The organism is Mesorhizobium sp. WSM4815 (genome assembly GCF_055811575.1).
In genome coordinates this window covers 53,821-96,062 of the sequence record NZ_JBVVQS010000076.1, presented here as the reverse complement: position 1 = coordinate 96,062, position 42,242 = coordinate 53,821, and the positions used below count along the sequence as shown (strand labels likewise).

Here is a 42,242-nt window from a genome sequence, read left to right as displayed (position 1 = left end):
ATTCCCCTACTGCCCTATTCCCCTCCCCTACCTCACCACCCTCATCACCGTGCGGTCCGACAGCAGCGGCAACAGCCGGGCCATCGTGCGTGCAGTCACCGCGACGCAGCCTTGCGTCGGTGTGAAGTCGGGGCGCGCCAAATGAAAGAAGATGGCGCTGCCGCGTCCGCGGCGACGCGGCGCAATGTTCCAGTCGAGCACCAGGCAGGCGTCATAAAGGCGGTCGGCGCGCAGCATCCGCTCGTGGCTGGCGCCATAGGGAATCTTGACCGGACGGTTGTAGTTGCGGTCCTCAGGCACTTCGCACCAGCCAAGATCGCGACCGATCGGCGCCATCGCCAGCCGGGTTTTGCGGCCGACGGGAAAATGATCGTTACGGAAATATCCCGACAGTATCCGCATCGACCCAAGCGGCGTGGCGCCATCGCCTTCGCGCTTGCCGGCCGATATGCCGCCGCGCCCCAGCGCACAGGAAAACACCAGTTTGCCAGCCTGCAGAAGTCCCTGGCTGGGGTGGCCGGGCCTGGCGCGCACGGTGAGAACACGAAGCCCTTTTCGCAAAAATGCGCTCGCCTCATTGCACGCGCGTTTTTTCTTGTATGATCGTGCCACGGAACAAATCATTGTGATCGGCTGTTGTGCCGGTCAGCTTCCGCATAAACAGGCAGCGGTCAACTGAATTTTCTTTTCAAAACAACGGATTGATCAATGACTTCACGCACCATTCTGATCGTCGATGACGATGACGACCTGCGCGGCACGCTCGTCGAGCAATTGTCTCTCTACGAAGAATTCGACGTCCTGCAGGAATCAACCGCCGCCAAAGGCATCGCCACGGCCCGCGGCGGCATCATCGATCTGCTCATCATGGATGTCGGCCTCCCCGACATGGATGGCCGAGAGGCGGTGAAGATACTGCGCAAGGGCGGCTACAAGTCGCCTATCATCATGCTGACGGGACACGACACCGATTCCGACACGATTCTCGGCCTCGAAGCCGGCGCCAACGACTATGTGGTCAAGCCGTTCCGCTTCGCGGTTCTCCTGGCCCGCATCCGTGCCCAGCTTCGCCAGCATGAGCAGAGCGAAGACGCCACCTTTTCGGTCGGCCCCTACACGTTCAAGCCTAGCCAGAAGCTTCTGATCGACCAGCGCGGCGCCAAGGTGCGGCTGACCGAAAAGGAAGCCTCGATCATCAAGTATCTCTATCGCGCCGACCAGAAGGTGGTGACGCGCGACGTGCTGCTCGAGGAAGTGTGGGGCTACAATTCCGGCGTCACCACGCACACGCTGGAAACCCATGTCTATCGGCTGCGCCAGAAGATCGAGCGCGATCCTTCCAACGCAGAAATTCTTGTGACAGAAAGTGGTGGCTACAAGCTGGTTCCTTAAATATTTAATCATTCAATCAGCGGTTAGGGGAGGCGCCGCTTTCGGGTACGATCCTGAGACTGGAGGTGGTTCTGGATCGAGCTCGCTGACGCAACGGCCCAAAAACCGGATTCGTTTTTTGGAAAGCCCGGTGCGTCGATTTCAAAGCGTTTAGAGCGTCCTTTGCCGCGTCCAAAGGAACGCTCGGCGCTCCAATGGAGGGATTGGACTGGCCGTTCGGGGACACAGCTAGATGGCGTTGGATGACGACATCCGCATCCTGTCCGCCGTGAGGCTCTTCGAGAGCTTCACGGAGGAACAGCTGCGTCTGCTCGCCTTTGGCGCGGAAACCACCAGGCTGCAGGCCGACCACAAGCTCTACCGCGAGGACGACGAGGCCGATTGCGCCTATATCGTGGTCAGCGGGCGCATCGTGCTGTATCGCGAGCAGGATGGCACCCGCGTCCCGATAGGCACGGCCGGCCCCGGTACGATGCTGAGCGAACTGGCGCTGATCGCCGACACCAACCGGCTGACCAGCGCATCCGCCGAGGTCGATTCGGAAGTGCTGCGGCTCAGCCGCAAGATGTTCCACCGCATCCTGGAGGAATATCCCGATATCGCGGTCCACCTGCACCAGCGCATCTCCGAGGATTTTCTGGCAATGATCCGCCGCATCGAGAAGCTGGCGCCGCGTTTCGACGACTGAACGGGGATAGGATGTGAGACGGCGAAGCTGCCAATCTCCCCCCTTGTGGGGGAGATGTCCGGCAGGACAGAGGGGGGCGCTGTCCCGCCGACATCGCGAGATTCTGCGCTGTCGCGGCGCTCAAAAGGAACGGCATGGATCCTCGGGTCTGCGCGGTTCGCTTCGCTCCCGCTCCGCCCGAGGATGACGAAGCCGTGGAGGCTAATCCAGGTCGAACCGCGCTATGACCGGCACATGGTCCGACGGCCGTTGCCAGCCGCGCGCCGGCCGCAGGATCTCGTAGCCGGCAAAGCTCGGCACCAGGTTCGGCGACGACCAGACATGGTCGAGCCGCCGGCCGCGATCCGACGCTTGCCAATCCTGCGCGCGATAGCTCCACCAGGTGTAGAGCTTCTGCTCGTAAGGCACGTTGAGCCGCATCAGGTCGACCCAGTCGCCGGCGAGCCGCATCGCCTCGAAATTTTCCGTCTCGACCGGCGTATGGCTGACCACTTTCAGGAGCTGCTTGTGCGACCAGACATCGTGCTCGAGCGGCGCGATGTTGAGGTCACCGACCAGGATCGAGCCGGACACTTCGTCGTGCTCGGCGCGGATGGCGTTCATTTCGGCGACGAAATCCAGCTTGTGCTTGAACTTGCGGTTGATAACGGGGTCGGGCTCGTCGCCGCCGGCCGGAACATAGAAATTGTGCAGCAGGATCGCCTTGCCGCCGGCCCGCACGGTGACCGACAGATGCCGGCAGTCCTCGATCTCGCAGAAGCGGCGCTTTTCGACAATCGCGATCGGCCGGCGCGCCACCGTCGCCACGCCGTGATAGCCCTTTTGGCCGTGGAAGGCGATGTGCTGATAGCCGAGCTTGCGAAACGCCTTCTCGGGAAACAGTTCGTCCGGAACTTTGGTTTCCTGCAGGCAGAGCACGTCCGGTGCCTGTTCGACAAGCAGGCGTTCGACGAGCGGCATGCGCAGGCGGACGGAATTGATGTTCCAGGTCGCGATCGAAAAGGGCATGTTTGGGATTCCGGGACAGCGCAAGGTCCGCCAGATGGCTCCGACGGGAACGAGGTCTTTCAAAGTCAATCCCGGAAACTACTGCCAGCCGCCCACCGCAAAAACAAGCCGGCCGCGGTTGGCCGGGCCTGTTGATGTCATGGTCGACCTCGGCGCCGCCCCTCATCGCCCTGCCGGGCACTTCTCCCCGTATAGTGACGGGGAGAAGGGGCTGACCTCACCCTTGGCGCTCGTTTTGCTACGCTGACAATTGGTTGGCGAAATCATTGATGAAGGATCCCCTCTCCCCGTCCCTATACGGGGAGAGGATGCCGGCAGGCAGGTGAGGGGCAGCACCAACGCCTGGAACCTTCCGACAGCGTTGGCAACCTACCGCGACTTGGTGTTCAGTTCGCGGTTGGCCGTATAGTCGATGGCAAAAGTGTCGGGGGCGAAGCTTACGCCTTCCCTGACGTTGAAGATCATCACCGTCGTGTCCTTGCCTTGCGCGTCGGTAATCGTCCATTGGCGCAATTCGTAGGTTTTCGGATCGAACATCATGGTGATCTTCGAACTGCCGAACACCGATTTGTCGGCGAGTTGGATGGTGGTGACGTCGTTCTCTTCCTTGACGCTTTTGACGCGGCCGCCGGAGAGGTCGATCCTGGTGTCGAGCAGCAGCTTGAGCGGCGTTTTCGACAGTGGGTAGAGATCGGACGTTTTCAGCCGCTTGTTGAGGATGACCACCGACTTGCCGTCGGAAATCACCCGGAAATTCGACGTCCCATCATAGTTGAAGCGTATCTTGCCCGGCCGTTCCAGAAAGAACTTGCCGCCGGTCTGCTCGCCCTTGGGTCCGAACTGCACGAATTCGCCGGCCATCGATTTGACCGAGGAAAAATGGTCGGCGATCTTCTGCGCGGTGGCTGGCACCGCCGCTTGCGCCGACGCCAGCAACTGGACCCCGGGCACGACATTGATGGCCGCGGCGCCGGCCAGGACCAGCCCGAGGCCAAGCAGTTGGCGGCGGGTCGGGGCAAAATCGCTGATCGTGGCGAAAGAAGAGTTTTTCATGCCGGTTACTCTCGTCTGGTTCATCTGTTGTCGCAGTGTTTGGCCCCCCAGTTGGGCTTAAGTTTGGCGGCCGAACAGCGCTTGGTCGTTGCAAACGCGCCAGAAGGTTCAAAGTTGCTGCCGTCAGGTTGCAGCCGCGAAAATCCTGTCGGCTTGGCGGGCGGATCAGAACTTGTCGTCCTCCGTCGGCACCAGAATTTCGCGTTTTCCGGCATGGTTGGCCGGGCCGACAATGCCTTCCTTCTCCATCTTCTCGATGATCGAGGCGGCGCGGTTGTAGCCGATGCCGAGCCGGCGCTGGATGTAGCTGGTCGAGGCTTTGCCGTCACGCAGCACCACCGCAACCGCCTGGTCGTAGGGATCGTCGGAATCCTCGAAATTGCCGCCGCCACCGCCCGAGCCACCCTTGCCCGACGGCTCATCGTCGTCCTCGTCGTCATCCTCGGTAATGGCATCGAGATATTCCGGCACGCCCTGCAGCTTCAGATGCGCGACAATCTTCTCGACCTCGTCATCGGAAACGAAAGGACCGTGCACGCGCTGGATGCGGCCGCCGCCGGCCATGTAGAGCATGTCGCCCATGCCGAGCAGCTGTTCGGCGCCCTGTTCGCCCAGAATGGTGCGGCTGTCGATCTTCGACGTCACCTGGAAGGAGATGCGGGTCGGGAAGTTGGCCTTGATCGTGCCAGTGATGACGTCGACCGACGGCCGCTGCGTCGCCATGATGACGTGGATGCCGGCAGCGCGCGCCATCTGCGCCAGGCGCTGCACCGCGCCTTCGATGTCCTTGCCGGCGACCATCATCAAATCGGCCATCTCGTCGATGATGACGACGATGTAGGGCATTGGCTCGAGATCGAGGTTTTCCGTCTCATAGACCGCTTCGCCGGTCTGCCGGTCGAAGCCGGTCTGCACGGTGCGCGAGATTTTTTCGCCCTTCTTCTCGGCCTGCTGCACCCGCGCGTTGAAACCGTCGATGTTGCGGACGCCGACCTTCGACATTTTGCGGTAGCGGTCCTCCATTTCGCGCACGGTCCATTTCAGCGCCACCACCGCCTTCTTCGGATCGGTGACGACCGGCGTCAAAAGATGCGGGATGCCGTCATAGACCGAGAGCTCCAGCATTTTCGGGTCGATCATGATCAGCCGGCAGTCCTGCGGCGTCAGTCGATAGAGCAGTGACAGGATCATGGTGTTGATGGCGACCGACTTGCCCGAGCCGGTGGTGCCGGCGACCAGCACGTGCGGCATCTTGGCGATGTCGACGATGACCGCCTCGCCGTTGATGGTCTTGCCGAGCGCCAGCGCCAACTTGGCCTTGGTGGTCTCGAAATCGCGGCTGGCCATGATTTCCCTGAGATAGACGGTCTCGCGCTTGGCGTTCGGCAGTTCGATGCCGATGGCGTTGCGGCCGGGCACCACGGCGACGCGGCAGGCGATCGCGCTCATCGAGCGGGCGATGTCGTCAGACAGGCCGATGACCCGCGACGATTTGATGCCGGGCGCCGGTTCCAACTCGTAAAGCGTGACGACCGGGCCGGGGCGGACATGGATGATCTCGCCCTTGACGCCGAAATCCTCCAGCACGCCCTCGAGCAGGCGGGCATTCTGCTCGAGCGCGTCCTTGGACAGGCTGGCGTCGCGCACGACGTTCTTCGGCTCGGACAGGAAATGCAGCGACGGCATTTCGAATTGTTCGGAGCCGATCAGCGAGGACTGCGCTTCGCGCTGGACACGCGCGCCGGGAACCGGCCGCGGCGCCGGCGCCGCGACGCGGGTGGCCGCATCGGAGCGGAACGGCTGCACCCTCGCATTGGGAGGAGTGCTGCGCGCGGCCTCCGGCGCAAAATCCATGTCATCGTCATCGTCTAAAGCATCGGCGTCGTCGAGCGAGGCGCTGCGGTCGTTGACCATGGCGGCGAAGAATTCCGGCTCGACGCGGGCGCGGCCATCGGCACTCATCCGCGACTCGGCGAATTCGGCCGATTCGACCCGTTCGGCAGCGCGCCGCCAGGCGCTGGCGCGCTCCATCTCCGGTTCGAAATCGTCGCGCTCGCGGCGGCGCGCGGCGCGGCGGCGGAGATAGGCTCGCAACGACAGCCACCAATGCGTGATCGCGCCTAGCGCCAGAATGCCCTCGTCGCCCTCATCCTCGTCATTGTCGAAAAGCAGGTCGTCCTGGTCCCTCGGATCGGCTGCGGCCGGTTGCTCCAGGACGGCGAAACCGTTCTTGCGTGCAATCAGCGCCGAGCCGTAGGCAAACAGCCACAGTGCCGGCGCGGCCAGAAGCACGGCGAGCACGCTGGCGATGAGACCGGTCGGATAGCCGCCGACGACGAGCCCGGGAATCTTGAGCACCATGTCGCCGAACACGCCGCCGAGACCGGTCGGCAGCGGCCAGGTCTTGGGCGGCACCACGCAGCCAGCCATGGCCGCGGCAAGCACCGCGTAGCCGAACCAGGCGAGCCCGCGCTTCGGCAGCCTGTCGACGCCGCGTGCCGAAAACAGCAGAAATCCCCAGACCACCGCCGGCACCAGCGCCGCGACCGCAGCAAGGCCGAAGAACTGCATGGCCAGGTCGGAGAAGACAGCGCCCACATAGCCCATGGCGTTGGTGACGATGTTGTCGGTGGCGTGGGAGAAGCTTGGGTCAGCGACGTTCCAGGTGGCGAGGCTGGCGACGCCGAAGGCGACCAGCGCAAACAGGCCGGCGCCGAGCAGCCGGCCGACCTGACGCCGCGCGAACGCCTGGATGCCGTGCCCCGTATCGGCCAGCGCAAGCGGTGCTGAAGCCCCTGAACGCATTCGTCGTTCCCCGTCTGTCATGGACTGGCCGGACGCATGACGCACTCCGGCAGATTCGGATGCCAGACTATCGGCGGGAAGGTTAAGGCCGCATTAACCATGGGTGCGTGCCGGCGCTCCCCGAGTGGAAACCGGCCACACAAATGGCGGGCACGCTGGCCCGGCCGATGTTTCATCGCCAAGATCGATCAGGCGCCCGATCAAGCGATTGTGACCGAGCCTGGACTGCCACTGGCGCGGCATCGCACCAAAAAAGAGGCCCGGAACCGGTCCGGGCCTCAATGCGTGAGCCCTTTCGGGAGCGTCACGACGGGAGGAGAGGTCCGGGGCGGCCGAGGCCGACCCAGACAAGACCCACAGATTACCAGGCTTACGGGTGATAGGCCGCTTCGCCATGCGCGGTGAGGTCGAGCCCTTCGCGCTCTGCATCGGCTGTCGGGCGCAAGCCTACGATCATATCGACGATCTTGTAGAGGATGGCGCTGCCGATGCCCGACCACAGGACGGTTACCAAGACACCCTTGAACTGCGACCACAACTGGGTCGCCGTGCCGGCATAGCCGGCGGCGAAGTCGGCCGTCGAATAATCGACGATGCCGGCGCCGCCGAGGGCGGGATTGACCAGGATGCCGGTGCCGAGCGCGCCGATGATGCCGCCGACGCAGTGGATGCCGAAGACATCGAGGCTGTCGTCGTAGCCGAACTTGTTCTTCACGACCGAGACGAAGAAGTAGCAGACGCAGCTGGCGACGATGCCGAGCACGATGACGCCCATCGGTCCGCCAAAGCCGGCAGCGGGCGTGACGGCGACAAGGCCGGTAACGGCGCCCGAAACCGCGCCAAGCATGGAGGCTTTGCCGCGCAGCAGCGTTTCGAGCACGATCCAGGTCACTGCCGCCGCGGCTGTGGCGACGAAGGTGTTGACCATGGCCAGCACCGCATAGGCGTTGGCTTCGAGGTTCGAACCGGCATTGAAGCCGAACCAGCCGACCCACAGCAGCGAAGCGCCGACCATGGTCAGTGTCATCGAATGCGGCGCCATGACGTCCTTGTTGTAGCCGATGCGCTTGCCGATCATCAGCGCGCCGACAAGGCCGGCGATGCCCGCATTGATGTGAACGACGGTGCCGCCGGCGAAGTCGATGGCGCCGAAGCTGAAGATGAGCCCCGACGGGTCGCTGTAAGCGCTCGGGCCGCCCCAGAACCAGACCATATGCGCGATCGGGAAGTAGACGAATGTGACCCACAGGATGGTAAAAAGGATCACGGCCGAAAACTTGACGCGTTCGGCGAAGGCGCCGACGATCAGGGCAGGCGTGATGCAGGCGAAGCTCATCTGGAAGATGACGAACACCAGTTCAGGAATGGCGACGCCCTTGGTAAAAGTTTCCGACACCGTCGTCACGTCGACGCCGGCGAGAAACATCTTGGAAAGGCCGCCGACGAAGGCGTTGCCGGGGGTGAAGGCAAGGCTGTAGCCGTAGAAAACCCAGACGATCATGACCACGCTGGTGATGGTGAAGACCTGCATCAGCACCGACAGCATATTCTTGGCGCGAACCAGGCCGCCGTAGAAAAGGGCAAGGCCGGGAATGGTCATCAGCAGCACCAGGATGGTGGAGATCATCATCCACGTCGTGTCGCCCTTGTCGACGGTAAAGGCCGGCGCTGCTGGCGCGGCCGGTGCGGCCGGCGCCGCTTCCTGCGCGAATGCGGCGACCGTGCCCAGCGCTGCGATAGCGAGTGAGCCTAGCAGCGCGGTGCGCGCCACCGACTTCAAAGTAGAAGGAATATTCATTGAACTCTCCATTGGAATACGTTTCCGCAGCTCAAAGCGCGTCGGTGTCTGTTTCGCCGGTGCGAATGCGCACCGCCTGGTCGATGCCGAAAACGAAGATCTTGCCGTCGCCGATCTGACCGGTCTTGGCCGCCGCAGTGATGGCTTCGACGGCCTTGTCGACCATGTCCAGGCCGACCGCGACTTCGATCTTGATCTTCGGCAGGAAGCTGACCGCGTATTCCGCCCCGCGATAGATTTCCGTGTGTCCCTTCTGACGCCCATAGCCTTTGACTTCGGTGACGGTCAGGCCCTGGATGCCGACTGCGGTGAGCGCTTCGCGCACCTCGTCGAGCTTGAACGGCTTGATGATTGCCATCACTATTTTCATAAGGTTTCACCCTTTACTGTTGCGGGTCCCCGCGTTTGCACGACTTCGCCGATCCCCATGAGAGCCGGAGAGTGCCCGCTAGGATTCAAGCTCCGTGCCAGTTGCCGAAGCAGGGTGTTAAGCTGCTGTTAAATAACGACTTGGGGAAGGTTTGTCGGCTGACTGTTCATAGTCGCGGCAGCACAGCTGATTAAAAAGTAGGCAATTTTGCAAAATTGCCTATTCCGCGGGCGGCCGCTTCAGCCTGATGAGGCCTTCCTGGGCAACCGAGGCGATCAACGTGCCGTCGCGGGCAAACAGCGACCCGCGCGTGAACCCCCGCGACCCCTGCGTCGACGGGCTGTCCTGCGTGTAGAGCATCCAGTCGTCGAGTGGATGGCTGCGATGGAACCACATGGCGTGATCGAGGCTCGCCGCCTGGATGTCGCTATCGAAGATGGCGCGGCCATGCGCAAAGGTCGAGGTATCGAGCAGCGTCATGTCGGAAAGATAGGCAAGCACGGCCGCCTGCGCGGCGCGATCGCCCGGAACCGGGCCGGTCGTGCGGATCCAGATGTTCTGTTTCGGCTCCAGCTTCTCCCGGCTGGTGTAATGCTCCAGCATCACCGGCTTCATCTCGATCGGCCGGTCACGCTCCCAGTAGCGCCTGATGCCGTCGGGCACGGCCGCGCCGAACTTGCCGATCAATTCGCGCTGCGACAGCAATGTGTCGGGCGCCGGCACGTCCAGCGGCATCGGGACCTGGTGCTCGAGACCGACCTCGTCCTGCTGGAACGAGGCTTCCAGCGAAAAGATCGCCTGGCCGTGCTGGACAGCCACGACACGGCGCGTGGTGAAGGAGCCGCCGTCGCGGATGCGGTCGACCTGGTAGATGATCGGCACCTTGGTGTCGCCCGGCCGCATGAAATAGCCGTGCAGCGAATGCACGTGGCGTTCGGGCTCGACCGTTCGCTGGGCGGCGACCAGCGCCTGGGCGATGGTCTGGCCGCCGAAGACACGCTGCCAGTCGAGTTTGGGGCTGCGACCACGGTACAGGTTGTGTTCCAGCTGCTCGAGGTCGAGAATGCCGAGAAGCTCGTCCATGGCCGCCGTCATGTTTCGCGCCCTCGTGTCGTTTTGATTCCGAAGTTCGCCTTAATTTCGATATTTCACTCGAAGCGAGCTTCAGAAGCCGCAAAAGTGTTATGGCGGTTTCCGACAGGAATGACGGGCAGTCAAGGCCGGAAAGAAATTTGGCCGGAAAGGAATTTGCCATGCTCGACAAGGCGGATGCAAAAAACCGAACCGCGCTCGACATTCTGGTCGCCGGCGCCGGCTATGTCGGCCTTGCCGCCGCCGTATCGCTGAAACAGGCACGACCGAGCCTGGCCGTCGCTGTCGTCGACGCCGCGCCCGCCGGCACCTGGCAAAAGGACGGCCGCGCCTCGGCGATCGCCGCTGCCGCTTGCCGCATGCTCGACCAGCTCGGCGTCTGGGCCGAGATCGCCCCCGAGGCGCAGGCGATCACCGAGATGATCGTCACCGATTCGCGCACCTCCGATCCGCTGCGCCCGGTGTTTCTCACGTTCGATGGCGAGGTCGCGCCCGGCGAAGCGTTTGCCCATATGGTGGCCAACCGGGATTTGAATGGCGCCTTGCGCCGGCGCGCTGAAACACTCGGCATCGACATCATCGAAGGCGTCGCCGTCAGTGCCTTCGACGTCAACGGCGCCGGCATCACCGTCCATCTTGCCGACGGCGCGACGCTGAAGGCGCGGCTGCTGATCGCCGCCGACGGCGTCAACTCGAAGCTGCGCGACATGGCCGGCATCAAGACGGTGAAATGGGACTACGGCCAGTCCGGCATCGTCTGCACCGTCGCGCATGAACGGCCGCATAATGGCCGCGCCGAAGAGCATTTTCTGCCAGCCGGCCCGTTCGCCACGCTGCCGCTCAAGTCGGACAAGGACGGCACCCACCGCTCGTCGATCGTCTGGGTCGAGCGGTCGGAAGATGCCGAAAAACTGGTCGACGGCGACGACCTCGTCTTCGAGCACGAGTTGGAACAGCGGTTTGGCCTGAAGCTCGGCGAAATTCGCGTCGCCGACAGGCCGCGCGCCTGGCCGCTCGGCCTGACCATCGCCCGCGATTTCGTCGCGCCGCGCATTGCGCTCGCCGGCGACGCCGCCCACGGCATCCACCCGATCGCCGGCCAGGGCCTCAATCTCGGTTTCAAGGATGTCGCGGCATTGGCCGAAGTGGTGGTCGAGGCCGACCGGCTCGGCCAGGATGTCGGTGCGCTCGACGTGCTCGAACGCTACCAGCAGTGGCGGCGCTTCGACACGTTGCAGATGGGCATCACCACCGATGTCCTGAACCGTCTGTTTTCCAACGACATCGGCCCGTTGCGCGCCGTCCGCGACATCGGCCTCGGTCTCGTCGAACGCATGCCGCGGCTGAAGGATTTCTTCATCCGCCAGGCGTCCGGTCTGTCCGGCGACACGCCGAAACTGCTCAAGGGCGAGGCGATCTGAACCCGACTGACGGGCCGGCACCACCTGAATATCAGCACACCCTTAGTTGACCTCGAAGCCGAGCTTCTGGCGCAGCCTCAGTATCCTCTGGTCGGATATTTTTAGGGGTTGCTCACCAGCCTGCGCCGCGCGGTTCACCATCTGCAGCAAATCGTTTCGTTCAGTCACATCGAGACGTTCGCGCAGAAACGGCGCCAGTTTGTCGATGACGATCGTGGCATCGTCGATCTGGGACGCCGCCCATTTGGCGTAGACCACGGCCTCATCGGTCTTCTTGTCGTCTGCAATCTCCGAAATCACCGACCGAATCACGGCTTCGCGCTGCGACAGGACAGGGCCGTTCTCGGCAATGATGGCGGTGATCAGTGTCGCGGCCGCCACGACCGGATCGTCGATCGCCGTCAGCGGTGAGAGCGCCGCCTGCTTGCGCAACCTCTTGCGCCGAATGTTGCCTTGCACCCGCCCGACGACGTCCGCGACCTCGCGCGCCGCATCGTTCATGGCCTTCATCCGATACCACCAGAACGCCGCCGCTCCCAACAGCCCAATTGCAGCAATCAGTATATGCATGCCCGAAATCCCCCAACCGCAGCGACGATAGGAGAAGTGCTGTCTCGCTTCAACACGCAAAAGTTGCGCCCGCCGAAGAAATCGATTCCGCCGGACGCAACCGGAATTATGTTCAAGATCCCGGCACGTTGTAGATCGCCCTGACCTCGATGGTGCCGATTTCGGCCAGCGGAATCCCGCCGGCAATCTCCAGCGCCTCGTCGATATCCCCCGCCTCGATCATGACGAAGCCGAGCAATTGCTCCTTGGTCTCGGCGAAGGGACCATCGGTGATCAGCCGCTTGCCCTTGCGCCGGCGCACGGTTTTCGAGGTTTTTACCGACTGCAGCGCCTGCGCGATGATCAGCCGGCCGCTTTGCTCCACCGATTTGTCATAGGCCAGCGAGTCGGCGTCGAGCCTGGCCAGCCTCTCCGGGCTCATCGCGTAAAGGTCTTTTTCCTCACCATAAACCAGGCAAACATATTTCATCTCTCATCTTCCTTGTTGGGACGAACTGTTGGCGACCAAGGTCCCAGCCGGGCTTTTGACCGCCGCATGATCGAGAAGGGATACCGCAACCCCTATCATGGCGACCGCAGCAAGCAGTCGACCGAAACCGGAAGGTTGCCGATCCAACCGGTCAGGTTCCTGTTCAGCCGCCTTTCGGCCGGTGTCACTCCAGTGAGCAGAAAACAGATTATTCATGGTGTCCTCCATTCGGCCACGAAACCCGTGGCCGCCCGCAGGACGGCCGAGGCAGATGGAAGTCGACATTTTTGCACGCGGATTTTTTTTACGCGTCGCCATTGGCGCGAAAGCACGGGTGGCCTTCGTGCCCGCGCGCGCTATAGTCGACCAGACGCCGATCACGGCTCAGCCACCACAATCAAGGAGGACTTCATGGACCGCACCGCAAACGCCGTCTGGAAAGGCAATCTGAAAGAGGGCAACGGCACGCTCGACACGCAGAGCGCGGCCCTGAAAGGCACGCCGTACTCGTTCAAGGCGCGGTTCGAGGACGAAAGCGGCAAGGCCGGCACCAATCCGGAGGAACTCATCGCCGCCGCGCATGCCGGCTGCTACGCCATGCAGTTCTCTCACTTCCTGGCCGAGAACGGCACCCCCGCCACCGAACTCGACGCCAAGGCGGTGGTGACGCTGGTCCCTGGCACGGGGATCACCGGCAGCGCGCTCACGGTGGTCGGCAAGGTGCCGGGCATCGATGCGGCGAAGTTCCAGGAGCTGGCCGAGAAGGCCAAGGCCGAATGCCCGGTCTCGAAGGCGCTCGGCGCCATAAAGGTTTCGCTCGACGCCAAGCTCGGCTGAGCAGATGGCATGAGGTGATAAACGCCGGCTCCAAGGCCGGCGTTTTCATTTGTGGGGCGTAGGCGATCCTTCACGTCCCTCCAACACCTCAAAAGGTCATCAGCGTCCGTCGCCGGTCAGCGCGTCGATGCGTGCGCGCAGCTGTGCGACCTCTTCCTCGAGAGCCTGCACGCGCGCTTCGAGATCCGAGGCCGGCGAAGGCGCTTGCAAGGGCGCTACGGCAGCCGACAGCTGCACCGGCCCGCCCAGGAGATGCACATAGCGGTCCTCACGCTGGCCGGGACCACGATCGATCTGCTGAACGAGCGGCGGCTTGCGGCCGATCAACAGGTCGAGATTGCTGCGAAGCTCGTCGATGGAGGGCAACCGCGCCATGCGCTCGCTGCGCGCCAGCAATTCATAGGCGGTCTGCGGACCGCGCAGCAACAGCAGCCCAAGCAGCGTAATCTGCGCCGAGGTCAGCGAAAAGCGCTGCGCGACGACATGCTCGTAGCGCTCGACGCGCGAGGCAAAGACCTGCCTGACGAGCCCCTTGTGCTCGAGTTGGCCAAGCGCTCGTCTCACCTCGACAAGCTCGACCGACATCACCGGCTCGCGCGCCGTCTTCTGGTTGGCGGCGGCAAGTGCCGCATTGAGCGTCAGCGGGTAGATGTCGGGCGTCAGTTCCTTCTTTTCGATCAGGCAACCGAGCACGCGCGCTTCGACGGGAGAGAGGATGGGGAGTTCGGTATCGGTCATGGGTCGGCTTCCTTTGAAGTCGGCGGGACAGCGCCGGCGCGAAGGATCACTACCGACGAAATGATCCCTGCAGCAACCCGTCCGAAGCTAAACCCTTCTCTCCACCATCATCTTCTTGATCTCGGCGATCGCCTTGGCCGGGTTCAGCCCCTTGGGACAAGTCTGGGCGCAGTTCATGATGGTGTGGCAGCGATAGAGCCGGAACGGGTCTTCGAGATTGTCGAGCCGTTCGCCCTTGGCCTCGTCCCGGGAATCGATCAGCCAGCGATAGGCCTGCAGCAGCGTCGCCGGGCCGAGATAGCGGTCGCCGTTCCACCAGTAGCTCGGGCATGAGGTCGAGCAGCAGGCACACAGGATGCATTCATAGAGCCCGTCGAGCTTTTCGCGGTCCTCATGGCTCTGCAGCCATTCCTTGGCCGGTTCGGGCGACACCGTCTTCAGCCACGGCTCGATCGAGGCGTGCTGGGCGTAGAAATTGGTCAGGTCGGGCACCAGGTCCTTGACCACCGGCATATGCGGCAGCGGGTAGACCTTGATCGCACCGGAAATGTCGTCGCAGCCCTTGGTGCAGGCAAGCGTGTTGGAACCGTCGATATTCATGGCGCAGGAGCCGCAAATGCCCTCGCGGCAGGAGCGGCGCAGCGTCAGCGTCGGGTCGATCTTGTTCTTGATCCAGAGCAGCGCGTCGAGCACCATCGGCCCGCAATCGTCCATGTCGACGAAATAAGTGTCCATGCGCGGGTTCTCGTCATCGTCCGGCGACCAGCGGTAGATGCGGTACTCCCGCAGATTGGTCGCACCCTCCGGCTTCGGCCAGGTTTTTCCGGCCTTGATCTTCGAGTTTTTCGGAAGGGTGAGTTCGACCATTATCTCAGGTCCTTTCGGATGACGAGCTTCAGCCCGGACCAAGTCCCGTTTACGGCGGCCATCATCAATACACCCTGGCCTTGGGCGCGATCTTGGCCACGTTGATGCCGCCGTCTGCTTCCCTAAGCAGCGGCTCGGTGTGCACCGGCCGATAGCTGAGCGACACCTCGCCGGCCTCGCTGAGCCGGGACAGCGTGTGCTTGCGCCAGTTCGCATCGTCGCGCGCCGAAAAATCTTCTCGCGCATGTGCGCCACGGCTCTCCTTGCGCGCCTCGGCGGCGTAGACCGTGGTGATGGCGTTGGCCATCAGGTTTTCCAGCTCCAGCGTCTCGACCAGGTCGGAGTTCCAGATCATCGAGCGGTCGAACACTTTTACGTCCTTGAGCTCGCCCCAGATCTGCGAAATGCGCTTGCAGCCGCTTTGCAGCGATTCCTGGGTGCGGAACACCGCCGCATCGTCCTGCATCGCCTTCTGCATCTTTTCGCGCAAAACCGCCGTCGGCGTCGAGCCGTTGGCGTGGCGCAGCCGGTCGAAGCGGTCCATGATCTTGTCGACCGAGGCTTCGTTGGGCGACGGGATCGCCGCGTTCCGGTCGATCACCTGGCCGGCCCGGATCGCCGCCGCGCGGCCGAACACCACCAGATCGATCAGCGAGTTGGAGCCCAGCCGGTTGGCGCCGTGGACGGAGGCGCAGCCGGCTTCGCCGACCGCCATCAGCCCGGGCGACACCTGGTCCGGGTTCAAGGCGGTGGGGTTGAGCACTTCGCCCCAGTAGTTGGTCGGCACCCCGCCCATATTGTAGTGGACCGTCGGCAGCACCGGGATCGGCTCCTTGGTCAGATCGACGCCGGCAAAGATCTTTGCCGACTCCGAAATACCCGGAAGCCGCTCGTGCAAGACGGCCGGATCGAGGTGGTCGAGGTGGAGGAAAATATGGTCCTTGTTCTTGCCGACGCCGCGTCCCTCACGAATCTCCAGCGTCATGCAGCGCGAGACCACGTCACGCGAGGCAAGGTCCTTGGCCGACGGCGCATAGCGCTCCATGAAGCGCTCGCCTTCTGAATTGACGAGATAGCCGCCTTCGCCGCGCGCGCCCTCGGTGATCAGGCAGCCGGCGCCGTAGATGCCGGTCGGGTGGAACTGCACGAATTCCATGTCCTGCAGCGGCAACCCGGCCCGCGCCGCCATGCCGCCGCCATCGCCGGTGCAGGTGTGCGCCGAGGTCGCCGAGAAATAAGCACGGCCATAGCCGCCGGTCGCCAGCACCACCATTTTTGCCGAAAAGCGGTGGATGGTGCCGTCGTCGAGGTTCCAAGCGACGACGCCGGTGCAGGTGCCGTCCGGCTCCATGATCAGGTCGAGCGCGAAATACTCGATGAAGAACTGCGCGTTGTTCTTCAGCGACTGGCCGTAGAGCGTGTGCAGGATGGCGTGGCCGGTGCGGTCGGCGGCCGCACAGGTGCGCTGCACCGGCGGGCCGTCGCCGAAATTCATCATATGGCCGCCGAACGGCCGCTGGTAGATCTTGCCCTCTTCGGTGCGCGAGAACGGCACGCCGTAGTGTTCGAGCTCGTAGACGGCGGCGGGTGCTTCGCGCACCAGATATTCCATGGCGTCGACGTCGCCGAGCCAGTCCGATCCTTTCACGGTGTCGTACATGTGCCACTGCCAGGAATCGGGCCCCATGTTGGACAGCGAGGCGGCGATACCGCCCTGAGCGGCGACAGTGTGCGACCGCGTCGGGAAAACCTTGGTGATGCAGGCGGTGCGCAGGCCCTGTTCGGCCATGCCGAGCGTGGCGCGCAGGCCGGCGCCGCCGGCGCCGACCACAACCACGTCGAATTTGTGGTCGACATAGCTGTAGGCGGACGCCGTGTTGGCGTTGTTCGCGTCCTTGGCCAAAATTTCAGCCTCCAAATGCCAGTTTGAGCAGGGCGAAGATCGAGGCGACGCCGACCACTACGGGAAAGAATGTGTTGAGGGCGAGCAGCGCCAGCCTCATGCCCTCGCCATGCACATAATCCTCGATGATCGCCTGCATGCCGAGCCGCATATGGTAGAGCCCGGACAACAGCACCAGGGCCAGGACCAGCGCCACGAACGGGTTGGCAAGTGCGGCGCGCACTTGCGCATAGCCGGCGCCGTTCAGCGCGATCAGAAAGCCGACGAAGAACAGGATCAGCGGAATGTTGGCGATCGCCGTCAGGCGCTGGCGCCAGAAATGCTCGGTGCCCTCGCGGGCGGAGCCGAGGCCGCGGACCTTGGCCAGCGGCGTGCGCATGTCGGTGTTGTGGTGGCTCACGATCAGGCTCCCCGCGCCATGTAGCCGGCGATCCAGATCAGCAGCGTCAGTACGACCGAGCCGGCCAGCGTCGCCCAGGCGACCCTGGAGGCGGTGTCCTTTTCAAGACCGGCCCCGGTGTCCCAGATCAGATGGCGCACGCCGCCCAGCATGTGGTGCATCAGCGCCCAGGTATAGAACAACAGCACCAGCCGCCCCAGCCACGAGCCGAAGGCCCAGTTGACGGCATCGAAGGTGGATTGCGAGCTCGCCGCCGCCATCAGCCACAGCGCGACCAGCAGCGTGCCGAAATAGAGCGCCCCGCCGGTGATGCGATGGATGATCGACATCGTCATCGTGATCGGCGGTCGATAGACGGTCAGATGCGGCGAAAGCGGCCGTTCACGTCTGGCAAATTCGCGGGTGGCTGGTGATTTGCTCATGGCTCCCCCAGTTCGGCGTCTCTGGAGCCCCAGGTGGAAATGCGGCATTACCGCTTCCGGTTGCGACTTTGGACAGCCCGGTTTCTAATGCTCTTTTTGCACCGCGTCAAAGCCGGAAAATCGTTTCGAAAACCTAATTTAGTCTGACAAAAGGCGGGGTTTCGCTTCAATCGATTAGGGCGCGACCCAAAGCCGGCGCAATGTTCGCTGCAGTGCGGTATGTGGTTTCGGTCCGACGGCTTGGGGCATGTTGAGATTCAGGTCAGGCCGTGGCGGAAACAGTGGTTCCGAGGACCGGAACGTAGCGTACTTTCAGCGCTTGCAGGTCAGCGGCGTCCTCCCGCCCTTCATCACCAGCGCGTCGCGCCCGTCGATCACGATTGCGTCATGCGCCGCGCCGAAGCGGCTGTTTTGATTGGCTGGCGAGGCCGGCAGGTCCTCGCTGGCGCCGTCCGGGCCAAGCACCCGCACCGAAGTGCCGAGGTTTTCGATGGTGATCCTGGCGCCATCGGCGCAAGTGTAAGTCGCGGTGCGCGGCTGCGGTGAATCGGCGAGCGGATTTCCAGCCTTCGGCGCATTGGTCTGAGACACGCAGGCAATTGTGGTCAGCAATGGACAAAGGGCCAGCGTCACCCGAAACGTCCGGCCTAACGCCATGTACTGTCTCCCTACGCGTCAATCCAGCCGCGATGCTTTGCAGATCACCCGATGTCGCGCTCGGCGCCGGCTGCGATGGTGGCGGCAAGCATGGCCGAAAGATGGCCGCAGCGCGAGGCGCCGGATATTAACCATGTTTGCCGAGACCTGGCGGCCAACAGGGCTGGCCTCTTAACAATGGTTAAGAAAAGGTTAATTAATGATTCGAGCAAGACTCGGCCTCTGACAAATGGGGGACGCCATGCGTTCGAATTCAGCCAGATCGCGCCTTCCGGCGCCCCTCTCGATGGCCATCGTCCTGGTGGCGGTGGCCATCGGCTTCGCAGCGCCGGCACGCGCCGGGACGCGCGACCGCGTCTATGCCGATTCGTTCGGCAATCTCGTCATCGAGAGCGCCGCCGGCTACAAGCGCATCCTCGTTGGCGAGGGCGAATTGGCCAAGGAAATGTCGGATTACGTCGGCGCCGGCCGGCCCAAAATCGTCTATCAAGACGAACCGGACGATGTCAGCAGCCGCGACTGCTACAGGCCGCCGGTTTTCGTCAAGGGCCGCAGCTATATGTACGGGCTTTCCGACGGCGAGATGCCGGAGCTTAGCCCCTGCCGCTGATCTTCGGCCCGGCATTGGCGACAGCCGGCTGCCGGGCGGCGATTGATCCTATCGAGATCCGCACGCAATTGCGTCCGCTGCCCTTCGCTTGATAGAGCGCTTCGTCGGCGCGCCGCAGCAGGTCGGAAAAATTCTCAGTCGGGTGGAGCTCGGCAACGCCGAAGCTGGCGGTGCAACGATGGTTCGCCGGCAGACAGTCGATCGGCAACGCCCCGAAAGCGCTGCGCGTGCCTTCGGCGAAGAGCCGCGCGGCGGCGAGGTTGGTTCCCGGCAGGATGATGGCGAATTCCTCACCACCGATGCGGCCGGCGACGTGATGCTTGGCGGCCGCATCACGCAGGAAGCCGGCAAAGGCCTCGATGACCCTGTCGCCGGATGCATGGCCGAAACTGTCGTTGATGCTCTTGAAATGGTCGAGGTCGGCGATGACCAGCGCGACCGGAATACCCCTGCGCACGGCGTCACGCATCGCAAGCTCGGCATGACGCTCGAAGCCGCCACGGTTGAGCAGCCTCGACAGCGTGTCCGTCTCCGACTTCGACGTCGCTTCGGCGAGCACGTCGCGGACCAGAATGATCAGGATGAGAAGCGCGATTGTCATGGCAAACACCGTGCCAAGCGATTGCGACACCAGAGCGTAGTTGCTCTGCAGATAGGCCTGCGGATTGGCTCCCCAGCCGCCCATGGCATGGGCGATGAACGGCTTGCTCACGAATTGCAGGGCGCTGGCCGCCAGGACGGCCATCAGCGCATGGTCGAGCCAGTCGCGTCTTTGCCTTGACGACCAGACGATGCCGACGCCGACGAACTGCATGGCGGCATAGGGAAGCTGGTAGGCCATCATGCGGGCAAGCGACTGGCGCGGCAGATCCTGCACGAAATACACGGCCACGGTGGCCGCAAACAGGAAGACGAGCATCGGCACCCAAGGCGGCGCCACGCCGTATTTATGGGCAAGCCCGCCATTGAAGGCGATGGTGGCGCCCAGGAAAACGGCGAAGCCCGCGACGACTGCGGGTCGTGCATTGTCGAAGAGCGGAATGCTGAACTCGATGGCGAAATAGGCCATCCCGAGCAGATAACCGAAGACCAGCCAGCGCGCCGGCGCGCGCGCCACGTCGTCGAACGATATGGCCATGAAGGCGGCCGCCAGCAGGCCGGCGACGAGCAGGTTGATTGCAAGGATGAACTCTGCGCCGCCGCCCATGTGGTCTTTCACACTCCCTGCGACAGCAAATCACGAACGGGCGAAAAACACGTTAACGTGGGCGTAGGACGGAATGCGCTCGAATTGAACCGCGCACCCCGCGCTGTTTGTTTGTTTGGCGCGATTTCTGCGGCGCCAAGCGATTCCCTTGGCTGCAAATGCTCTAGACGTGGACGATCAGCCGGCTTTGAGCGGCTCCACGACCAGCGCCGTTTCCGACCGTCCATGGGGCGACCGTTCATATGATAGCCGCACGCTGTCGCGGCCGTTCCGTTTGGCCTTGTAAAGTGCCTCGTCGGCGCGGCGCATCAGCGGCTCCAGCCCCTCCTCGCCGGTGCGGGCCGCCACGCCGAAGCTCGCCGTTACTCTTGTGCCGGGCGGAAGCCCGTCGACGCTGCCTGCCGAATAGAGCGTGCGAATGGCTTCGGCAAACAGCCTTGCCGCGCCAAGGTCGCTCAGTGGCAAAAGCACGGCGAACTCCTCGCCACCGATGCGGCCGGCAACGCAGCTGGTGCCGGCAGCCGATCGAAGCTTGGCGGCGAAATCGGCGATCACGCGATCACCCGCCGCATGCCCGTGCAGATCGTTGACTGCCTTGAAGTGATCGAGGTCGGCGAGCACCAGCGCGACCGGAAGTTTGGCGGTGGCGCAGTGCCGCAGGAGATGCGTGGCGCGTTCCTCGAAGCCGCGCCGGTTGAGCAGGCCCGACAGCGGGTCGGTGTACGCCTCGGCCTTCAGCGTTTTCATCACGTCGAGCGCAGCCGTGCAGAACAGGCTAAGCGCGATGAGCAGCGACAGCAGCGCATGCGACAGCAGCGCCGTCGTCCAGTAGGACGAGGCATAGAACCCGTCATAGCTTTGGTAGGGCCCATGCGCGATGACGATAACAAGGGTGCGCGCGACGAAATTCAGCCCGGAAAGCAGCGACAGCACGAACAGCATCATTTCCGTCGGGCCCCTGTCGCGCACCACGCGCAGTTCGGCGGCGACAACCAGGCTGAGCCCGCCCAAAGCGAAATTCATCGCCAGGATTCGCCAGGTGAGATCGGGCTGGATGAACATGAACCAGCAAAAAGCGGCCAGGCCGCTGCTCGCCAGAAAGCCGATCGCAACAAAGGGCACGCGCCGTCCATAGCGTGTCACAATCGCGCCGGCGAGACCACTGGCGGCAATCGTGAAGCAGGTGACGGAGAGCAGTTTGGTCGGCGCCATGCCGATGGGCAGGGTGAAGTACTGCAGCAGGAAGCCGGCCGCCGAAAGCCAGTAACTGGCGGCGAGCACAGCCAGATAGGGGCAGTGACGCTGATACAACCACAGCACGAGAAACACCGCGCCGAGCGCAAGCGCGATCGTCGGGTTGAGCAACCCTGTCAGCAGACCGTTGTCCAAAGGACCGTGAACCCCCACGCTTCCGTGAGAGAGACCTTAGGGCGCAAGCCCCAAACAAGCGGTTAAGCAAAGTCGAATATGGCTGCCATGAAGCCGCTGCACGGAACTTGAAACCGCGACCGGCGTTTTCCAGCAGCAATCGATGGAGACGATTTCATGGCCGATACGATCATGCTGACCGACCACGAGGCAATTCGCTCTTGGGCCGCGTCACGTGCCGGATTTCCGGCAATCGTCGATGTATCGCCCGAAACAGGCACTCAAGCCATGCTGAGGCTGGTTTTCGGCCAGCATGCCTATCAGGACCAGGACCAGGCCGAACGCCCGGCCAACGCCGGCGGCTACGAACTGGTCGAATGGGACGAATGGTTCAAGCTGTTCGACGAACGGCAGCTGGCGCTCGTGGTGGCAAAGGATGAACCCGGCCGCCGTGAGCAATTCCACGAATTCGTCAGGCGCCCGGCGTGAAGAGAACCCGAACCGCATCGCGGTTCGGGTTCTGGCAACTCGTCAGCGGGTTATTTCCACTCGCGGATGTCGACGAAATGGCCGGCGATCGCCGCCGCCGCCGCCATCGCCGGCGACACCAGATGGGTGCGGCCCTTAAAACCCTGGCGGCCCTCGAAATTGCGGTTCGAGGTCGAGGCGCAGCGCTCATGCGGCTTCAGCCGGTCGTCGTTCATGGCAAGGCACATCGAGCAGCCCGGCTCGCGCCAGTCGAAGCCAGCGGCGACAAAGATCTTGTCGAGACCTTCGGCCTCCGCCTGCTCCTTGACCAGACCGGAGCCCGGCACGATCATCGCATCGACGTGAGGGCTGACTTTCTTGCCCTCGACCACCTTGGCGACAGCGCGGAGATCCTCGATGCGGCCGTTGGTGCAGGAGCCGATGAAGACGCGGTCGAGCGCGATATCGGTGATCTTGGTGCCTGGGGTCAGGCCCATATAGTCGAGCGCGCGCTGCTTGGACGTACGCTTGTTCTCATCGGTGATATCGTCTGGGTTCGGCACGATGCCCTGGACCGAGACGACGTCCTCGGGCGAGGAGCCCCAGGAGACGATCGGCGGCAGTTTCGCCGCGTCGAGCACGACCACCTTGTCGAAATGCGCGCCCTCGTCGGACTGCAGCGTCTTCCAATAGGCGAGCGCGGCGTCCCATGCCTCGCCCTTCGGCGCGCGCGGCTTGTCCTTGACATAGGTGAAGGTTGTCTCGTCAGGCGCGATCAGGCCGGCCCGGGCACCGCCCTCGATCGACATGTTGCAGATGGTCATGCGGCCTTCCATGGACAGCGCGCGGATCGCTTCGCCGGCATATTCGATGACGTAGCCGGTGCCGCCGGCAGTGCCGATCTCGCCGATGATCGCCAAAATTATGTCCTTGGCGGTGACGCCTTCCGGCAGCACGCCGTCCACGCGCACCAGCATGTTCCTGGCCTTGCGCTGGATCAGTGTCTGCGTGGCCAGCACATGCTCGACTTCCGACGTGCCTATGCCGTGCGCCAATGCGCCGAAAGCACCATGCGTCGAGGTGTGGCTGTCGCCGCAGACGATGGTCATGCCAGGCAGCGTAAAACCCTGCTCCGGACCGATGATGTGGACGATGCCCTGGCGGATATCCTTCTCGGAATAGTATTCGACGCCAAAGTCCTTGGCGTTCCTGGCCAGCGCCTCGACCTGGATGCGGCTTTCCTCGTTCTTGATGCCGAACTTGCGCTCGGGCGAGGTCGATACATTGTGATCGACCACGGCCAGCGTCTTTTCCGGATGGCGGACCTTTCTGCCGGTCATGCGCAGGCCTTCGAAAGCTTGCGGGCTGGTCACTTCATGGACGAGGTGACGGTCGATATAGAGCAGGCAGGTGCCGTCGTCCTGGCGGTCGACGACATGGTCGTCGAATATCTTGTCGTAGAGGGTGCGCGGTGCGCTCATGTGCGTAAATCCGTCGATATGAAAATGGGAAGCGACTAGCGCCGGCTAGCCGGCAAACACGGCCTAGCCCGGATATCTCAGCGAAGTCGGCTGGTCAGAGCGCCGGAAACGCGCGACGAGAACCGCGACGGCAGGCGTTTTCTGTCCTGCAGCACGAAACCCTTGTAAGCCGGATCGCCAAAAAGCTGTTCCATGGCGTGGCTCATACCAATGTTTTGGCTTTTCGGCAATCGCGGCGGCGTTCGCAGAATCTGGGTTCTGCAAACCGGTATTCAAACCACCTCGAACACAAATGTCTTCACCAGCGCCTCAGGTTCGGCGATCGCATAGCAGCGGAACCACGGGCTTTCTTCGACCGGCCGCCATTTTTTCGCCTGCTCCAGTTCGTCGAACGTCGCCTGAAACCCGCCGCTCGCAAAAACTTGGTCGCGAACGGTGAAGATGGCGTGGCCGCCCTTCCTGGTGATGCGCACCAGTTCATGCAGGCCGGAGGCCGGTGCATGGCTGATGGTGAACACGCCGGTCGAGAAGAAGGCGCGGAAATGCCCGTCCGGCCAGGGCAGCGGATCGCCGAGCATCGCCTGTTTCAGCTCGCTGTAAGCCTGCCGGCTGCCGGCGATTTTCAGCATTTCAGCCGACAGGTCGAGCCCGGCGATGTCCTCATAACCCAGCGCCTTGAGCGACGGTCCCGACAGGCCGGTGCCGCAGCCGGCGTCGAGCAGCGGCCCCTCGCCTGACGGCACATGGCGCGCCACCCAGGCGGCGATCAGGAACGGCAGGAGGTAGCCGAGCGCGGCGGTTTCGCTGTCATAGGTCGCAGCCCAGGCGGCGTAGGCCTTGGCAAGCGCTTCCGGCGTGTCGGCCGTATAGACCGCATCCAGCGCCGCATTGGCTTTGTCGATGTTCACTGCTTTCTCCGGACACAGGACATATGCCGCATGGTAGCGCCGTCCTCGCCTGCCGCCTATCGCTCATCTTGGCGGCGCAGCCGCTTCTCCACCGCCCGCAGGGCCAGCGACAGGCCGACCGTCAGGATGAGATAGATATAGGCGACGATCGAATAGGTCTCGAAGAAGCGGAACGAGCCGGCTGCATAGATCTTGCCCATCTGGGTGATGTCGGCGACGCCGAGCACCGAGACCAGCGAGGAATCCTTGACCATGGCGACGAAATCATTGCCGAGCGGCGGCAGGATGGTGCGGATCGCCTGCGGAAAGACGATCAGCCGAAAACGCTGGGTGCGCGTCAGCCCCAGCGCCTTCGCGGCCTCGATCTGGCCCTTCTCGACCGCCTCGATGCCGGCGCGGAAGACCTCCGAGATGAAGGCCGAGTAGCCGATGGTCAGTGCCATGATGGCGCGCCATAGCAACGATACGTCGCGTATCATTAGCTCGCCGAACAGGCCGGCACCCTGCAGCGGCGCCGTCAGCGCGTTCCATCCCGCGACGAAGGCCGGCGCGCCGGCGAAGGCGATCCAGAACAACAGCACCAGCATTGGCACGCCGCGAATGATCTCGACATAAAAGCGCGCGATCTGGCGCAGCCAGCGCGACCCCGACAGCCCCATCAGCGCAATGGCGAGCCCGATTGCCGAGGCCAGCGCGAAGGCGACCATTGTGACGAACACGGTGATGCCGATGCCCTTGGCGACGGTCGCGAAAACCTGGGCATAGAGGTCGCTCGCGGCGATGAAGATAGCGGCTGCCAGGGCGAGCGCCGCGGCCACGGCGAGCCACCAGGGGAAGTCGGACTTGGCGGTGGAAGGGGGCGGCATCAGGCGACGCCGGCAAAGCAGACATCGCGAAGGCATGGTGCCAAGGCACCCCCCTCTGTCCTGCCGGACATCTCCCCCTCAAGGGGGGAGATAGGCTGCTTCGCGGATAGCGCCCACTTGCCAGCCTTGGAGATTAGCGAAAGCTGAGGTGACATCCAATCTCCCCCCGTGAGGGGGAGATGCCCGGCAGGGCAGAGGGGGGTCTCGTAGAGCAAAGTCGGTGAGCGTTCTAGCGCGCAATCGTCATGCAAGACGAGCTCACTGCCCCATCTTGTAATCAAGGAACCATTTCTTGTTGAGCGCGTCGAGTGTGCCGTCGGCCTTCAGCGCGGCGATGGCTGCGTTGACCGGTTTCACCAGATCCGAGCCTTTCGGAAAAATAAAGCCGAAATCCTCGGTGCCGAGTGGTCCGCCGATCAGCTTCAGCCCGCCATTGGACGCCTCGACATAGCCCTTGCCGGCAGTGCCGTCGGTCAGCACGACATCGACGTCGCCGGTCTTCAGCGCCTGCACCGTGGCGCCGAACGTCTCGAACAGTTTTATGCGCGGGTTCTGCTCATTGCCGTCGAGGACGCTGTAGACAGCGGTGTAGAACGGCGTGGTGCCGGCTTGCGCACCGATCAACCCGTCCTTGAAAGCGCCGAACGTCTTGGCGTCGGTGAAGCGCTTCTCGTCGCCGCGCACCAGCATGAACTGTTCCGAGCGCATATAGGGGTCGGAGAAATCCACCTTCTGCTTGCGATCGTCCTTGATGGTGATACCGGTCATGCCGATGTTGTACTGGTTGTCGGAAACTGCCTGGATCATCGCGTCCCAGGAGGTGTTCTGGTATTCGACCTGGAAATTCAGCCGCTTGGCGATCTCGTTCATCGCGTCATATTCCCAGCCGATCTGCTTGCCGGTCTTGGCGTCGATGAACTGCAGCGGCGGATAGGCGTTTTCCGTCACCACCACCACCTTCTTGCCGCCGAGATCGGGCAGCGCCTGCGCCAGGGCGTCAACGGGCGCAAGTACTAGAGCCAACAGGCCGGCCAACAGCAGTTTCGATTTGATCATGGTACACCCCGAGCATTTGAACGGCCTCGACATGGTCGAGGCTTGCAGGAAATCCGGCGCCGACTTTAGCTTTCCGCAGGCGCCTTGCAAGCCGGCTTGATGCGGCTTCGCGCGAAAATGGATTCGATGCATTCAGAACGTTACGGAACGGTCGTTTCGATTGCGCACCGAACGCGGCCCGGCAAAATCGAAACCCATTCCGCGAGGCAAAAAAAGGCGGCCGAAGCCGCCTTTCCGAAACATGGTTTTTGAATTCGCCTTATTCGGCGGCAGCGGCTTCCTCGGCCTTGGCGGCCTCGTCGGCGGCCTTCTTCTCGGCGGCTTCCTGCGCGGCCTTCTCGGCGGCAAGCGCCTGGGCGGCTGCCACCTTCTCGGCCTCGATGCGGGCCTTCTCGGCGTTCAGCGCATCGCGCTCCTCATCGTTCAGCTTGCGGGCGCGCACGCCGGTGTTTTCCGAAATGCGGGCCGACTTGCCGCGACGATCGCGCAGGTAATAGAGCTTGGCGCGGCGCACCTTGCCGCGGCGCACGATCTCGACGCCCTCGACCATCGGCGAAAAGACCGGGAACACGCGCTCCACGCCTTCGCCGTAGGAAATCTTGCGAACGGTGAAATTCTCCTGGAAACCGGCGCCGGCGCGGGCGATGACGACGCCCTCATAGGCCTGGACGCGGGTGCGGGTGCCTTCGGTCACGCGGACCTGGACGCGTACGGTGTCGCCGGGCTGGAATTCGGGAAGCTTGCGCTTGGCTTCGATCTTGGCGGCCTGTTCGGCCTCGAGCTGACGGAGGATATCCATCTCTACAAATCCACTTCTTGTTCTTCCGACAGTCAGAGCGTCCGACACTCGCCTTGCAGTTCCATTGACCGCTCGGCTATGCCCTTTGTTCGAGAACATCTGGGTTCGAGAACATCGGGCAGGGGCGACTACACCGTCATTGTTGACGGGTCCGGCAGATTTTCTCCCGGTTCGGCGCGCACATACAGCTATTTCGACGCTTTGTCACGCCTTTGCCGCGTTCTTTTTTGGTCGTTGGTCAACGTCGCAATCTTCCGGCACAGGGGTTGCGTTGAAGGCCCAAGCTTTTTAAGCCGGGCAGAACGTGACTTTCCTCCGGCGGCAACACCCTCCATGCCAGTTCTCGATGCGGCCCTGCTCTTTTTCGCGGGCTTTCTGTCAGGTGCCGTCAACGCCATAGCCGGCGGCGGGACATTCATAACCTTCGGCGCCATGTCGCTGGTCGGCTTGCCGCCGATCGTCGCCAACGCCACCTCGTCGCTGACGCAATTTCCCGGCTACATCACCTCGACGCTCGCCTACTGGTCCGACATCAAGCATTTCTGGCGCACCGCGTTGCTGCTCGGCCTTATCTCGGCTTTTGGCGCGCTGGCCGGTGCGCTCATCCTTCTGGCGCTCGACAATCCGTCGTTTCGCGTCCTGGTGCCCTGGCTGCTGCTCGCGGCAACCGCGCTGTTCGCCGCTGGGCCGTGGCTGAAGCCGGCGCCCAAGCCGGGCCGTCAGGCCGCGGTGGGTTCGCTGGTCGGTTCCCTGGCGCAGTTCGCCACCGCCGTCTATGGCGGCTTCTTTGGCGCCGGCATGGGCGTCATGATGCTGGCGACGCTCGGCCTCACCCAGGCCGGCGACTATCACCGCCTCAACGCGCTGAAGAACCTGCTGGCCGTGGTCATCGCGGCTGTAGCCATCCTGGTGTTCGTCTCCGGCGACGTCATCGCCTGGCGGCAGGCGATCGTCATGATACCGGGCGGCGCGCTGGGCGGCTATGCCGGCGTCTGGATCGCCAAGCGCGTGCCGCAAATTGCCGTGCGTGGCTTCGTCGTCGGGGTCGGCGTGTTTCTTGCCTTCTATTACTTCACCAAGGGCTGAGCGGCTAACAGGTCCGGCCGCCGCTCTTTCGTCAATCTTTCCGATTCGGCGCGTCGCCACGCGGCGATCTTCTGATGATTGCCCGAGGTGAGAACCTCGGGGATTTGCCGGCCCTCGAATTCCTGCGGACGCGTGTAGTGCGGATGTTCGAGCAGGCCGTTTTCAAAGCTCTCTTCATCGCCCGACACCGTATTGCCCATCACGCCGGGCAACAGCCGCACCACGGCGTCGAGCAGCACCAGCGCTGCCGGCTCGCCGCCGGAGAGGATGAAGTCGCCGACCGAGACCTCCTCCAGCCCCCGCGCGTCAATCACCCGCTGGTCGACGCCTTCGAAGCGTCCGCAGACGATCACCGCGCCCGGCCCCGCGGCCAGTTCGCGCACACGCACCTGCGTCAGCGGTTTTCCACGCGGGCTCATCAGCAGCCGTGGTCGTGGATCGCCCGGTGGCGAGCTATGGTCGATCGCCTTGGCCAGAACGTCGGCGCGCATCACCATGCCGGCGCCGCCGCCGGCCGGCGTGTCGTCGACGGTGCGATGGCGATCGGTGGCGAAATCGCGGATCTGGATTGCTTCCAGCGACCATGTGCCGGCCTCCAGCGCCCGGCCGGCCAGTGACACGCCGAGTGCACCGGGAAACATTTCGGGATAGAGCGTCAGCACCGAGGCGGAAAAACTCACCGGTTGCCCCCGGCGTCCTTCGGCCCGCGCGGCCTGCCCTTCGGGTCGAAACCATCGCTGCCAGGAGCATCGCTGTCTTCGTCATCGATCAAGCCCGCCGCCGCCGGATCGATGCGGACGAAACCGTCCTTGATCGACACGTCAGGAACGGCAGCCTGCGTGAACGGGACCAGCACGCCTTTGCGCCCCGCCAACATCACGTCGAGGATATCGCCACCGCCGAAATTATGCACGGCGACGACCTTGCCGATGTCAGCACCGGTATCGTCCCGGACCGCCAGCCCGACGAGATCGGCATGATAGAACTCGTCCTCTTCGCCGTCGTCCGGCAGCATCGAGCGGTCGACGAACAATTCCGTGCCGGCGAGCGCCTCGGCAGCGTTTCGGTCGCTGATACCTTTGAAGCGCACCACCACGACGTTATTGGCCGGCCTGATGTCGACGATCTGGAAGGCGCGGCCGTCCCTGGCATAGAGCGGCCCGTAGTCGGCCAGCGCCAGCGGATCGCCGGTGAAGGTTTTCACGCGCAATTCGCCCTTGATGCCATGGGCGGCGCCGATCACGGCCATCTGGACAGGGTTTTGCGGTTTGGTCATCGGTGGAAAAATCCTTTGCCTTGCTCTAGCTCCACGCTCTTGTCATTTCAATGACGCGGCTCTTCACCGCTTCCTAACCCGGCTGCCGGAAGATCGCCCGGAAATGGAAGAGCGGCATATCGGAAGAGCGCAATGCAGGAATTCCTCATCCCGGCCAAGCCAGACCTTCAGGCGGCCCGCGAAAGCTGGCTCAAGATGCTGGCGCGCGAGCGCCGGCTGTCGCCGGAAACCGTGGAAGCCTATGAGCGCGACACGCGCCAGTTCCTGCACTTCCTGACCGGCCATTGCGGCGGCTCGCCCGGCATTTCGGATATAGCCGATCTGCGCCCGGCCGATCTGCGCGGCTTTCTGGCTGCCCGCCGTGCCGGAGGCGCCGGCGCCCGCACGCTTGGGCGGGGGCTCGCCGGCATCCGCTCGCTGCTGCGCTTTCTGGAGCGGCGCGGCCTCGTCAATGCGGCGGGTGCTGCGGCACTGCGCGCGCCGCGGCAGCCGAAGTCGCTGCCCAAGCCGCTGACGGCAAGCGATGCGAAACACGTCGTTTCGGTGGAAGGCCAGCTGGCGGAGCAACCGTGGATCGCCGCCCGCAACGCCGCCGTGCTGACGCTGCTCTACGGCTCGGGCCTGCGCATTTCCGAGGCGCTCGGCCTGTCCGGCGGCGATCTGTCGTCGCCTGATGAAACGGTGCTGCGCGTCACCGGCAAGGGCGGCAAGACGCGGCTGGTGCCGGTGCTGCCGATCGCGCTGCGGGCGATCGCCCAATACCGCCGGCTCTGCCCCTATCATCTCGATCCGAAGGGTCTGCTGTTTCGCGGCGCCCGCGGCGGCCCGCTCAACCCGGCCATCGTCCAGCGCGACATGGCCAAGCTGCGCTCGGCGCTCAATCTGCCGGACACCGCCACGCCGCATGCGTTGCGCCATTCCTTCGCCACACATCTGCTTGGGCGCGGCGGCGACCTGCGCACCATCCAGGAACTTTTGGGCCACGCCAGCCTGTCGACGACGCAGATCTATACTGGCGTCGACACCGCGAGGCTGCTCGAAATCTATGAAGCGGCCCACCCGCGGGCGTAGACGACGCATGATTTCGCAAAGTTGCAGCCAGGGTATGCGCCGTGGAACGATGTCCGAGACAATTTTGCCGCGCCGGTTAACCGTTTCGCCGTTCTTTGTCTCTAAAAGCGAGCCATGAAACGCGTCATTGCTATCGCCGACCGCACTGCCTTTGCTTCGCTGAAGCTGCTCGTCGCGCTGAACGTCCTATTTTTCCTCTCTTTCCTCGTCATCGCGCTGCTCGCCGCCGGCAGGGCGCGCGCTGAAACCCCAGGGGCTGAAATCCAGGTCTGCGCCGGCGCCGACATGCTGTCGGCCTTGCAGAAGCACGACCCGGCCGCCTACCGCAAGATCGAGACGGAAGCGGCCGCGACACCGAACGGTAAGGGCCTGTTGTGGAAACTGGAAAAGGCGGGCGAAAGACCGTCCTTCCTGTTCGGCACCATGCACATGACCGACCCGCGCGTGACCGCGCTGCCGCCCGCCGCGCAAAAGGCCTTTGACGCCGCCGACACTGTCGTCATCGAGACCACGGAGGTGCTCGACAAGCAGAAGATGATGGCGGCGTTCCTGAAAGAGCCGGAGCTGATGATGTTCACCGACAGCACCACGCTATCCTCGCTGCTGTCGCCGGACGATGCGGCGGCGGTGAACAAGGCGCTCGACGCGCGCGGCATTCCACCGGCGAGCGTTGCCAAGATGAAGCCGTGGATGCTGTCGACCATGGTCGCGCTGCCGGCCTGTGAACTGGCCCGCCAGGCCGGCGGCACGCCGGTGCTCGACATCAAGCTTGCAGAGGACGCCAAAGCCTCAGGCAAGGCCGTCGATGGGTTGGAGACCGTCGCCGACCAGCTTCGCGCCATGGCCTCGCTGCCGCTTGCGTTTCACATGAAGGGCCTCGTCGACACCCTGAAGCTCGGCGACAGGGTGAACGACGTCAATGAAACCATGATCGTGCTTTACCAGCGCGGCGACACCGGCATGCTCTGGCCGCTGTTTCGTGCCGTCCTTCCCGGCGACGAAGACGATTCAGCAAGCTATGCCGCCTTCGAGGAAATCATGATCACCAGCCGCAACAAGGTGATGATCGACCATGCCAGGCCGATCCTCGCCAAGGGCAACGTGTTCATGGCGGTCGGCGCCCTGCACCTCCCTGGCGCGGAGGGCCTGGTCGAGGATTTCCGCAAGGCCGGCTACACCGTCACCGCCGTCGACTGAGTTGCACGGTCGAGTTGCAGACCCGGCAAGGCGTGATTCGGGGCGACGCTTTGCCCGAATCGCCGGAGGTTTGTCTCAGTACAGGTCGGTCGAAAGCTCTAATATGGCTCGATCACTGCGAGTTTTGCGAGTAAAGTGCTTGCAGACAAACGATTCCCGGCGAAGAATGCCCTGTTTTCGGCGTTTTCGATTCCTAGCGTGAAACCTGTTCAACGATTGCGCGTTGATGTGTGTTGATTGATACTTTTCATCCACGGAGGACACTTTTATGGCGAATCCAAACGACCCGTACACCACTCCGACCCCCCCTCCCAAGTCGGGTGGCGGCAGCACCGGCTGGCTGATTGCCCTGGTCGTCGTTATCCTGGCCATCGTCGCTTATTATATTTTTGGAACAAGCGGTGAGGCGCCAGAGCCTGGTGAACCGCCGGCTGCAACCACGCCGGCCCCGGCGCCAGCGCCCGCTGAACCAACGCCTGCCCCGGCCCCTGCAGAGCCTGCACCTGCCCCGGCGCCGGCAGAACCAGCGCCCGCTCCGGCGCCAGCAGAACCAGCGCCTGCTCCGGCGCCAGCACCTGCTCCGGCACCTGCAGAGCCAGCACCTGCTCCGGCCCCCGCACCAGCCCCGCAGTGATCGGCTGCTGACTTCAAATACGAACGGCCCGCTGAAAAGCGGGCCGTTTTGTTTTGAGCCGTCAGATGGCTGCCGGAGTTCCTTGGGAAGGCCTACATGTGGATCGGCTTGAAGAAGGTCGCCAGTGCCGCTTCCTTCACCGCTTCCGACATCGTCGGATGGGCGTGGCAGGTGCGGGCAAGATCTTCCGACGAGCCGCCGAACTCCATCAGCACCGCCGCCTCGTGGATCATCTCGCCGGCGCCGAAGCCGACGATGTGGACGCCGAGCACGCGATCGCTCTGCTTGTCCGCCAGGATCTTCACGAAGCCGTCGGTGTGCAGCATGGCGCGCGCCCGGCCATTGGCGCTGAACGGAAACTTGCCGGCCTTGTAGTCGATGCCGGCCGACTTCAGCTCTTCCTCTGTCTTGCCCACCGAGGCGATTTCCGGACTGGTGTAGACGACGTTCGGGATCACCCCGTAATTCACATGGCCGGCCTGGCCGGCAATGATCTCGGCCACCGCCACGCCCTCGTCCTCGGCCTTGTGGGCGAGCATCGGCCCGGCGATGACGTCGCCGATGGCATAGATGCCGGGGACATTGGTGGTGAGATGGCCGTCGGTCTTGACCCGGCCGCGCTCGTCGACCTCGACCCCGGCCTCCTTCAGCCCGAGACTGTCCGAATAGGCCCGGCGTCCCGTCGCGATCAGCACCGCATCCGCCTCGATCGTCTCGACCGCACCGCCCTTGACCGGCTCGAAGGTGACGGTGGCGCCCTTCTTGGCCTTGGCGACACCGGTCACCTTGGCGCCGAGCCTGAATTCGATGCCTTGCTTGGACAGCATGCGCTGGAACTGCTTGGCGACCTCGCCGTCCATGCCGCCGAGAATGGTGTCGAGGAACTCGACGACGGTCACCTTGGCGCCGAGCCGGGCCCATACCGAGCCGAGCTCCAGCCCGATGACGCCGCCGCCGACCACCACCAGGTGGCCCGGCACCTTGTCCAGCGACAGCGCGCCGGTCGACGACATGATCACTTTCTCGTCAAATTCGACCTTGACGCCCGGGATGCCGGTGACATCGGAGCCGGTGGCGATGACGATGTTCCTGGTCTCGATCTCCTCGACCTTGCCGTCCTCGCCGGTCACCGACACTTTTCCGGCGGACAGGACCTTGCCGGTGCCGCGAAAGCTGTCGATCTTGTTCTTTTTGAACAGGAAGGCGACGCCGTTGACGTTGGACGCCACTGTCGCGTCCTTGTGCGCCATCATCTTTTCCAGATTGAGCTTCGGCGCGCCGATTTCGACGCCCAGCGTGTCGAAGGAATGACCGGCCTCAGAAAATATCTCGGAGGCATGCAGCAGCGCCTTGGACGGGATGCAGCCGATATTGAGGCAGGTGCCGCCGAAGGTCGGGTTCTTCTCGACCACCGCCGTCTTCAGGCCGAGCTGTGCCGCCTTGACGGCGCAGACATAGCCGCCTGGTCCCGATCCGATGATAACGACGTCATAAGCCATGATTTTTCCTTCTGGTCTGCACTCAGCCTTGTCTGGGATTAGCGGCCGCCGCCCACTTCCAAATTCGCGCCTGTCGTATAGGACGCCCCGTCCGACAGGAGCCAGAGAATTGCCGCGGCGACCTCTTCGGCGGTTCCCGCCCTTTGCATCGGCACGCCGTGACGCATCCTCTCGACGCGATCCGGCTGTCCGCCGGAGGCATGAATTTCGGTATCGACAATCCCTGGACTGACCGCGTTGACGCGAATGCCTTCGCCGGCCACCTCGCGCGCCAGGCCGATCGTGAAGGAATCGATCGCGCCCTTCGAGGCAGCGTAGTCGACATATTCGCCCGGCCCGCCAATTCTCGCTGCAATCGAGGAGACATTGACGATGGCGCCGCCGTTGCCGCCATGGCTGGTCGACATGCGCTTCACCGCTTCGCGGGCACAGAGCATGGGGCCAATGACGTTGGTGCGCATCATGCGCTCCAGCCGTGCTCCGCTCATTTCGTCGACACGCGCCCTCTGGTCGACCACGCCAGCGTTGTTGACGAGCGCATCGAGCGGCCCGAAGACATGATCGACCCTCTCGAACATCGCCTGGATATCGGCCTCGCTGCCAACGTCGCCCTTGATGGCCAGCGCTTCGCCGCCGGCCTGTTCGATTGCCTCGACAAGCGCCGTGGCAGCAGCCTCATTCGATGCGTAGTTGATCGCAACACGGTATCCAGCCGTGACGGCAAGCCTGGATGTGGCAGCGCCGATGCCGCGGCCGCCGCCGGTCACCAGCAGCACTTTTTTGGGCGCGCTCATTCCTGACAGCCCTTCAGCGAAAAAACGTCCCACGGCACCTTTGAAAACCCGTTGGCGCCATAGGCTGTCGACCTCTGCAGCGACGGTCCGAGGTCGGGAAAGATCAGGGTCTTCGGCGCGTCGACGCCTTCGGCCGGCAGCAGAGCGATGTTGCCCTTGTCATCCGCACTGTAGACGACCCCCTCCCACAGCGTGCAGGCGGCGAGCTCGTCGCCGGTGACATCGCCTGTCGGGCATTTGTACATCAGCGAACCATGCGGCCGCGCCACGCCTTGCGTCCACATGACGATCCCGTCGAGAACGACATCGTTATCGAGCACCATCTTGAAGGTGTTGGTGACGACAGCCGATCCCCCGGTCGGCCTGAAATCGATCTCGGCCGCACTTTCGGCATCGCCATAGACGGCGAGTTCGAGCGGGCATGCGGCAAACGCTGCCGATCCCGTCTGCGCAATGCCGGCCGCGAGCACAGCTGCGAAAAACATTCCGGAGTGCAAACGAGAGGAACTCATTCGGTGGCGCAGATCCATTCTCCGGCTCACCTCGACCGGGCCTAGAGATCGAGCACCAGCCGCTCCGGATCCTCCAGGCTTTCCTTGACCCGCACCAGGAAGGTCACCGCTTCCTTGCCGTCGACGATGCGGTGATCGTAGGAGAGCGCCAGATACATCATCGGTCGGATTACGATCTGGCCGCCGACCACCACCGGCCGCTCCTGGATCTTATGCATGCCCAGAATGCCCGACTGCGGCGCATTGAGGATCGGCGTCGACATCAGCGAACCGTAAACGCCGCCGTTGGAAATCGTAAACGTTCCGCCTTGCATATCGGCGACCGACAGCTTGCCATCACGCGCGGCGATGCCCAGCCTGCCGATATCTTTCTCGATCTCGGCTATTCCCATCTGGTCGGCATCGCGCACCACCGGCACGACGAGGCCCTTTTCGGTGCCGACGGCGACGCCGATATGGGCGTAGTTCTTGAAGATGATGTCGGTGCCGTCGATCTCGGCATTGACGGAAGGGATTTCCTTCAGCGCATGGGTGACGGCCTTGGTGAAGAAGCCCATGAAGCCCAGCTTCACGCCGTGCTTCTTCTCGAACACATCCTTGTATTTGGTCCTGAGCGCCATCACCGCGCTCATGTCCACCTCGTTGAAGGTGGTCAGCATGGCGGCGGTCGACTGCGCTTCCTTGAGGCGGCGGGCGATAGTCTGCCGCAGCTTGGTCATGCGCACCCGCTCTTCACGCGACGCGTCGTCGGCCGAGGACGGCGCACGGGCGGCGACCGGTGCAGGGGCCTTCGGCGTCTCGGAAGGCTGCGACGGAGCGCCCCTGGCGATCGCGTCGAGCACGTCGCCCTTGAGCACCTGGCCGCGCTTGCCGGAACCCGAGATCTGGTCGACCGCGAGATTGCTCTCGGCCAGCAGCTTCGCCGCCGCTGGCGCCGGCGGCATCGCGCGCGCCTCGATCGGCCCGGCATCGCCGGCGATCTTGGCGGTCTCGGCCGCGGCTTGCTTGACGGTGGCTGCGGCGGTCGGCGCCGAGGCCTGCGATACCGCGTCCTGCTTCGCTTCGGATGTTGACGCCTTCGCGGCTTCGGGTGCTGCCGCCTTTGCTCCATTGCCCGCCGAAATCATGCCGAGCAAAGCACCGACTTCGACCGTCTCGCCTTCCTTGACGGCGATCTCGCTGAGCGTTCCTGCGGCCGCGGCCGGCACTTCGACCGTTACCTTGTCGGTTTCGAGCTCGACCAGCGGCTCGTCGGTGGCGATCGCATCGCCCACCTTCTTGAACCATTTGCCGATGGTCGCCTCGGTGACGGATTCGCCAAGAGTGGGGACGCGGATTTCGGTAGCCATTGTGCCTGTCCGTTTTTCTGTCGGTTCTGTTCTATTCGCCGAGCTCTGTTCTATTCACCGAGCGCGTCTTCGAGCAAGGCGGCAAGCTGGGCGAGATGCTTCGACATCAATCCGGTCGCCGGCGACGCGGCGGCCGGCCGGCCGGTATAGCGCACCCGCTGGTGCTTGGCGTCGATATGCGCCAGCACCCATTCCAGATAGGGATCGATGAACGACCAGGCGCCCATGTTCTTGGGCTCCTCCTGGCACCACACCATCTCGGCGTTGCGGAAGCGTGACAGTTCGGTGATCAGCGCCTTGGCCGGGAACGGATAGAGCTGTTCGACGCGCAGCAGATAGATGTCGTTGATGCCGCGCTTCTCGCGCTCCTCGTAGAGGTCGTAGTAGACCTTGCCCGAGCAGAGCACGACGCGGCGAATCTTCGAATCCTTGGTGAGCTTGATCGCCTGGCCGGGGAGTTGTTGGGCATCGTCCCACAACAGCCGGTGGAACGCGCTTTCGCCCGACATCTCCGGCAGCGTCGACACCGCCCGCTTGTGGCGCAGCAGCGACTTCGGCGTCATCAGGATCAGCGGCTTGCGGAAATCCCGCTTCAACTGCCGGCGCAGGATGTGGAAGTAGTTGGCCGGCGTCGTGCAGTAGGCCACTTGCATGTTGTCTTCGGCGCAAAGCTGCAGGAAGCGCTCGAGCCTGGCCGACGAATGTTCCGGCCCCTGGCCTTCATAGCCATGCGGCAGCAGGCAGACGAGGCCCGACATCCTGAGCCACTTGCGCTCGCCCGACGAGATGAACTGGTCGAACACCACCTGGGCGCCATTGGCGAAATCGCCGAACTGTGCTTCCCAAAGCGTCAGCGCCTTCGGCTCGGCCAAGCTGTAGCCGTATTCGAAGCCGAGCACGGCCTCTTCCGACAGCATCGAGTTGATGACCTCGAAGCCGGCCTGCGCCGCCGATAGATTGTTGAGCGGGATGTAGCGTGTTTCATCGCGCTGGTCGTAGAGCACGGAGTGGCGTTGCGAGAACGTGCCGCGTTCCGAATCCTGTCCGGACAGCCGGACCGGATTGCCGTCGAGGAGGATGGCGCCGAAAGCCAGCGCCTCGGCCGTCGACCAGTCGATGCCTTCGCCCGACTCGATCGCCTGGCGGCGGTTCTCGAGAAAGCGCAGGATCGTCCTGTGCGCCTCGTAATCCTTCGGCACCTCGGTCAGCTTCTTGCCGATTTCCTTCAGCGTCTTGACCGGCACGGCGGTCTTGCCGCGCCGCTGTTCGTCCTGGTTGTCGGCTGTGCGCAGGCCCGACCAGGCGCCATCCAGCCAGTCGGCCTTGTTGGGCTTATAGTGCTGGCCGACCTCGAATTCCTGCTCGAGATGTGCCCGCCAGTCGGCCTTCAGCTTGTCGAATTCGGCCTGGCCGATATGGCCTTCGGCGATCAGCCGGTCGGCATAGATCTGCACGGTCGTCTTATGGTTGCGGATGTTGCGATACATGATCGGCTGGGTGAAGGCCGGTTCGTCGCCCTCATTGTGGCCGAAGCGGCGGTAGCAGAACATGTCGACCACGACAGGCTTGTGGAACCTCATGCGGAATTCGATCGCCACCTTGGTGGCATGGACCACGGCTTCCGGATCGTCCCCATTGACGTGGAAGATCGGCGCCTCGATCATCTTGGCGACATCCGACGGATAGGGCGACGAGCGCGAGAAGCGCGGATTGGTGGTGAAGCCGATCTGGTTGTTGATGATGAAGTGCAGCGTGCCGGCGACGCGGTGGCCGCGCAGGCCGGACAAGCCGAGGATTTCGGCAATCACGCCCTGGCCGGCAAAGGCGGCGTCGCCATGCAGGAGCAGCGGCAGCACCTTGGCGCGCTCTTCCAGCGGCACGATCTCCTCGCGACTGCGGCCGAACAGAGAGTCCTGCTTGGCCCGCGCCTTGCCCATCACCACCGGATCGACGATTTCCAGGTGCGATGGATTGGCGGTCAGCGACAGGTGCACCTTGTTGCCGTCGAACTCGCGGTCCGACGAAGCACCGAGATGGTACTTCACGTCGCCCGAGCCCTCGACCTCGTCGGGCGCGGCCGAGCCGCCCTTGAACTCGTGGAAGATGGCGCGGTGCGGCTTGGCCATCACCTGGGAGAGCACGTTCAGCCGGCCGCGATGCGCCATGCCGAGCACGATCTCCTTCATGCCGAGCTGGCCGCCGCGCTTGACGATCTGCTCCAGCGCCGGGATCAGCGCCTCGGCGCCGTCGAGGCCGAAGCGCTTGGTGCCCTTGTACTTGACGTCGATGAACTGCTCGAAGCCTTCCGCCTCGACCAGCTTCTGCAGGATCGCCTTCTTGCCGGCGGCGGTGAAGGAGATCTCCTTGTCGGTGCCCTCGATGCGCGCCTGGATCCAGGCCTTCTCCTCGGGATCGGAAATATGCATGAACTCGACGCCGAGCGTCGAGCAATAGGTGCGGGTCAGGATGTCGAGCATCTGCCGGATGGTGCCGAATTCGAGCCCGAGCACATTGTCGAGGAAGATCGGGCGGTCGTAGTCGGCTGATGTGAAGCCGTAGTTTTCCGGCGACAGCTCGTTGTAATCCTCGAGCTTGGCGATGCCGAGCGGGTCGAGATTGGCGTGCAAATGGCCACGCATGCGGTAGGCGCGGATCATCATGATGGCGCGGACGGAATCGCGCGTCGCCTGATGGACGTCGGCGTCGGACAGGGTGACCCCGTTCATCACCGCCTTGTTCTGGACCTTCTTCTCGATGTGCTTCTCGACGATGCCCCAATCGCCGTCGAGCGCCGAGACCAGTTCGCCATTGGCCTGCAGCGGCCACGAGGGCTTGGCCCATGAGGCGCCCTTGGCATTCTTGCGGACATCGCCGGCGTCGTCCTTCAGCGCCGCGAAGAAATCCTGCCATTCGGGGTCGACCGAAGCGGGATCGTCCTCATAGGCGGCGTAGAGCGCGTCGATGTAGTCGGCATTGCCGCCATAGAGGAAAGAGGTAAGCGAAAATTGGTCGTTGGCCTGATCTTGTCTTGCCATTTTTTCCGCGGAGCCTGGCTCCGTCTCCTGTTTTGGAGGGGAGTAGGGCAGTAAGGGAGTAGGGCAGTAGGGAAAACCAGGCACTAGCCATCGTTCGTCCCGTTCTTCCTATTCCCCTACTCCCATACTGCCCTACTCCCTTACTGCCTTAACCTTTTATCGCTTCGACCAGCGTCGTGCCGAGCCGAGCCGGCGACGGCGAAACCTTTATTCCGGCCGATTCCATCGCCGCGATCTTGTCCTCGGCGCCGCCCTTGCCGCCGGAAATCACCGCGCCTGCGTGACCCATGGTGCGGCCGGCCGGGGCCGTGCGCCCGGCGATGAAACCGGCCATCGGCTTCTTGCGGCCACGCTTGGCTTCTTCCTTGAGGAACTGCGCGGCGTCTTCCTCGGCCGAGCCGCCGATCTCGCCGATCATGATGATCGACTGTGTCTCGTCGTCGGCGAGGAACATCTCCAGCACGTCGATGAACTCAGTGCCTTTGACGGGGTCGCCACCGATGCCGACGGCGGTGGTCTGGCCGAGACCGACATTCGTGGTCTGGAACACTGCCTCATAGGTAAGCGTTCCCGAGCGGGAAACAACGCCGACCGAGCCCTTGCGGAAGATGTTGCCGGGCATGATGCCGATCTTGCATTCGTTGGGGGTCAGGACGCCGGGGCAGTTGGGACCGATCAGCCGCGATGTCGAGCGGTCGAGCCGCGCCTTGACCTTGATCATGTCGATCACCGGGATGCCCTCGGTGATGCAGATGATCAGCGGGATTTCGGCTTCGATCGCTTCCAGGATCGCCTCGGCGGCGCCTGCCGGCGGCACATAGACGACAGATGCATTGGCGCCGGTCTTCGCCTTGCCTTCAGCGACGGTGGAAAAGATCGGCAAGCTCTCGCCCGCGGCGCCGGTCCACGTCTCGCCACCCTTCTTCGGGTGGATGCCGCCGACCATTTTTGTCCCGTGATAGGCCAGCGCCTGTTCGGTATGGAACGTGCCGGTCTTGCCGGTCAGGCCCTGCACGAGCACCTTGGTGTTCTTGTCGACGAGAATGGACATTTTTTAGCGACCTGATCAGTGAGTGCGGAAGGGGTTGACGGCGACCACGGATCCGTAGGCCTGTCCGTGGTTGAGGTCTTCGGTGTAAAGTGTCTTGACGCCAAGGCGCCCGGCGGCGGCGATGGTTGCGCCATACTCCGCGCGCTTGCAATCGTGTCCGATGGCGGCATGGACGAGCATGTTCTTGTCGAGGCGGCATTCAGCGGTCATGGAGAGCTGCCCGGTTCCAAGTCTTGCTGCCCATGTCGCCTGAAGCCTCGTAGGCAAGCCTAAGCAGGGCTAGCCGAGCCCCGTCGTTGGCACGGCGCTTCGCCGCCACTGTCGCGAAAAACTCCCGCACCAAGGCGTCGACGGTCGTTCCCTGTTCAGCGGCCGTCAGCTTGACCTGCTCCAGAACCTCGTCTTCGACCGCCAGAGTGATGTTCTTCATTTCTCTTCCTCGCACAAGCTCCCTACAGCCGCTTGAGATCGGCGACGGTGAGGTCACTTTTGGCGTTGCCGGTGTTGAGCGTCGTCGCCGGCTCGAACATCAGCACCACCGGCTGTTCGCTCAGCGAGCGCGGCCGGTGCTCGACGGACCGCGGCACGACGATGAACTCGCCGCTGCCAAGCTCCACCGTGCCGTCGCGAAAATCGATGGCGATGCGGCCGCGCAGAACCAGGAACGCTTCGTCTTCGTTGTCATGCGCGTGCCAGTCGAAGACATCGCCGAACTTGGCGATCTTGACCTGGCTGTCATTCACGTCGCCGGCAATATGCGGATCGAAGACCTTCTTGATCTTCGCATCCGCCGCCTCGACCAGGTTTATCTTGTGCGGAGGCACCAGATCAGCCCTTCACCGCCGCCACGATTTTCTTGGCTGCGTCATCAAGATCGTCGGCCGAGACGACGTTGAGCCCGCTGTCGTTGATTATCTTCTTGCCGAGCTCGGCATTGGTGCCTTCCAGCCGCACCACCAGCGGCACTTGCAGGCCGACTTCCTTGACCGCTGCGATAACGCCCTCGGCAATGATGTCGCACTTCATGATGCCGCCAAAGATGTTGATCAGGATACCTTTGACCGCCGGGTCCTTGGTGATGATCTTGAACGCCGCCGTCACCTTCTCCTTCGACGCACCGCCGCCGACATCGAGGAAGTTGGCGGGCTCGGCGCCATAGAGCTTGATGATATCCATCGTCGCCATGGCAAGGCCGGCACCATTGACCATGCAGCCGATATTGCCGTCGAGCGCGACATAGGCGAGGTCGTATTTCGACGCCTCGATCTCCTTCTCGTCCTCTTCGGTGATGTCGCGCAACTCCATCACGTCGGGATGGCGGAACAGCGCGTTGTTGTCGAACGACACTTTTGCATCGAGCACGCGCAACCGGCCATTCTTCATGACGATCAGCGGGTTGACTTCGAGCAGGCTCATGTCCTTCTCGACGAAGGCATTGTAGAGGATCGGGAACAACGTCTCGCCGTCCTTGGCGGCGTCGCCGTC

At 63.4% G+C, this 42,242-nt stretch carries 45 protein-coding genes (1 of these 45 running past the window's edge); 9 read left to right on the top strand and 36 right to left on the bottom strand.

Annotation, left to right across the window (positions count from 1 at the left end; translation table 11 throughout):
- Window positions 1–27: 27 nt before the first annotated feature.
- Entirely contained in the window at window positions 28–624 is a 597-nt protein-coding gene (locus AC0L2B_RS04600; protein ID WP_473744388.1) for a L,D-transpeptidase family protein, read from the bottom strand.
- A gap of 84 nt (window positions 625–708) precedes the next feature.
- Between AC0L2B_RS04600 and AC0L2B_RS04595 the strand changes: the two genes are divergently transcribed.
- Both AC0L2B_RS04595 and AC0L2B_RS04590 read left to right on the top strand, forming a co-directional pair.
- Window positions 709–1,392 (top strand): response regulator transcription factor, encoded by a 684-nt coding sequence (locus AC0L2B_RS04595; protein WP_027155919.1) that lies wholly within the window; start codon window positions 709–711, stop codon window positions 1,390–1,392.
- A 232-nt stretch (window positions 1,393–1,624) separates the two neighbouring features.
- Window positions 1,625–2,080 (top strand): cyclic nucleotide-binding domain-containing protein, encoded by a 456-nt coding sequence (locus tag AC0L2B_RS04590; protein WP_473744387.1) that lies wholly within the window; start codon window positions 1,625–1,627, stop codon window positions 2,078–2,080.
- A gap of 201 nt (window positions 2,081–2,281) precedes the next feature.
- On the opposite strand, the gene AC0L2B_RS04585 is transcribed toward AC0L2B_RS04590, so the two are convergent.
- The 6 genes from AC0L2B_RS04585 to tesB all read right to left on the bottom strand — a co-directional run bounded on the left by AC0L2B_RS04585 (window position 2,282) and on the right by tesB (window position 10,209).
- Entirely contained in the window at window positions 2,282–3,088 is an 807-nt protein-coding gene (locus AC0L2B_RS04585) for an exodeoxyribonuclease III (RefSeq protein WP_027155918.1), read from the bottom strand.
- Between the two features lie 369 nt (window positions 3,089–3,457).
- Window positions 3,458–4,141, bottom strand: a complete 684-nt coding sequence (locus AC0L2B_RS04580; protein WP_027155917.1) for an outer-membrane lipoprotein carrier protein LolA — start codon at window positions 4,139–4,141, stop codon at window positions 3,458–3,460.
- Between the two features lie 165 nt (window positions 4,142–4,306).
- The gene (locus AC0L2B_RS04575) at window positions 4,307–6,946 is read right to left on the bottom strand and encodes an FtsK/SpoIIIE family DNA translocase (protein WP_473744386.1); all 2,640 of its coding nucleotides are present in this window, start codon (window positions 6,944–6,946) and stop codon (window positions 4,307–4,309) included.
- 370 nt (window positions 6,947–7,316) lie between these two features.
- Window positions 7,317–8,744 (bottom strand): ammonium transporter, encoded by a 1,428-nt coding sequence (locus AC0L2B_RS04570; RefSeq protein ID WP_091592240.1) that lies wholly within the window; start codon window positions 8,742–8,744, stop codon window positions 7,317–7,319.
- A 31-nt stretch (window positions 8,745–8,775) separates the two neighbouring features.
- Window positions 8,776–9,114: a P-II family nitrogen regulator gene (locus AC0L2B_RS04565; RefSeq protein ID WP_023800571.1), complete on the bottom strand. Its 339-nt coding sequence runs from the start codon at window positions 9,112–9,114 to the stop codon at window positions 8,776–8,778.
- A 219-nt stretch (window positions 9,115–9,333) separates the two neighbouring features.
- Complete coding sequence (gene tesB / locus AC0L2B_RS04560; protein ID WP_027155914.1) at window positions 9,334–10,209, bottom strand: acyl-CoA thioesterase II; 876 nt, start codon at window positions 10,207–10,209, stop codon at window positions 9,334–9,336.
- Window positions 10,210–10,367: 158 nt separating this feature from the next.
- Between tesB and AC0L2B_RS04555 the strand changes: the two genes are divergently transcribed.
- Window positions 10,368–11,627 (top strand): ubiquinone biosynthesis hydroxylase, encoded by a 1,260-nt coding sequence (locus tag AC0L2B_RS04555; RefSeq protein ID WP_473744385.1) that lies wholly within the window; start codon window positions 10,368–10,370, stop codon window positions 11,625–11,627.
- A gap of 42 nt (window positions 11,628–11,669) precedes the next feature.
- Here AC0L2B_RS04555 and AC0L2B_RS04550 read toward each other — a convergent pair whose 3' ends face one another.
- The 3 genes from AC0L2B_RS04550 to AC0L2B_RS04540 all read right to left on the bottom strand — a co-directional run bounded on the left by AC0L2B_RS04550 (window position 11,670) and on the right by AC0L2B_RS04540 (window position 12,882).
- Window positions 11,670–12,197 carry a hypothetical protein gene (locus tag AC0L2B_RS04550; RefSeq protein ID WP_287194757.1) on the bottom strand — a complete coding sequence of 176 codons (528 nt, stop codon included), beginning with the start codon at window positions 12,195–12,197 and terminating at the stop codon, window positions 11,670–11,672.
- Between the two features lie 112 nt (window positions 12,198–12,309).
- Window positions 12,310–12,666 carry a YciI family protein gene (locus AC0L2B_RS04545; protein ID WP_128245840.1) on the bottom strand — a complete coding sequence of 119 codons (357 nt, stop codon included), beginning with the start codon at window positions 12,664–12,666 and terminating at the stop codon, window positions 12,310–12,312.
- 3 nt (window positions 12,667–12,669) lie between these two features.
- Window positions 12,670–12,882 (bottom strand): hypothetical protein, encoded by a 213-nt coding sequence (locus tag AC0L2B_RS04540; protein WP_287222753.1) that lies wholly within the window; start codon window positions 12,880–12,882, stop codon window positions 12,670–12,672.
- A gap of 195 nt (window positions 12,883–13,077) precedes the next feature.
- Here AC0L2B_RS04540 and AC0L2B_RS04535 point away from each other — a divergent pair, with 195 nt between their 5' ends.
- Window positions 13,078–13,503: an OsmC family protein gene (locus AC0L2B_RS04535; protein WP_287222750.1), complete on the top strand. Its 426-nt coding sequence runs from the start codon at window positions 13,078–13,080 to the stop codon at window positions 13,501–13,503.
- Window positions 13,504–13,602: 99 nt separating this feature from the next.
- Here AC0L2B_RS04535 and AC0L2B_RS04530 read toward each other — a convergent pair whose 3' ends face one another.
- From AC0L2B_RS04530 to AC0L2B_RS04505, 6 genes are all read right to left on the bottom strand, one after another.
- A complete protein-coding gene (locus AC0L2B_RS04530) occupies window positions 13,603–14,241 on the bottom strand; it encodes a YceH family protein (RefSeq protein WP_473629504.1) in 639 nt (212 codons plus the stop codon).
- Between the two features lie 87 nt (window positions 14,242–14,328).
- Window positions 14,329–15,108, bottom strand: a complete 780-nt coding sequence (locus tag AC0L2B_RS04525; protein ID WP_473513156.1) for a succinate dehydrogenase iron-sulfur subunit — start codon at window positions 15,106–15,108, stop codon at window positions 14,329–14,331.
- A gap of 64 nt (window positions 15,109–15,172) precedes the next feature.
- Window positions 15,173–17,011, bottom strand: coding sequence for a succinate dehydrogenase flavoprotein subunit (gene sdhA, locus AC0L2B_RS04520; RefSeq protein ID WP_473744383.1), 1,839 nt, complete (start codon window positions 17,009–17,011; stop codon window positions 15,173–15,175).
- Between the two features lie 4 nt (window positions 17,012–17,015).
- Window positions 17,016–17,390: a succinate dehydrogenase, hydrophobic membrane anchor protein gene (sdhD, locus tag AC0L2B_RS04515; RefSeq protein WP_268929907.1), complete on the bottom strand. Its 375-nt coding sequence runs from the start codon at window positions 17,388–17,390 to the stop codon at window positions 17,016–17,018.
- Between the two features lie 23 nt (window positions 17,391–17,413).
- Window positions 17,414–17,833 carry a succinate dehydrogenase, cytochrome b556 subunit gene (gene sdhC, locus AC0L2B_RS04510; protein ID WP_023800581.1) on the bottom strand — a complete coding sequence of 140 codons (420 nt, stop codon included), beginning with the start codon at window positions 17,831–17,833 and terminating at the stop codon, window positions 17,414–17,416.
- Window positions 17,834–18,145: 312 nt separating this feature from the next.
- Window positions 18,146–18,490: a hypothetical protein gene (locus tag AC0L2B_RS04505; RefSeq protein ID WP_023800582.1), complete on the bottom strand. Its 345-nt coding sequence runs from the start codon at window positions 18,488–18,490 to the stop codon at window positions 18,146–18,148.
- A 241-nt stretch (window positions 18,491–18,731) separates the two neighbouring features.
- Here AC0L2B_RS04505 and AC0L2B_RS04500 point away from each other — a divergent pair, with 241 nt between their 5' ends.
- Window positions 18,732–19,100 (top strand): hypothetical protein, encoded by a 369-nt coding sequence (locus AC0L2B_RS04500; protein WP_128170444.1) that lies wholly within the window; start codon window positions 18,732–18,734, stop codon window positions 19,098–19,100.
- Here AC0L2B_RS04500 and AC0L2B_RS04495 read toward each other — a convergent pair.
- Together AC0L2B_RS04495 and AC0L2B_RS04490 are read right to left on the bottom strand one after the other, a co-directional pair.
- Window positions 19,084–20,307 carry a GGDEF domain-containing protein gene (locus AC0L2B_RS04495; protein WP_473744382.1) on the bottom strand — a complete coding sequence of 408 codons (1,224 nt, stop codon included), beginning with the start codon at window positions 20,305–20,307 and terminating at the stop codon, window positions 19,084–19,086. The two genes, AC0L2B_RS04500 and AC0L2B_RS04495, sit on opposite strands and share 17 nt — an antisense overlap.
- Before the next feature lie 177 nt (window positions 20,308–20,484).
- Window positions 20,485–21,696, bottom strand: a complete 1,212-nt coding sequence (locus tag AC0L2B_RS04490; RefSeq protein WP_473744380.1) for a GGDEF domain-containing protein — start codon at window positions 21,694–21,696, stop codon at window positions 20,485–20,487.
- A gap of 156 nt (window positions 21,697–21,852) precedes the next feature.
- On the opposite strand from AC0L2B_RS04490, the gene AC0L2B_RS04485 reads away from it, so the two are divergent.
- The gene (locus tag AC0L2B_RS04485) at window positions 21,853–22,164 is read left to right on the top strand and encodes a hypothetical protein (protein ID WP_023800585.1); all 312 of its coding nucleotides are present in this window, start codon (window positions 21,853–21,855) and stop codon (window positions 22,162–22,164) included.
- Between the two features lie 50 nt (window positions 22,165–22,214).
- Here the strand turns inward: AC0L2B_RS04485 and leuC are convergent, their stop codons facing one another.
- The 5 genes from leuC to rplS all read right to left on the bottom strand — a co-directional run bounded on the left by leuC (window position 22,215) and on the right by rplS (window position 27,253).
- Window positions 22,215–23,624, bottom strand: a complete 1,410-nt coding sequence (gene leuC / locus AC0L2B_RS04480) for a 3-isopropylmalate dehydratase large subunit (RefSeq protein WP_128170446.1) — start codon at window positions 23,622–23,624, stop codon at window positions 22,215–22,217.
- 272 nt (window positions 23,625–23,896) lie between these two features.
- Window positions 23,897–24,532 (bottom strand): class I SAM-dependent DNA methyltransferase, encoded by a 636-nt coding sequence (locus AC0L2B_RS04475; protein WP_023800588.1) that lies wholly within the window; start codon window positions 24,530–24,532, stop codon window positions 23,897–23,899.
- Window positions 24,533–24,588: 56 nt separating this feature from the next.
- Window positions 24,589–25,398, bottom strand: a complete 810-nt coding sequence (locus AC0L2B_RS04470) for an amino acid ABC transporter permease (protein WP_473744378.1) — start codon at window positions 25,396–25,398, stop codon at window positions 24,589–24,591.
- A gap of 258 nt (window positions 25,399–25,656) precedes the next feature.
- A complete protein-coding gene (locus AC0L2B_RS04465) occupies window positions 25,657–26,454 on the bottom strand; it encodes a transporter substrate-binding domain-containing protein (protein WP_473744377.1) in 798 nt (265 codons plus the stop codon).
- A 259-nt stretch (window positions 26,455–26,713) separates the two neighbouring features.
- Window positions 26,714–27,253 carry a 50S ribosomal protein L19 gene (rplS, locus tag AC0L2B_RS04460; RefSeq protein ID WP_023800592.1) on the bottom strand — a complete coding sequence of 180 codons (540 nt, stop codon included), beginning with the start codon at window positions 27,251–27,253 and terminating at the stop codon, window positions 26,714–26,716.
- Between the two features lie 333 nt (window positions 27,254–27,586).
- On the opposite strand from rplS, the gene AC0L2B_RS04455 reads away from it, so the two are divergent.
- Window positions 27,587–28,339, top strand: a complete 753-nt coding sequence (locus tag AC0L2B_RS04455) for a sulfite exporter TauE/SafE family protein (RefSeq protein ID WP_091592219.1) — start codon at window positions 27,587–27,589, stop codon at window positions 28,337–28,339.
- On the opposite strand, the gene trmD is transcribed toward AC0L2B_RS04455, so the two are convergent.
- A complete protein-coding gene (gene trmD / locus AC0L2B_RS04450) occupies window positions 28,321–29,019 on the bottom strand; it encodes a tRNA (guanosine(37)-N1)-methyltransferase TrmD (protein WP_023800593.1) in 699 nt (232 codons plus the stop codon). The two genes, AC0L2B_RS04455 and trmD, sit on opposite strands and share 19 nt — an antisense overlap.
- The gene (gene rimM / locus AC0L2B_RS04445; protein ID WP_473744376.1) at window positions 29,016–29,615 is read right to left on the bottom strand and encodes a ribosome maturation factor RimM; all 600 of its coding nucleotides are present in this window, start codon (window positions 29,613–29,615) and stop codon (window positions 29,016–29,018) included. The genes trmD and rimM overlap by 4 nt, the downstream gene beginning before the upstream one ends.
- 132 nt (window positions 29,616–29,747) lie before the next feature.
- On the opposite strand from rimM, the gene AC0L2B_RS04440 reads away from it, so the two are divergent.
- Window positions 29,748–30,686 (top strand): tyrosine recombinase XerC, encoded by a 939-nt coding sequence (locus AC0L2B_RS04440; protein WP_128187221.1) that lies wholly within the window; start codon window positions 29,748–29,750, stop codon window positions 30,684–30,686.
- 114 nt (window positions 30,687–30,800) lie between these two features.
- Window positions 30,801–31,883 (top strand): TraB/GumN family protein, encoded by a 1,083-nt coding sequence (locus tag AC0L2B_RS04435; protein WP_473744375.1) that lies wholly within the window; start codon window positions 30,801–30,803, stop codon window positions 31,881–31,883.
- Between the two features lie 359 nt (window positions 31,884–32,242).
- Here the strand turns inward: AC0L2B_RS04435 and AC0L2B_RS04430 are convergent, their stop codons facing one another.
- The 11 genes from AC0L2B_RS04430 to sucC form a co-directional block, all read right to left on the bottom strand.
- The gene (locus tag AC0L2B_RS04430) at window positions 32,243–32,485 is read right to left on the bottom strand and encodes a hypothetical protein (protein WP_473744374.1); all 243 of its coding nucleotides are present in this window, start codon (window positions 32,483–32,485) and stop codon (window positions 32,243–32,245) included.
- 124 nt (window positions 32,486–32,609) lie between these two features.
- Window positions 32,610–34,016 (bottom strand): dihydrolipoyl dehydrogenase, encoded by a 1,407-nt coding sequence (lpdA, locus tag AC0L2B_RS04425; RefSeq protein WP_473744372.1) that lies wholly within the window; start codon window positions 34,014–34,016, stop codon window positions 32,610–32,612.
- Window positions 34,017–34,054: 38 nt separating this feature from the next.
- Complete coding sequence (locus AC0L2B_RS04420; protein ID WP_473744371.1) at window positions 34,055–34,810, bottom strand: SDR family oxidoreductase; 756 nt, start codon at window positions 34,808–34,810, stop codon at window positions 34,055–34,057.
- Window positions 34,807–35,295: a hypothetical protein gene (locus AC0L2B_RS04415; protein ID WP_091592210.1), complete on the bottom strand. Its 489-nt coding sequence runs from the start codon at window positions 35,293–35,295 to the stop codon at window positions 34,807–34,809. The genes AC0L2B_RS04420 and AC0L2B_RS04415 overlap by 4 nt, the downstream gene beginning before the upstream one ends.
- A 68-nt stretch (window positions 35,296–35,363) precedes the next feature.
- Window positions 35,364–36,671 (bottom strand): 2-oxoglutarate dehydrogenase complex dihydrolipoyllysine-residue succinyltransferase, encoded by a 1,308-nt coding sequence (gene odhB, locus AC0L2B_RS04410; protein ID WP_473744368.1) that lies wholly within the window; start codon window positions 36,669–36,671, stop codon window positions 35,364–35,366.
- 50 nt (window positions 36,672–36,721) lie between these two features.
- Window positions 36,722–39,706 carry a 2-oxoglutarate dehydrogenase E1 component gene (locus tag AC0L2B_RS04405; protein ID WP_473744367.1) on the bottom strand — a complete coding sequence of 995 codons (2,985 nt, stop codon included), beginning with the start codon at window positions 39,704–39,706 and terminating at the stop codon, window positions 36,722–36,724.
- Window positions 39,707–39,854: 148 nt separating this feature from the next.
- Window positions 39,855–40,757 carry a succinate--CoA ligase subunit alpha gene (gene sucD / locus AC0L2B_RS04400; protein WP_473744366.1) on the bottom strand — a complete coding sequence of 301 codons (903 nt, stop codon included), beginning with the start codon at window positions 40,755–40,757 and terminating at the stop codon, window positions 39,855–39,857.
- A 15-nt stretch (window positions 40,758–40,772) separates the two neighbouring features.
- On the bottom strand, window positions 40,773–40,967 hold the full coding sequence (locus AC0L2B_RS04395) for a hypothetical protein (protein WP_473744364.1): 195 nt from the start codon (window positions 40,965–40,967) through the stop codon (window positions 40,773–40,775).
- A complete protein-coding gene (locus tag AC0L2B_RS04390) occupies window positions 40,957–41,187 on the bottom strand; it encodes a hypothetical protein (protein WP_473744362.1) in 231 nt (76 codons plus the stop codon). The genes AC0L2B_RS04395 and AC0L2B_RS04390 overlap by 11 nt, the downstream gene beginning before the upstream one ends.
- 22 nt (window positions 41,188–41,209) lie before the next feature.
- A complete protein-coding gene (locus AC0L2B_RS04385; RefSeq protein ID WP_473744361.1) occupies window positions 41,210–41,581 on the bottom strand; it encodes a cupin domain-containing protein in 372 nt (123 codons plus the stop codon).
- Between the two features lie 4 nt (window positions 41,582–41,585).
- Window positions 41,586–42,242, bottom strand: the 3' portion of a protein-coding gene (sucC, locus tag AC0L2B_RS04380; RefSeq protein WP_473744360.1) for an ADP-forming succinate--CoA ligase subunit beta. Its footprint extends 537 nt past the window's final position; the window shows 657 of its 1,194 coding nt (coding positions 538–1,194); its start codon lies off the right edge, out of view — the gene reads right to left on this strand; it ends in the stop codon at window positions 41,586–41,588.

Excerpts from the sequence above, each read along its gene's own strand:
- AC0L2B_RS04415 (WP_091592210.1), bottom strand. The coding sequence starts at position 35,295 with ATGTTTTTCGCAGCTGTGCTCGCGGCCGGCATTGCGCAGACGGGATCG.
- lpdA (WP_473744372.1), bottom strand. The coding sequence starts at position 34,016 with ATGGCTTATGACGTCGTTATCATCGGATCGGGACCAGGCGGCTATGTC.
- AC0L2B_RS04570 (WP_091592240.1), bottom strand. The coding sequence starts at position 8,744 with ATGAATATTCCTTCTACTTTGAAGTCGGTGGCGCGCACCGCGCTGCTA.
- AC0L2B_RS04530 (WP_473629504.1), bottom strand. The coding sequence starts at position 14,241 with ATGACCGATACCGAACTCCCCATCCTCTCTCCCGTCGAAGCGCGCGTG.
- AC0L2B_RS04435 (WP_473744375.1), top strand. The coding sequence starts at position 30,801 with ATGAAACGCGTCATTGCTATCGCCGACCGCACTGCCTTTGCTTCGCTG.
- AC0L2B_RS04495 (WP_473744382.1), bottom strand. The coding sequence starts at position 20,307 with ATGGGCGGCGGCGCAGAGTTCATCCTTGCAATCAACCTGCTCGTCGCC.
- sucD (WP_473744366.1), bottom strand. The coding sequence starts at position 40,757 with ATGTCCATTCTCGTCGACAAGAACACCAAGGTGCTCGTGCAGGGCCTG.
- AC0L2B_RS04405 (WP_473744367.1), bottom strand. The coding sequence starts at position 39,706 with ATGGCAAGACAAGATCAGGCCAACGACCAATTTTCGCTTACCTCTTTC.
- rplS (WP_023800592.1), bottom strand. The coding sequence starts at position 27,253 with ATGGATATCCTCCGTCAGCTCGAGGCCGAACAGGCCGCCAAGATCGAA.
- AC0L2B_RS04440 (WP_128187221.1), top strand. The coding sequence starts at position 29,748 with ATGCAGGAATTCCTCATCCCGGCCAAGCCAGACCTTCAGGCGGCCCGC.
- AC0L2B_RS04500 (WP_128170444.1), top strand. The coding sequence starts at position 18,732 with ATGCGTTCGAATTCAGCCAGATCGCGCCTTCCGGCGCCCCTCTCGATG.
- AC0L2B_RS04555 (WP_473744385.1), top strand. The coding sequence starts at position 10,368 with ATGCTCGACAAGGCGGATGCAAAAAACCGAACCGCGCTCGACATTCTG.
- rimM (WP_473744376.1), bottom strand. The coding sequence starts at position 29,615 with ATGACCAAACCGCAAAACCCTGTCCAGATGGCCGTGATCGGCGCCGCC.
- AC0L2B_RS04390 (WP_473744362.1), bottom strand. The coding sequence starts at position 41,187 with ATGAAGAACATCACTCTGGCGGTCGAAGACGAGGTTCTGGAGCAGGTC.
- AC0L2B_RS04485 (WP_023800585.1), top strand. The coding sequence starts at position 21,853 with ATGGCCGATACGATCATGCTGACCGACCACGAGGCAATTCGCTCTTGG.
- AC0L2B_RS04505 (WP_023800582.1), bottom strand. The coding sequence starts at position 18,490 with ATGGCGTTAGGCCGGACGTTTCGGGTGACGCTGGCCCTTTGTCCATTG.
- tesB (WP_027155914.1), bottom strand. The coding sequence starts at position 10,209 with ATGACGGCGGCCATGGACGAGCTTCTCGGCATTCTCGACCTCGAGCAG.
- AC0L2B_RS04545 (WP_128245840.1), bottom strand. The coding sequence starts at position 12,666 with ATGAAATATGTTTGCCTGGTTTATGGTGAGGAAAAAGACCTTTACGCG.
- AC0L2B_RS04525 (WP_473513156.1), bottom strand. The coding sequence starts at position 15,108 with ATGGTCGAACTCACCCTTCCGAAAAACTCGAAGATCAAGGCCGGAAAA.
- AC0L2B_RS04395 (WP_473744364.1), bottom strand. The coding sequence starts at position 40,967 with ATGACCGCTGAATGCCGCCTCGACAAGAACATGCTCGTCCATGCCGCC.
- AC0L2B_RS04540 (WP_287222753.1), bottom strand. The coding sequence starts at position 12,882 with ATGAATAATCTGTTTTCTGCTCACTGGAGTGACACCGGCCGAAAGGCG.
- leuC (WP_128170446.1), bottom strand. The coding sequence starts at position 23,624 with ATGAGCGCACCGCGCACCCTCTACGACAAGATATTCGACGACCATGTC.
- AC0L2B_RS04585 (WP_027155918.1), bottom strand. The coding sequence starts at position 3,088 with ATGCCCTTTTCGATCGCGACCTGGAACATCAATTCCGTCCGCCTGCGC.
- AC0L2B_RS04535 (WP_287222750.1), top strand. The coding sequence starts at position 13,078 with ATGGACCGCACCGCAAACGCCGTCTGGAAAGGCAATCTGAAAGAGGGC.
- sdhC (WP_023800581.1), bottom strand. The coding sequence starts at position 17,833 with ATGAGCAAATCACCAGCCACCCGCGAATTTGCCAGACGTGAACGGCCG.
- AC0L2B_RS04595 (WP_027155919.1), top strand. The coding sequence starts at position 709 with ATGACTTCACGCACCATTCTGATCGTCGATGACGATGACGACCTGCGC.
- AC0L2B_RS04600 (WP_473744388.1), bottom strand. The coding sequence starts at position 624 with ATGATTTGTTCCGTGGCACGATCATACAAGAAAAAACGCGCGTGCAAT.
- AC0L2B_RS04550 (WP_287194757.1), bottom strand. The coding sequence starts at position 12,197 with ATGCATATACTGATTGCTGCAATTGGGCTGTTGGGAGCGGCGGCGTTC.
- AC0L2B_RS04465 (WP_473744377.1), bottom strand. The coding sequence starts at position 26,454 with ATGATCAAATCGAAACTGCTGTTGGCCGGCCTGTTGGCTCTAGTACTT.
- AC0L2B_RS04580 (WP_027155917.1), bottom strand. The coding sequence starts at position 4,141 with ATGAAAAACTCTTCTTTCGCCACGATCAGCGATTTTGCCCCGACCCGC.
- sdhD (WP_268929907.1), bottom strand. The coding sequence starts at position 17,390 with ATGCGCACGCCGCTGGCCAAGGTCCGCGGCCTCGGCTCCGCCCGCGAG.
- AC0L2B_RS04590 (WP_473744387.1), top strand. The coding sequence starts at position 1,625 with ATGGCGTTGGATGACGACATCCGCATCCTGTCCGCCGTGAGGCTCTTC.
- AC0L2B_RS04470 (WP_473744378.1), bottom strand. The coding sequence starts at position 25,398 with ATGCCGCCCCCTTCCACCGCCAAGTCCGACTTCCCCTGGTGGCTCGCC.
- odhB (WP_473744368.1), bottom strand. The coding sequence starts at position 36,671 with ATGGCTACCGAAATCCGCGTCCCCACTCTTGGCGAATCCGTCACCGAG.
- AC0L2B_RS04455 (WP_091592219.1), top strand. The coding sequence starts at position 27,587 with ATGCCAGTTCTCGATGCGGCCCTGCTCTTTTTCGCGGGCTTTCTGTCA.
- AC0L2B_RS04420 (WP_473744371.1), bottom strand. The coding sequence starts at position 34,810 with ATGAGCGCGCCCAAAAAAGTGCTGCTGGTGACCGGCGGCGGCCGCGGC.
- AC0L2B_RS04575 (WP_473744386.1), bottom strand. The coding sequence starts at position 6,946 with ATGCGTTCAGGGGCTTCAGCACCGCTTGCGCTGGCCGATACGGGGCAC.
- AC0L2B_RS04565 (WP_023800571.1), bottom strand. The coding sequence starts at position 9,114 with ATGAAAATAGTGATGGCAATCATCAAGCCGTTCAAGCTCGACGAGGTG.